This window comes from Spirulina sp. CCNP1310 (assembly GCF_034932185.1).
Lineage (GTDB): Bacteria > Cyanobacteriota > Cyanobacteriia > Cyanobacteriales > Spirulinaceae > Spirulina.
Genome location: NZ_JAYGHW010000089.1, coordinates 57,672 through 115,342, shown reverse-complemented (window position 1 = coordinate 115,342; position 57,671 = coordinate 57,672). Strand labels below are relative to the sequence as shown.

At 51.6% G+C, this 57,671-nt stretch carries 53 protein-coding genes, 2 pseudogenes and 2 CRISPR repeat arrays (1 of these 57 only partly in view); of the genes and pseudogenes, 26 read left to right on the top strand and 29 right to left on the bottom strand.

All coding sequences use genetic code 11. From position 1 onward, the window contains the following. The first annotated feature begins 21 nt into the window (after positions 1-21). Positions 22-1,020 carry a hypothetical protein gene (locus tag VB712_RS14505; protein ID WP_323255921.1) on the top strand — a complete coding sequence of 333 codons (999 nt, stop codon included), beginning with the start codon at positions 22-24 and terminating at the stop codon, positions 1,018-1,020. A gap of 140 nt (positions 1,021-1,160) precedes the next feature. Continuing rightward, positions 1,161-1,802 carry a tRNA (guanosine(46)-N7)-methyltransferase TrmB gene (trmB, locus tag VB712_RS14500; RefSeq protein WP_323255919.1) on the top strand — a complete coding sequence of 214 codons (642 nt, stop codon included), beginning with the start codon at positions 1,161-1,163 and terminating at the stop codon, positions 1,800-1,802. Here trmB and rlmD read toward each other — a convergent pair. Next, entirely contained in the window at positions 1,779-3,158 is a 1,380-nt protein-coding gene (gene rlmD / locus VB712_RS14495; RefSeq protein WP_323255917.1) for a 23S rRNA (uracil(1939)-C(5))-methyltransferase RlmD, read from the bottom strand. The two genes, trmB and rlmD, sit on opposite strands and share 24 nt — an antisense overlap. Before the next feature lie 123 nt (positions 3,159-3,281). On the opposite strand from rlmD, the gene VB712_RS14490 reads away from it, so the two are divergent. After that, entirely contained in the window at positions 3,282-3,767 is a 486-nt protein-coding gene (locus VB712_RS14490) for an allophycocyanin subunit alpha-B (RefSeq protein WP_323255915.1), read from the top strand. A 457-nt stretch (positions 3,768-4,224) separates the two neighbouring features. Further along, positions 4,225-4,668, top strand: a complete 444-nt coding sequence (locus VB712_RS14485) for an ATP-binding protein (protein WP_416236354.1) — start codon at positions 4,225-4,227, stop codon at positions 4,666-4,668. 127 nt (positions 4,669-4,795) lie between these two features. Here the strand turns inward: VB712_RS14485 and VB712_RS14480 are convergent, their stop codons facing one another. Continuing rightward, positions 4,796-5,053 (bottom strand): DUF2442 domain-containing protein, encoded by a 258-nt coding sequence (locus tag VB712_RS14480; RefSeq protein WP_323255911.1) that lies wholly within the window; start codon positions 5,051-5,053, stop codon positions 4,796-4,798. A 10-nt stretch (positions 5,054-5,063) separates the two neighbouring features. Then, on the bottom strand, positions 5,064-5,363 hold the full coding sequence (locus VB712_RS14475) for a DUF6439 family protein (protein ID WP_323255909.1): 300 nt from the start codon (positions 5,361-5,363) through the stop codon (positions 5,064-5,066). Between the two features lie 65 nt (positions 5,364-5,428). Between VB712_RS14475 and VB712_RS14470 the strand changes: the two genes are divergently transcribed. After that, the gene (locus VB712_RS14470) at positions 5,429-5,755 is read left to right on the top strand and encodes a hypothetical protein (protein ID WP_323255907.1); all 327 of its coding nucleotides are present in this window, start codon (positions 5,429-5,431) and stop codon (positions 5,753-5,755) included. Here VB712_RS14470 and VB712_RS14465 read toward each other — a convergent pair. Then, positions 5,752-6,279: a phosphoribosyltransferase gene (locus VB712_RS14465; RefSeq protein ID WP_323255905.1), complete on the bottom strand. Its 528-nt coding sequence runs from the start codon at positions 6,277-6,279 to the stop codon at positions 5,752-5,754. The two genes, VB712_RS14470 and VB712_RS14465, sit on opposite strands and share 4 nt — an antisense overlap. A 105-nt stretch (positions 6,280-6,384) precedes the next feature. Between VB712_RS14465 and VB712_RS14460 the strand changes: the two genes are divergently transcribed. Both VB712_RS14460 and VB712_RS14455 read left to right on the top strand, forming a co-directional pair. Beyond that, positions 6,385-8,040 (top strand): MFS transporter, encoded by a 1,656-nt coding sequence (locus VB712_RS14460; protein ID WP_323255903.1) that lies wholly within the window; start codon positions 6,385-6,387, stop codon positions 8,038-8,040. A 142-nt stretch (positions 8,041-8,182) separates the two neighbouring features. Then, a complete protein-coding gene (locus VB712_RS14455; protein WP_323255901.1) occupies positions 8,183-8,623 on the top strand; it encodes an Hsp20/alpha crystallin family protein in 441 nt (146 codons plus the stop codon). Positions 8,624-8,872: 249 nt separating this feature from the next. Next, a CRISPR array of direct repeats spans positions 8,873-12,198; the repeat unit is 37 nt; unit sequence GTTACAACGCTAAAATCCCCGCCAAGGGGACTGAAAC. Between the two features lie 131 nt (positions 12,199-12,329). Here VB712_RS14455 and VB712_RS14450 read toward each other — a convergent pair. From VB712_RS14450 to crn3 (VB712_RS14400), 12 genes and pseudogenes are all read right to left on the bottom strand, one after another. Next, positions 12,330-12,635, bottom strand: coding sequence for a hypothetical protein (locus VB712_RS14450; RefSeq protein WP_323255899.1), 306 nt, complete (start codon positions 12,633-12,635; stop codon positions 12,330-12,332). Between the two features lie 26 nt (positions 12,636-12,661). After that, positions 12,662-13,432 (bottom strand): CRISPR system precrRNA processing endoribonuclease RAMP protein Cas6, encoded by a 771-nt coding sequence (gene cas6, locus VB712_RS14445; RefSeq protein WP_323255897.1) that lies wholly within the window; start codon positions 13,430-13,432, stop codon positions 12,662-12,664. Positions 13,433-13,436: 4 nt separating this feature from the next. Then, the gene (csm5, locus tag VB712_RS14440) at positions 13,437-14,693 is read right to left on the bottom strand and encodes a type III-A CRISPR-associated RAMP protein Csm5 (protein ID WP_323255894.1); all 1,257 of its coding nucleotides are present in this window, start codon (positions 14,691-14,693) and stop codon (positions 13,437-13,439) included. 2 nt (positions 14,694-14,695) lie between these two features. Continuing rightward, positions 14,696-15,814, bottom strand: coding sequence for a type III-A CRISPR-associated RAMP protein Csm4 (gene csm4 / locus VB712_RS14435; protein ID WP_323255892.1), 1,119 nt, complete (start codon positions 15,812-15,814; stop codon positions 14,696-14,698). Then, positions 15,814-16,764 carry a type III-A CRISPR-associated RAMP protein Csm3 gene (csm3, locus tag VB712_RS14430; protein WP_323255890.1) on the bottom strand — a complete coding sequence of 317 codons (951 nt, stop codon included), beginning with the start codon at positions 16,762-16,764 and terminating at the stop codon, positions 15,814-15,816. Before csm3 ends, csm4 begins: the two co-directional genes overlap by 1 nt. 2 nt (positions 16,765-16,766) lie before the next feature. Continuing rightward, on the bottom strand, positions 16,767-17,177 hold the full coding sequence (gene csm2 / locus VB712_RS20545) for a type III-A CRISPR-associated protein Csm2 (RefSeq protein ID WP_416236359.1): 411 nt from the start codon (positions 17,175-17,177) through the stop codon (positions 16,767-16,769). An 81-nt stretch (positions 17,178-17,258) separates the two neighbouring features. Continuing rightward, positions 17,259-17,777, bottom strand: a pseudogene (locus VB712_RS20540) (Uma2 family endonuclease); the annotation flags it as partial. A 3-nt stretch (positions 17,778-17,780) separates the two neighbouring features. Then, positions 17,781-20,027: a type III-A CRISPR-associated protein Cas10/Csm1 gene (gene cas10 / locus VB712_RS14420; RefSeq protein WP_323255886.1), complete on the bottom strand. Its 2,247-nt coding sequence runs from the start codon at positions 20,025-20,027 to the stop codon at positions 17,781-17,783. A gap of 62 nt (positions 20,028-20,089) precedes the next feature. Continuing rightward, positions 20,090-20,650 (bottom strand): Uma2 family endonuclease, encoded by a 561-nt coding sequence (locus VB712_RS14415; RefSeq protein WP_323255884.1) that lies wholly within the window; start codon positions 20,648-20,650, stop codon positions 20,090-20,092. Positions 20,651-20,846: 196 nt separating this feature from the next. Further along, positions 20,847-21,794 (bottom strand): putative CRISPR-associated protein, encoded by a 948-nt coding sequence (locus VB712_RS14410; RefSeq protein ID WP_323255882.1) that lies wholly within the window; start codon positions 21,792-21,794, stop codon positions 20,847-20,849. A 60-nt stretch (positions 21,795-21,854) separates the two neighbouring features. Continuing rightward, positions 21,855-22,772, bottom strand: coding sequence for a CRISPR-associated ring nuclease Crn3/Csx3 (crn3, locus tag VB712_RS14405; protein WP_323255880.1), 918 nt, complete (start codon positions 22,770-22,772; stop codon positions 21,855-21,857). A gap of 33 nt (positions 22,773-22,805) precedes the next feature. Continuing rightward, positions 22,806-23,144: a CRISPR-associated ring nuclease Crn3/Csx3 gene (crn3, locus tag VB712_RS14400; RefSeq protein ID WP_323255878.1), complete on the bottom strand. Its 339-nt coding sequence runs from the start codon at positions 23,142-23,144 to the stop codon at positions 22,806-22,808. 97 nt (positions 23,145-23,241) lie between these two features. Between crn3 (VB712_RS14400) and VB712_RS14395 the strand changes: the two genes are divergently transcribed. Next, positions 23,242-24,552 (top strand): TIGR03985 family CRISPR-associated protein, encoded by a 1,311-nt coding sequence (locus VB712_RS14395; protein ID WP_323255876.1) that lies wholly within the window; start codon positions 23,242-23,244, stop codon positions 24,550-24,552. Positions 24,553-24,716: 164 nt separating this feature from the next. Further along, entirely contained in the window at positions 24,717-25,730 is a 1,014-nt protein-coding gene (cas6, locus tag VB712_RS14390; RefSeq protein ID WP_323255874.1) for a CRISPR system precrRNA processing endoribonuclease RAMP protein Cas6, read from the top strand. Between the two features lie 371 nt (positions 25,731-26,101). After that, positions 26,102-27,095: direct repeats of the CRISPR family, unit length 37 nt; unit sequence CTCGCCAAATCCAAATCCCCGCTAAGGGGACTGAAAC. A gap of 65 nt (positions 27,096-27,160) precedes the next feature. Here cas6 (VB712_RS14390) and VB712_RS20535 read toward each other — a convergent pair. Beyond that, entirely contained in the window at positions 27,161-29,374 is a 2,214-nt protein-coding gene (locus VB712_RS20535; protein ID WP_416236353.1) for an ATP-binding protein, read from the bottom strand. Positions 29,375-29,769: 395 nt separating this feature from the next. On the opposite strand from VB712_RS20535, the gene VB712_RS14385 reads away from it, so the two are divergent. After that, positions 29,770-30,279: a hypothetical protein gene (locus VB712_RS14385; protein ID WP_323255873.1), complete on the top strand. Its 510-nt coding sequence runs from the start codon at positions 29,770-29,772 to the stop codon at positions 30,277-30,279. 80 nt (positions 30,280-30,359) lie between these two features. Here VB712_RS14385 and VB712_RS14380 read toward each other — a convergent pair whose 3' ends face one another. The 7 genes from VB712_RS14380 to hemW form a co-directional block, all read right to left on the bottom strand. Then, complete coding sequence (locus VB712_RS14380) at positions 30,360-31,025, bottom strand: TVP38/TMEM64 family protein (RefSeq protein ID WP_323255871.1); 666 nt, start codon at positions 31,023-31,025, stop codon at positions 30,360-30,362. A 56-nt stretch (positions 31,026-31,081) separates the two neighbouring features. Beyond that, a complete protein-coding gene (locus VB712_RS14375; protein WP_323255869.1) occupies positions 31,082-31,390 on the bottom strand; it encodes a type II toxin-antitoxin system RelE/ParE family toxin in 309 nt (102 codons plus the stop codon). 2 nt (positions 31,391-31,392) lie between these two features. Beyond that, a complete protein-coding gene (locus tag VB712_RS14370) occupies positions 31,393-31,656 on the bottom strand; it encodes a hypothetical protein (RefSeq protein WP_323255868.1) in 264 nt (87 codons plus the stop codon). 147 nt (positions 31,657-31,803) lie between these two features. Continuing rightward, positions 31,804-33,066, bottom strand: coding sequence for a Zn-dependent hydrolase (locus VB712_RS14365; RefSeq protein ID WP_323255867.1), 1,263 nt, complete (start codon positions 33,064-33,066; stop codon positions 31,804-31,806). An 82-nt stretch (positions 33,067-33,148) separates the two neighbouring features. Beyond that, a complete protein-coding gene (locus VB712_RS14360; RefSeq protein ID WP_323255865.1) occupies positions 33,149-33,748 on the bottom strand; it encodes a Uma2 family endonuclease in 600 nt (199 codons plus the stop codon). Between the two features lie 177 nt (positions 33,749-33,925). Further along, positions 33,926-34,609 (bottom strand): hypothetical protein, encoded by a 684-nt coding sequence (locus VB712_RS14355; RefSeq protein ID WP_323255864.1) that lies wholly within the window; start codon positions 34,607-34,609, stop codon positions 33,926-33,928. Between the two features lie 10 nt (positions 34,610-34,619). Continuing rightward, positions 34,620-35,834 (bottom strand): radical SAM family heme chaperone HemW, encoded by a 1,215-nt coding sequence (hemW, locus tag VB712_RS14350; protein ID WP_323255863.1) that lies wholly within the window; start codon positions 35,832-35,834, stop codon positions 34,620-34,622. A gap of 198 nt (positions 35,835-36,032) precedes the next feature. Here hemW and VB712_RS14345 point away from each other — a divergent pair, with 198 nt between their 5' ends. After that, positions 36,033-37,112 carry a PIN/TRAM domain-containing protein gene (locus tag VB712_RS14345; RefSeq protein WP_323255861.1) on the top strand — a complete coding sequence of 360 codons (1,080 nt, stop codon included), beginning with the start codon at positions 36,033-36,035 and terminating at the stop codon, positions 37,110-37,112. A 154-nt stretch (positions 37,113-37,266) separates the two neighbouring features. On the opposite strand, the gene VB712_RS14340 is transcribed toward VB712_RS14345, so the two are convergent. After that, the gene (locus VB712_RS14340; protein ID WP_323255860.1) at positions 37,267-37,926 is read right to left on the bottom strand and encodes a MotA/TolQ/ExbB proton channel family protein; all 660 of its coding nucleotides are present in this window, start codon (positions 37,924-37,926) and stop codon (positions 37,267-37,269) included. 243 nt (positions 37,927-38,169) lie between these two features. Here VB712_RS14340 and gghA point away from each other — a divergent pair, with 243 nt between their 5' ends. The 4 genes from gghA (at position 38,170) to VB712_RS14320 (ending at position 42,335) form a co-directional block, all read left to right on the top strand. After that, entirely contained in the window at positions 38,170-40,638 is a 2,469-nt protein-coding gene (gene gghA / locus VB712_RS14335) for a glucosylglycerol hydrolase (protein WP_416236358.1), read from the top strand. A 50-nt stretch (positions 40,639-40,688) separates the two neighbouring features. After that, the gene (locus tag VB712_RS14330) at positions 40,689-41,714 is read left to right on the top strand and encodes a serine/threonine-protein kinase (protein WP_323255857.1); all 1,026 of its coding nucleotides are present in this window, start codon (positions 40,689-40,691) and stop codon (positions 41,712-41,714) included. Between the two features lie 133 nt (positions 41,715-41,847). Further along, the gene (locus VB712_RS14325; protein WP_323255855.1) at positions 41,848-42,060 is read left to right on the top strand and encodes a hypothetical protein; all 213 of its coding nucleotides are present in this window, start codon (positions 41,848-41,850) and stop codon (positions 42,058-42,060) included. Then, entirely contained in the window at positions 42,057-42,335 is a 279-nt protein-coding gene (locus VB712_RS14320) for a type II toxin-antitoxin system RelE/ParE family toxin (RefSeq protein WP_323255853.1), read from the top strand. The genes VB712_RS14325 and VB712_RS14320 overlap by 4 nt, the downstream gene beginning before the upstream one ends. Here VB712_RS14320 and VB712_RS14315 read toward each other — a convergent pair whose 3' ends face one another. From VB712_RS14315 to VB712_RS14310, 3 genes and pseudogenes are all read right to left on the bottom strand, one after another. Further along, the gene (locus tag VB712_RS14315) at positions 42,336-42,503 is read right to left on the bottom strand and encodes a hypothetical protein (RefSeq protein WP_323255852.1); all 168 of its coding nucleotides are present in this window, start codon (positions 42,501-42,503) and stop codon (positions 42,336-42,338) included. A gap of 302 nt (positions 42,504-42,805) precedes the next feature. Next, a pseudogene (locus VB712_RS20530) lies at positions 42,806-42,913 on the bottom strand (four helix bundle protein); the annotation flags it as partial. 86 nt (positions 42,914-42,999) lie between these two features. Next, positions 43,000-44,748: a bifunctional serine/threonine-protein kinase/formylglycine-generating enzyme family protein gene (locus VB712_RS14310; RefSeq protein ID WP_323255850.1), complete on the bottom strand. Its 1,749-nt coding sequence runs from the start codon at positions 44,746-44,748 to the stop codon at positions 43,000-43,002. 107 nt (positions 44,749-44,855) lie between these two features. Here VB712_RS14310 and VB712_RS14305 point away from each other — a divergent pair, with 107 nt between their 5' ends. The 8 genes from VB712_RS14305 (at position 44,856) to VB712_RS14270 (ending at position 54,232) form a co-directional block, all read left to right on the top strand. Further along, entirely contained in the window at positions 44,856-45,482 is a 627-nt protein-coding gene (locus VB712_RS14305) for a Uma2 family endonuclease (protein WP_323255848.1), read from the top strand. 151 nt (positions 45,483-45,633) lie between these two features. Further along, positions 45,634-46,239 carry a nitroreductase family protein gene (locus tag VB712_RS14300; protein WP_323255846.1) on the top strand — a complete coding sequence of 202 codons (606 nt, stop codon included), beginning with the start codon at positions 45,634-45,636 and terminating at the stop codon, positions 46,237-46,239. A 25-nt stretch (positions 46,240-46,264) separates the two neighbouring features. Then, positions 46,265-48,616: a carbamoyltransferase HypF gene (hypF, locus tag VB712_RS14295; RefSeq protein ID WP_323255844.1), complete on the top strand. Its 2,352-nt coding sequence runs from the start codon at positions 46,265-46,267 to the stop codon at positions 48,614-48,616. A gap of 239 nt (positions 48,617-48,855) precedes the next feature. Next, positions 48,856-49,104, top strand: coding sequence for a HypC/HybG/HupF family hydrogenase formation chaperone (locus VB712_RS14290; protein ID WP_323255843.1), 249 nt, complete (start codon positions 48,856-48,858; stop codon positions 49,102-49,104). A gap of 33 nt (positions 49,105-49,137) precedes the next feature. Next, positions 49,138-49,929, top strand: a complete 792-nt coding sequence (locus tag VB712_RS14285; protein WP_323255841.1) for a tetratricopeptide repeat protein — start codon at positions 49,138-49,140, stop codon at positions 49,927-49,929. An 87-nt stretch (positions 49,930-50,016) separates the two neighbouring features. Then, the gene (locus VB712_RS14280) at positions 50,017-50,373 is read left to right on the top strand and encodes an NAD(P)H-quinone oxidoreductase subunit M (protein WP_323255839.1); all 357 of its coding nucleotides are present in this window, start codon (positions 50,017-50,019) and stop codon (positions 50,371-50,373) included. A gap of 98 nt (positions 50,374-50,471) precedes the next feature. Further along, the gene (locus VB712_RS14275) at positions 50,472-52,589 is read left to right on the top strand and encodes a PP2C family protein-serine/threonine phosphatase (protein WP_323255836.1); all 2,118 of its coding nucleotides are present in this window, start codon (positions 50,472-50,474) and stop codon (positions 52,587-52,589) included. 14 nt (positions 52,590-52,603) lie between these two features. Further along, positions 52,604-54,232: a CHAT domain-containing protein gene (locus VB712_RS14270; RefSeq protein ID WP_323255835.1), complete on the top strand. Its 1,629-nt coding sequence runs from the start codon at positions 52,604-52,606 to the stop codon at positions 54,230-54,232. Positions 54,233-54,341: 109 nt separating this feature from the next. On the opposite strand, the gene VB712_RS14265 is transcribed toward VB712_RS14270, so the two are convergent. Continuing rightward, positions 54,342-54,917 (bottom strand): hypothetical protein, encoded by a 576-nt coding sequence (locus tag VB712_RS14265; protein WP_323255834.1) that lies wholly within the window; start codon positions 54,915-54,917, stop codon positions 54,342-54,344. 90 nt (positions 54,918-55,007) lie between these two features. Between VB712_RS14265 and VB712_RS14260 the strand changes: the two genes are divergently transcribed. The 3 genes from VB712_RS14260 to VB712_RS14250 all read left to right on the top strand — a co-directional run. After that, entirely contained in the window at positions 55,008-55,754 is a 747-nt protein-coding gene (locus VB712_RS14260) for a creatininase family protein (protein WP_323255833.1), read from the top strand. 99 nt (positions 55,755-55,853) lie between these two features. Continuing rightward, positions 55,854-56,807 carry an alpha-E domain-containing protein gene (locus VB712_RS14255; RefSeq protein ID WP_323255832.1) on the top strand — a complete coding sequence of 318 codons (954 nt, stop codon included), beginning with the start codon at positions 55,854-55,856 and terminating at the stop codon, positions 56,805-56,807. Positions 56,808-56,917: 110 nt separating this feature from the next. Continuing rightward, a protein-coding gene (locus VB712_RS14250; RefSeq protein ID WP_323255831.1) for a stomatin-like protein crosses the window boundary here: on the top strand, positions 56,918-57,671 show its 5' portion. It continues 116 nt past the right edge of the window; the window shows 754 of its 870 coding nt (coding positions 1-754); it begins with the start codon at positions 56,918-56,920; its stop codon lies off the right edge, out of view.

Below are 57,671 nucleotides of genomic sequence, written 5' to 3'. Positions count from 1 at the left end.
TGGCCTAAACTGAAGGTATCGGTGCAACTGGAATTTACGGCCATGCAGCCCCATCAGTCCCCTTCCCATCATCCCCATCACCCTCACCTTGAGGTTCACGTCGCGCCGCCCCCCTTCTATAAGCGGCCGAGTATCATCATTCCGGCAGTGGTGACAGTGTTGCTGAGTGGCTCGCTGTGGAGTTATAGCCAAAACCCCAACTGGTTGTCGGAAAGCCGGGAGGATAACCCTTGGATTGAGCATATTTTGAAGCTCAACCCGAATTTAAGCCGGGCTGACTTAGAGCAGGATGCGGAGTCGGGGGATTTGTCCTTTTGGTTTGGGCGATCGGGCAGTGACTATACGGGCAGTGGGGAAAAGCCTGTAAACCTGAATGAGAGTGATGAACCGAGCCTCTTAGATCAGTTCATGGAGTCCCAAAATGCCGAGGAGGTGCGGGAGGATGCCAATAATCCCTTTTTTAGTCCGCCCCCGGCTGAAGCTGATCCTGCGGATGGAACGGCAACCAACAGCCCAACAGCAACCCCTACCCCCTCGGCATTAGAAACGGCCCTCAAGGCCAATAATCCCACGCCTCCCCCCACCAGTCCCCTCCAGGATGCCCTCAATCGCCTCAATCCACCGAGTACCTCTACAGAGGCGGCGGCTTCTAATGGCAATGGGCAACCCTCTCGCTATGAAAACCCGAATAATCAAGGTTTAAATAATCCTGTCAGTAATCCCAGTCATTCAGGGACGATGGGGAATCTCAACCCTGATGGTACGTTGGCCCCCACGCCGCCTCCGAGTCGCACCAGTCGCAATGCCACTTCCACGCCGACGGTTGTCCCAATGCCCGCCCCTACGGGCCGTCGCGATACGCCCACGGTTCCCACGGTTCAACCCCAGGCACAAACGCCAGTCTCCAGCAATCAACGCCGGGAGCAGCCCCTCAATGCCGCCAATCAGCCGCAAAGTTATCAACGGGTGGGCGGGGGTGAAATGAACACGTTTGCGGATCCGTTGGGCAATCAGCGATGAAATTTGTGGGGATTGATTTGGGCTGGTCTTCGGGGGCCAGTGGGGGCCTATCGATTCAATGGTACGATTGATCGGGTTAGGGGCGCAAAAATTAAACCTTTCGCCCCTACTTCCCACTTCCCACTTCCCACTTCTCACCCATGCCCAGAGTCCGCGTCCGTCAGCACGTTAATCCCCTTAGTCAGAAATATCAGCAACCCGTCACTTTGCCCGATTGGAGCGAGGTTTATGGCGATCTCAACCGGCCCCTCCATTTGGATATTGGCTGTGCGCGGGGACGGTTTACGCTGGCGATGGCGGAAACCCAAGGGGATTGGAATTTCCTGGGTTTGGAGATTCGGGAGCCGCTGGTGGCGGAGGCGAATCGGATTCGCGATCAGCGGGGTTTGGATAATTTGCATTATTTATTCTGCAATGTGAATCGGGATGGAGGGGCGATCGCCCAATCTCTCCCCCCCCAAAGCATTCAATGGGTCTCGATCCAATTCCCCGACCCTTGGTTTAAGCAACGCCACGCCAAACGCCGGGTGGTGCAGCCGGAATTGGTGGGATTGTTAGCGGAAATTTTGCCCTTAGGGGCGCGGGTGTTTGTGCAGTCCGATGTGGGGGCGATCGCCCAGGAAATGGCGGATCAATTCCACACTCACGCCGCCTTTACCCGCACCCATTCAGAACCCTGGCTGGCGGAAAATCCCCTCCCCGTTCCCACCGAGCGGGAACTGGCCACATTCCGCAAAGGCCAGCCGGTGTACCGCGCTCTATTCCGCCGTGACCCGCTCTAGGAAGGCCACCGCCTCCCCGTGGGGGGTTTGGGGGAAAAAGTCCGCCGGTTGAATGTGCTCAATTTTGTATTGCCCGGTACTGCAAAGGTGCTGAAGATCCCGTGCTAGGGTGCTGGGTTTGCAACTGACATAGACAATGCGGGCGGGTTGGAGTCGGAGCAGACTATCGAGGACGGTGCGATCGCACCCTTTGCGCGGCGGATCAAGAATCACCACATCAGCAATTCCTTCTCTGTCGTACACCCAACTTTCCACGGTTTGGGCATAAAATTGCACATTCTGAATATTGTTCAGCTTGGCATTGGCTTTAGCTTGGGTGATGGCCGTAGCTTGGGATTCCACGCCAATGGCCCGCTGTACCTGCCGCGCTAGGGGCAGCGTAAACGTACCAATGCCACAATAGGCATCCAACAGCACCTCATTTCCCTGTAACTGCAACTGTCGCTCAATCACCCCTAACAATTGTTCCGCCACCTCCGTATTCACCTGAAAAAATGTTTCCGGCCGCAAATGGAGCGTCAACCCCGCGAACTGTTCCGCCAAATAGGAACGACCAGCGATCGTATAGGTATCGGGGCCAAAAATGATGTTATTGCGCTGGGGATTGTGGTTAATGCAGACCCCCACCAGGTCAGGATAGCGGGTCATCCAAGCTTGGGCCTGCTCCTCAATATTCGTTAAGGTTTCCTCCGTACTCACCAGCGTTAAGAGCATTTCTCCGGTACGCCGGCCAATGCGCAGAGCCAAATGGCGTAATCGTCCCTGGTGGCGTTCTTCGTTGTAAATGCTCCAGCCTTGGCTGGCAATATCCTGCTTCACCTCTGCCAAGAGGGGATCAAGGCGTTGATCCTGCACTGGGCATTGATTCAAATTCACCACCTGATGGGTTCCCTTGCGGTAATAGCCCGCCTGTACCCCTTGGTTGTGGCTGGAGCGGCTGAGGGGATAGGTGGCCTTGTTGCGGTAATGCAGGGGATCACCACTGAGAAGGGGGGCGATCGCCAAATCTTGAAAACCGCCAATCCGTTGCAGCGCTTGGGTGAGCAAGTTCACCTTGGCCTCCCCTTGGGCGGCATCGTCAATGTGTTGCCACTGACAGCCCCCACATTTATCCGCCACAATACAGCGGGGGCGAATCCGCTGGGGAGAAGGGGTGAGGAGTTCAACAAGCTTGGCGTGGGCGTATTGGGGCTTAACATGGGTGAGCCGCACTTGAAGGCGATCGCCCGGTACAGTATCAGGGATAAAGATAACGCGATCGCCCCAACGGGCCACCCCATCACCGCGATCGCTCAGATCAACAACATCCACATCGAGCAAATGGCCCTGTTGCCACAGGTTGGCGGGGTCAGACATAGGGGTTTTATTACAAAATATTACAGGCAGGCGACGGAATCCCGCAGTCCAAGGGGGTTCACTTCCTGAGAATTGCCAACTGTCGCTAAACTAACAGGTGGTATTTGAATCTATCACAATAAGATGAGCGTAGTTAGCCAAGTTATTCTCAAAGCCGATGATCAACTCCGCTACCCCAGTAGCGGCGAACTCCGGAGCATTGGCAGCTTTTTAGAAACGGGTATGCAGCGCATTCGCATCGCCGAAAGCCTTGCTGAAAATGAAAAAAAGATTGTCGAAAAAGCCAGCAAAGAACTGTGGCGGAAACGACCCGACTTCATCGCCCCCGGCGGCAACGCCTTTGGCCAGAAACAACGGGCCCTCTGCTTGAGAGATTACGGCTGGTATCTGCGGCTGATCACCTACGGGGTGTTAGCCGGGGATAAAGGCCCCATCGAAACCATCGGTTTAATCGGGGTGAAGGAAATGTACAACGCCCTCGAAGTGCCTGTCGCGGGCATGGTGGAAGCCGTGCGTTGCCTGAAAGATGCCGCCCTCGGTGTCCTGACCAGTGAAGATGCGGAAGCCACAGCTCCCTATTTTGACTACATCATCCAAGCGATGAGCTAGGGGGTGATGTGCGGGTTTTGCGGCTGTTGAGAGGGCGAATTTGCGTTTGCAGCGACAGAAATCCCCGTACTACCGATATTCAGTAAAGCCAGCCTTTAAGGGCAGCGTGTGTAAATACGCTGCCTTTATTGGGCCAATTATAAAAAGTGCATACAATTAACTATTTGTCAATGGGTAAGATCTAGCCATTTTCCGAAAATTTTTGTTATAGTAGAGGCTGAACGGTGAAGTCAAACTGACGATTTAAAACCATGATTGCCATCGTCGTTGCGCTGTGGAGGTACAACTGGCAAACGCTTCACCCATTAGTCTTTTATCTCTAGCCAATTCCACTCATGATTGCTCAAAACTGCGTTGGATTTTTGCTCGCCTACCCTTGAATCGCCCCTGTTCGAGGCAATCTGTGGGGTAAAACGCCCAAATTCATTTGTATTTTTAAAGCTGGAGGTCATTTCGTGTGATTGCGATTTCTTTGCCAACCCGGAAACAAGACTGGCAGACGATGAGCTTCGCTTCAACGCTCTACCTTTGTCCCATTCTTGACCTGCTCCTTGCTAAAGTTCCTCCAGAATATGAGCCGGAACTGCGCCTAGGCCTTCAAGAGGCGTTAGTCAATGCGGCCAAGCATGGTAATGGGCTAGATCCCAGTAAGCAGGTTTCTGTCCAGTTTTCCATTGCCGATGATCTCTATTCTTGGGTGATCACCGATCAAGGGGAGGGCTTTTGTGCAACCCCCCGTTGTCCGGCGAATCCTGAGGATCTATTACCCGATGAATGTTCTGAGGGCGGGCGGGGGCTATGCCTGTTGTATCAAATTTTTGATCAAGTCCATTGGAACCGAGAAGGAACCCAACTGAGGCTTTCAAAACGAGTTAAGCGTGAACGCTCCCTTTGGCGTTAACGCTTTTTTTTAGCCGATTTTTTCGGGTGATTGGAAATCTGTTTATACGATTGATCTGTATAGGGGCGAAAAATTTTTGTGCCTCCGGCAGGCTTACGCCAACGCCCCTACATCATTCGGCATCCTTTCAGGATTGGGGAGCGGGTGCGCCGCGTAACATCCCTTCGGTGCTGAGGTCTTCATCAAGGGCTTCCCAATGGAGGCCATAACCACCGCCACAGATTTGCCAAGCCTCTCGCTGCTCCGGTGTAGCGTTAAAGAGTCTTGGATACCAAATGAGCGGAACGTTAATCGTGCGTCCATCCATGAGATCAACGCTAATCAGATCGGCGGTGAAAGATACATCTTTAACCCGCTCATCAGCCCGAATCGCCAAAATACCCATGCGAAATCCCTCAATCCTTTAGGGAGATTTGGGTGGGGGAGCCGTGGGTGGGGCAGGGGGGGGCTTTGAGGGAGCGATCGAGCCAGCCGACGGCTTGCTGAAGATGGGTGAGGGCTTCTTGGGGTTGGTCGTTGAGGAGGAAGACGAGGGCGGCGGTGATCTGCTGTTGGGCTTGGGCGCGACGATCGCCCTTTAAACGATGCCAATCATTGGGGGCGATCGCCAACTGAGCGGCGAGGGCTTGGGCCAATGCCAAGGGGGTTTGGGTGGAGGAATGCAGGGTATTGTTGAGAGAAGACGCGGGGATCATAAAATGGTTGAGAATTCTGGAGGAACTTCTCCAGTATAGAAAGAGACGCAGATCAGGGGGAAACCATGGAGGGTGAAGAGGAATTTGCACAGGCGATCGCCGCCGCCGATGCTGCCCTAAAAGAACTCAAAGACCGTTTTGCCCAAGTCCTTCAGGATCAAGCGACGTTGACGGAACTGCAAAGCCAGCGGCAACAGGTGAAAACCAAGCAACCCCCAGCTTGGAAAACTGAACTGGCCCAGATTGAAAGGCAGATTGAGGCGATCGCCCTCAACCTCGAAAGCCGTCTGATCCAATGGCGCAGCTTCAAAGAACCCTTCTGGCAGATCATCCGCTACGGGGGCTTAGGGTTTATCCTCGGTTGGCTCCTCCACCGTTGGCTCCATTCCTAGGGGGCTGGGGTGGCGGCCCCATGGCGGGCGGCGATCGCTTCAATGGTGGTTTCTTCGTAATATTCAAAGGGTTGATGAATCCAGGGATTATCGGCAAGATAATCAACGTAATAATCCGGTTTACACACCGAACAAGCCTTATACCAGAGGACAGCGGTGCGAATTTCCGTCTCCGCTGTGCCATATTGAGTCATCAGCCAGCGTTGGGATTCCCGCAGGCTCACGCCCGAATCTGCTAAATCATCGAGGAGGAGGATGCGATCGCCCAATGTCTCACTCGTCATTGCCAAATGGTCAGAAAAGCGAATTTTTCCCCGGACGCGATTGCCTTCCCCACTGTAGGAAGCCGCCATCAGGATGGCCAGGGGGCGATTATACAAGCGGCACAGGATATCCCCCAGCCGCAACCCCCCCTTGGCAATGCAAACAATCTGGTTAAACTCCCAACCTGAATGATAGATCTGGGCAGCCAACTGTTCAATTTTGAGATGGTACTCCGACCAAGACACATAAAGATCCGCCATAGTCCTGCCGTATATTGTGGGGGAAAAGAATTTCAATTGAGTATGGCAAATTTCAGCCCAAAAGGCTGAATTTGTGATGATGCGATCGCCTTTCCCCCCCATACCATGACCTCATCCCCTGATCTCAACACCGATCCCCCCATCGTTAACGAACGTCTCACGTTTACCACCAAGCTGGCCTACGGTGCGGGGGATCTCGGCACTGCCATGAGTGCCAATGTCTTGATCTTTTTCCTGCTCTTCTTCTTCACCAACGTCGCCGGCCTCCCCGCCGGTTTAGCCAGTTCCGTCCTCGCCATCGGCAAAATTTGGGATGCGATTAACGACCCCCTCACCGGAATTTGGAGCGATCGCACCCGTACCCGTTGGGGGCGGCGGATTCCCTGGATGGTGGGGGGCGCGATTCCCTTTGGGATTTGTTTTTATTTGCAATGGCAAATCCCCCAATTCAGCCCCGACCCCACCACGAATCAATGGGGCCTGTTTGCCTACTATGTCACGATCGCCATTTTCTTTCACCTGATTTACACCGCCGTCAACCTCCCCTATACCGCCCTCACGCCGGAACTGACGGAGGACTACAACGAGCGCACCTCCCTCAATAGTTTTCGTATGGCCTTTTCCATCGGGGGCAGTATCCTGTCGTTGGTAATCGCGCAGATCATGTTTAGCCTCTACCCCGATGATCCCCTCCAACGGTTCCAATCCTTGGGATTGCTCTGCTCTTTAATTGCGGTGGTGGCGATTCTCTGGTGTGCGCTGCGGATGCGGGAGCGGGGGGCAGATCCGATCCTGCCGAAAACCTGGGGACGGAATTTAGGCTATGGCTTAGTCACGGTGGGAACCCTTGGACTGACGGGGGGGATTGTGGCGACTCTGCGGGGGCTATTCAATTGGAATGCTTTAGCGGGGTTGTTGTTGGGTATCCTGTTGATCGCCTTTGGGCTGACGATGATTTTTAACCGTCCCGAAGCCCATCTGATTGGCGAGGCGGCGAGTCAGGCGCGATCGCGCTCCGCTGCCCAGCCCAGTCTGCCCATTTTGAGTCAGTTAAAAGTGGTTTTTAATACCCGCCCCTTTCTCTACATTATTGGCATTTATCTCTGCTCCTGGTTAGCGGTGCAGTTAACCGCCTCAATTTTGATTTATTTTGTGGTGAGTTGGATGGGGATGCCGGAGGAATCGTTCCCGATGGTGGCGATCGCCGTCCAAGGAACGGCCCTCGGAATGTTGTTTGTATGGCGGCCGGTGAGTAATCACCTGGGCAAAAAAAAGGTCTATTACCTAGGGACGGCAATTTGGATCGTGGCCCAAGGGGGCCTATCGCTACTGCAACCGGGTCAAACGGGCTTAATGTACAGCCTAGCGATCTTAGCCGGGATGGGGGTATCAGTGGCCTATCTCATTCCCTGGTCGATGGTTCCCGATGTGATTGAATACGACGAACTCCACAGCGGCCAACGGCGGGAGGGGTTGTTTTATGGGTTTATGGTGTTGTTGCAAAAGTTGGGGTTAGCGTTTGCGGTGTTTTTGGTGGGTCAAGGGTTACAAATCGCCGGATTTATCGAGCGGCTCCCCAGTCAACCGATCCCCATCCAGCCGGATACGGCTTTGTTGGCCATTCGTCTGGTCGTCGGCCCGTTGCCCATCCTCATCCTTTGCCTGGGCATTGTCCTGACCCGTTTCTACCCCATCACGAAGGATTACCACCAGCAGATCCGCCAACAGTTAGCCACCCAACGGGCCAAAGCCACCCTGTAGGGGCGAAAAATTTTTCGCCCTCGCTGAATTACGGTTTTTTGCCCTTCCAGATTCGGTGTTTGCGACTGCAAAAGTGAGAAGAAATTAGCGATGATGTCATTGTCAAGCAAAGATTGCAATGCATTTTTTGGAGGTTTGAATTATGGCTCTCATTCGTTGGCAACCCTTCTCTGAAATTGATACTTTGCGTCGCCAAATGGATCACCTTTTTGAAGAAGTGGCGAATAATGGCCTCGCTGAGGCGGCGCTGTGGAAACCGGCGGTTGAACTTAAAGATGCAGAAGATCAATTGATTTTGCGGGCGCAATTGCCGGGGATTGCGGCTCAAGATGTGGATATCAGTGTGACGCGGGATCTGGTGTCGATTACGGGTGAGTATCGCAGTGAAAACCAAGGTGAGGAAAAGGGAATTTACCATTCTGAATTCCGCTATGGCCAATTTAAACGGGTGATTTCACTCCCGGTGGCGATCCAAAATGATAAGGTGACGGCGAATTTCAAGGATGGCATTTTGACTTTACATTTGCCGAAGGTTGATGAGGCGGTGAACCGCGTTGTTAAGGTGCAGTTAGCTGAAGGCTAATTTTTTAGGGGGGCGAGTATTTTCGCCCCTCTTTTGTGTTTGTTGGTGGGGGGTTTGGCGCGAACCTGGAGTGGTGGTGAGTTTCTGGGGGGGTTCGCGCAGGTTGCTGGAAGGGTTGATTTTTTTGGGGTTTTGGTTGTTTTTTGGGGAGGTTTGGGGGTATGATGGGGGGACTGAAGGGGCAAGTTTTTCGAGGTTCGCGCAAGTTGGTCTTGAAAGCTTTGCCGGGCAAGGGTTCTGGAGGGCGCTGTTACAACGCTAAAATCCCCGCCAAGGGGACTGAAACGCGCCATGGCCAGACTCGTAACCACACCACAGTTACAACGCTAAAATCCCCGCCAAGGGGACTGAAACTAAAAATTGGGCTGAATGGCCGGTGGAGCGGGATAGTTACAACGCTAAAATCCCCGCCAAGGGGACTGAAACATCAGGAGTGAGGGTTTGGTAATCGGTAACATCTGTTACAACGCTAAAATCCCCGCCAAGGGGACTGAAACAAATGTCACCACCCCAGAGGGGGCAACGGCATTAGGTTACAACGCTAAAATCCCCGCCAAGGGGACTGAAACCCCTCGTTGCATCGCTTCCCTGAGTAGCCAAAATGTTACAACGCTAAAATCCCCGCCAAGGGGACTGAAACCCGTGGTATCTGCCACCTCATAATTAACGGGGTTACAACGCTAAAATCCCCGCCAAGGGGACTGAAACTTTAAACTCTCAGCCCTAGACGTTTTGGGGCTGAGTTACAACGCTAAAATCCCCGCCAAGGGGACTGAAACAGCCATCTTGGAGATTGTTGGCTTTTTAGTCAACGTTACAACGCTAAAATCCCCGCCAAGGGGACTGAAACGTCAAAATTCGTCAGGCAGTGGAAAAAACATACCGTTACAACGCTAAAATCCCCGCCAAGGGGACTGAAACCTGTCGCCGTAGTTGAGCTATCTTGCCTTATCTTAGTTACAACGCTAAAATCCCCGCCAAGGGGACTGAAACCCTTCAGGAGGTGGTGAGCTTGCAACGGGCCAACGTTACAACGCTAAAATCCCCGCCAAGGGGACTGAAACTCCAACTCCTCTTTGAATTTATGTGTTTTATCTGTGGTTACAACGCTAAAATCCCCGCCAAGGGGACTGAAACTTTGTACTTAGCTGACGGATGATTTGTGTACAAAAGTTACAACGCTAAAATCCCCGCCAAGGGGACTGAAACCCCTGTGAATGAGAATCCTAAACCGTTAATCCGTTGTTACAACGCTAAAATCCCCGCCAAGGGGACTGAAACCCTATAGAATGTCAGCCATTGTCCCCGTTTTTTCGTTACAACGCTAAAATCCCCGCCAAGGGGACTGAAACCCATAGCCATTTTGCAGTGCTTGTAGCGTCTAAATAGTTACAACGCTAAAATCCCCGCCAAGGGGACTGAAACCATTTTGTTAGGGTTGAAAGCCATTATTTACCGTTACAACGCTAAAATCCCCGCCAAGGGGACTGAAACAATCATATTGTGGACTAACTCACCCCGATATGAATAGTTACAACGCTAAAATCCCCGCCAAGGGGACTGAAACATCATAAATTTAGCCATACCTTCACGGGTTTCTTGGTTACAACGCTAAAATCCCCGCCAAGGGGACTGAAACCCTCTGCGGTAATTTTCTTGCTCACAAATCGGGGGCGGTTACAACGCTAAAATCCCCGCCAAGGGGACTGAAACTCAAGAGTTGGCGGCCTCCAAGGTTGAGGATGTTGAGTTACAACGCTAAAATCCCCGCCAAGGGGACTGAAACTGCAGGATATTCCCAATACTAAAATCCAGAATAGTAGTTACAACGCTAAAATCCCCGCCAAGGGGACTGAAACCCCGGTATCCTCACAGGTAAGGCGGTCATCAGGGCGTTACAACGCTAAAATCCCCGCCAAGGGGACTGAAACCCAAACCCTGACGGGGAGAGCGATACAGCACCGTTACAACGCTAAAATCCCCGCCAAGGGGACTGAAACAGGGATCATCTCGGTGAAGAATGTCGCCCGGTGGGTTACAACGCTAAAATCCCCGCCAAGGGGACTGAAACACCGTAATAAATCCAACCTGCTTCTACCATCATAGGTTACAACGCTAAAATCCCCGCCAAGGGGACTGAAACCTGAATTGTGTGCTTATCGTCGGGCGGCATTTTTGCGTTACAACGCTAAAATCCCCGCCAAGGGGACTGAAACGATCGCTTCGTGGCATTCAAAAAGACTGTTCAAGGTTACAACGCTAAAATCCCCGCCAAGGGGACTGAAACATAACACCCTCAGTATCAACTTCAGCGTTAATCGTGTTACAACGCTAAAATCCCCGCCAAGGGGACTGAAACGATTAGTGAAGGCAATTTTGCAGTGGTAACTTTTGGTTACAACGCTAAAATCCCCGCCAAGGGGACTGAAACCTGGCAATGGTGGGAGGATGCAGAGCGTCGTGTTACGTTACAACGCTAAAATCCCCGCCAAGGGGACTGAAACCTGCCCCAAATGTTCCAATTGTTCCGATCCCCTCGTTACAACGCTAAAATCCCCGCCAAGGGGACTGAAACTCCCCATGTTTGCCCTCGGAGAAGATGCTGGTCTGGTTACAACGCTAAAATCCCCGCCAAGGGGACTGAAACGTCCCCGGTTTAAATTCAACCTCGGTAAATTCCCAGTTACAACGCTAAAATCCCCGCCAAGGGGACTGAAACCCCGTGCCATCGGTGGCAAGGTAAAGGTAGGCAGTTACAACGCTAAAATCCCCGCCAAGGGGACTGAAACAGTACCGCAATGTCGTCAACAAGCCCCGCCACCAGAGTTACAACGCTAAAATCCCCGCCAAGGGGACTGAAACTCCATACTGGGGCCGCCGAAAATTCGCTGAAAAAGTTACAACGCTAAAATCCCCGCCAAGGGGACTGAAACCAGGCAGTCTCTCAGTGGGAGTGCGGAACGGAAACGTTACAACGCTAAAATCCCCGCCAAGGGGACTGAAACCATTAGACCTCCCTTGCTTGGGTATTGACGGTGCGACGTTACAACGCTAAAATCCCCGCCAAGGGGACTGAAACCGGTACTCGATAAAATCCTGTGTTTCATAGGTTTGTTACCGCTAAAATCCCCGCCAAGGGGACTGAAACGGTTCGGTTGCGCCACAAGAATCCATCAAATCCCGTTACAACGCTAAAATCCCCGCCAAGGGGACTGAAACGCCACACCCTCGGCGTAGCAGTTTTTGCACCCTGTTACAACGCTAAAATCCCCGCCAAGGGGACTGAAACGTGACAGCATTAACGGTTTCGATTGCTTCTTCAACGTCACAACGCTAAAATCCCCGCCAAGGGGACTGAAACATGTTAGAGGCCGGAACATCGGGACGATGGAGAAAGTCACAACGCTAAAATCCCCGCCAAGGGGACTGAAACGTATAGGGTTTAGGATCACCGGGACGATAAGAGGTTACAACGCTAAAATCCCCGCCAAGGGGACTGAAACCCCATCGGTGTAATCATCAGGACTGTGAATCCTGAGTCACAATTCTAAAATCCCCGCCAAGGGGACTGAAACCCGGAGGGCGCAAGCATTGCGCCCCTACAGGTTATTTTGCGATGAAGAAACCGGGTTTTTGGCATAGCCTCGACCACAAACAAACCGATCAACTCAACCCGGTTTCTATTTTCCCCCTCTGATATTGACCACTAATCATCATCAAAAACCAAAGAAACCAACACAATATTTTTCGGTAAATATTCAGACAAAAAGACCTGCGTAATTCTTGCAGCCGCCTGCGGATCTTTAACATCACTCAGATCCAAAGAGTTGAAATCCTCAACAAGCTGACCATCCCGATAATACCAAAAATCCACACCATAAATGCGATTATTCTCTTGCTGAAGCTCCTGCATTAAAGACAAAGCCACCGAAGGCTCAAGCAAAATTTCACCCGCCTTCATAATCCCCAAAGCTTGATACTTCTCAACAATTCTTTGAACAGCCGTGAACATAACCTAAAACTCCCCTTCATTATTGATCACCCATCAGCATTCAACACAACAACCTTACCCATTCCCAAACGAGTTTTCATCCCCGTTCCCGCAAACTGGCTATAGTTCACCAACAAATGCGCCACATTCGCCAACAGCGGATCAGTACGGGTAAGCACTTGAATCGTCACATCCCCCACAAACCCATTCAGATAACCCCGGTGCAGAGAATGCGTCCGCGTGCGGATCTGATGACGCTTGAGAGCGATCGCCTCCCCAAAATATTGCACCAACTCATCCCCCCCCAAAAAAACCGGCGCAAAATGATTCCACCGCTCCAGCCAACTCCGCAGCATCAACGTCGGCACAGGCAACGGCAAATGTAAACGCTGCTGCGAAAACGCCGTAGGCGTGAGAAATTGCAACGAAAACTCCCGCAACGCTTCCGGCTCTTGGGCCACCTGCTCCGTATAAAGTTGCTCATAACTCGTCACAACCTGCACCGGATCAGCAACCGCAAAAGTAGCCCCTAAAAATGCCAACTTTTCCCCCAAATCGAGATTTAAAATCCGCTGACTACTCTCCGCACACAAGCCCCCCAACATCATTTGATACCTTTCGCCAGCATCAAAGCGGACAAAATCCCCCCCATACTGTGCTTGCCCCAACAATCCCGCAAAACTTGTACTCGGAACCGCCTCATCCCCCAACCTTAACCCCATTTTTTCATGAACCATCTTCACCAACTCCAACCCATAGGCACGGGGTAAAGAAATCGGCTCAACCGGAGTCAGTTGCCAACTAGCACGAATCAGCATCATTTTAAAGCTTCTTAAGTTTCACCCAACCCAAAGGATAACGCAATTCACCCCTGGCATCCTTCACCGTTCGCCGCGACTTCGGAGCCTCAAAACCCGGTGCTGGAATTCCACAAGTATCCCGAATTTGTGAGCATAATTCTGGCTCAAATAAACTCCCGACTGTTGTCCCCATCATCCCGGTTCCCCACCCTAAACGCAGGTCATAATCACAATCAGGCTTTGAATAATACTTATCCCAAAGCAAATCAATATTCAAGTCGTTCACATTACCAATTTTTGCCCAATATTCAGCTTCCAACTCCCATTGCCGCCGAGCAAACCCTTGACAAATACTTAAAAGCTGATCCAAATTTTCAAAAGGCAGCTTCATTCCATTTTTATGCTGAAACTGTGCCAATAAATGACGATCCAATGTAATAGTTAATTCACTACGCACATTATTTAACAACTCAGCATAAATCGGAGCCTTAAACTTTGCCTTCCAATCCGGAAAACGACTCGAAATAACAACCTCACCCACCACAGCAATATTAAAAGTCTGCTTTTTACCATTTCTCGCGGTTAAAGTTTTTGAGATTAACGGTTCAGAGTCAGTAACATGAATTGCCCGCATAAAATCTGTATTCGGGCCAATTTTATCACTACCGCGATTATCCTTCAGTGTAAAATTAGTAAATAACTCATCCATAAAAGCTTTATCATCATAAAACTTTGCTTTCCGCCTTAAATCTCCCATTGAAGCTTGAAGCTGTTTTTCAATTTCACTCACCCGCTTATTGGGTGACACATGATACTGATCAGCATTTTTGAGAAGATGGTAAGCAATAGCCGTCCGAATCGCCCCCTTAATCGATGAACCGGGAATATACAACTGTCCCATCCCATTACGAATCATCGGCCGTAGATCCGTAATATTGCCCTCCACCCAATTGCGACTAGCAAGATGGGCCGGAAAAATGCGCTCACCAGTAACAGCCTTAGCCTGCGGCCAATTATCCCCAAAACTCGTTTCTAAAATATCCGTAATCGGTTCACGCCGTTCAATATTGCCAATATAGTCATTTAAACGCCCCCGCCGGAGTAACTCCCGCGCCAATAAATCACTATTGGGTAAATACACTTTTTCCGGTGTATCCACATACTCAAAGGGGCTGAGTTGAGATACCTCAGAACCAATATGTAACATCGGACTTGTGAGGCGAATTGTTGCCGTTTCGTAGTTAAAATCGGGTTTAGTGAGTGCTGGGGATGTAGCCATAGTTATTGCAGATCAATAGAGATAGGTAAACTGAGAGCGAGGCCGCTGCGATAGACCGGGTGGGCGTTAAATCTGGGCGGGGTGACATCCGCTAAACGACCTTGAGGAGGAAAGGCAAAAACCGAGCCTTCACTAAACATCCGTACTTTTTTGCGCCGCTCCTGAATGCCAGTGGGAGAACTGGAAACCCAGCCCCCCCGGTCTTGGAATTCATAACGGGCATTCTTGTCTTCCTTAATTTGGCTTAATTCATCCTTTTGATCATTCCAAAATAAACTGAGCAAACTATAGGCGTTGGGCTTGGCAAATTGGAGGAGCGATCGCCACGCTTCCGGCAACGTTTTCACCCAATCCAACGTAAACCGACCCGCCCCGCTAGAGCGTTCCCCACCAATTCCTTCATCCGCCAAAACAGACAGAACTGTTTTTAATTGATCCATCAGTTCTGGATTAGCTTGGGGGAAGTGGAGGAGAAAATAGAGACCCGCTTGTTTTTCAGGTTGACGCTTTCCAGATTGCGTTTTTTGAGATTCAGCTTCTTTGAATTCGCATTGAAACTGAACAACCTTGGTATGGTAGAAGTTGCTGGCTTGGGTGATGCGATCTAGGGAAACCTTGGGTAACTTTGCGGTGCGATGGGTTTTGCCATAGTCAAACATTCCCAATTTTTGTAGCCTATTTTCTTGGGAAGATTGAGCTTGGGCATGGGCAATGATTTCATCTCCATCCGCTTTAGTGAAGCCTTCTCCTTGATACCAAGATTGCCAAACTTCTAAGGGAAGATAGGCTAGTTTTTTATAGGCTTTGGTGAGGGTTAGGTTATCATCGGTTTGGTAATTTTTCGGGAAGCTGAGGGGTTTGGGGAGATAGTAACGATAGGTTTCTTGATTCCGAACGTAGATGAAGGTGGAACTATGGCGAAAGGGGGGTTTAGGGCCATTAATTGCATCCAGCAAGCTCCCTAGATGCTCTGGATAGATGCGGGCATAGGTGCTGATCAGCGCACTAAAAAGGCTATCGGAGGGGAGGCGATCGCTCGTCTCCTCCAAACCAATCCCCACCCGGCCAAAATGCGCCACATTTTGGCCAAAATCCAACCGGACTAAATACCAGTTATCCATCATCCCTCACCCAATAACCCAGTAATTTCACTAAACCGATCCAATAGTTGAGAAATATTTTGAATCGGTTCACCCGAAGGTTCTAATTTTTCTTGATCGGCAGCATCGACTTTCTTTTGATAAAAATCAATACTACGATATTCTGCTTTGAAGTTTTCAAACAAGATTTTGCCATAGCCCCGTGAGCCATGCCCCCCTAGCGCATCATCTTCCAGAACTGCTAAAGCAATGGCAAGATTTTTCAAATCTTCTTTTGCTTGCTCCACATCTTCAACAGTATAAACCATCTCAAACTCAAATTTTGCCCCAGCGGGAACCCGTTCAAGCTGACGAGGATTTGCGGCTGATGTGATCCGATCTATACCATTCTCGAATTTCCATTCTGTCATGTATAAACCCGTATCAATTTCTTTAAGCTGGTCAACAGACTCTTGCTTAAGATGACAATCACGCACAATTAACCGTGCAGGATGATTACGCCCTTTAGTACGAATATAAGTTTTGCCCTCAATCGTTACCTCACCCTTATTTTCTAACTCTGCTTCTCGAACGACTTCCGGCTTAAGACAACATTTTGATCCGGTTGAACCAAAAACACGACTCACAGGACAATGGCTTGCTCCTTGAAATGGCACAAACTGATCACGACCTAAATCACTATAACCATCTTCCAAATCATCACTTTCATAGCGATAGGTTTTAGATCCCCCTGGACGATTTAATTGTTTTTCGTGCAACCGTTCTAAAATTGCTCGAAGTTTACCTTTGATCGATGAACCCGGCAAATAGGGATGTTGAGTAATTGGATCACGAATAACGGGCTTATCCAAGCCACCAATATCTAAATTTTCACCGCCGCCACCAATATGAAGGCCAGTTTTAACAACTAAATCACTGGTGATCACCAATTTACCGAGTAATTGTTTTTGAGGTTTTTCAACAACAGGCATGATTAACGGCCTCCTTGGGCTTTATGGTAAGCAATGGTAGATTCAATAAATTGAACCAGACGCGCAAAATCTTCAAGATCTTGCGTTTTGTCAATGGCGATAGACATCACCTCGCTCAAAGGTTTAACTGCCAGTTGCCGAGCAGCAGCATAGGCGAGTTTGGGCTTGAGTAGAACAATTTCAGTTTCAATGGCATCAAAGGTAACTTTTTGGCCATCATCTTGAATGGTTTGAGCCTTGATCCGATTGATAGCATCGAGAAATTTACGAATCTGATTCGTCTCTAACCTTTGGTTTTTTAGATACGGCCCAAAGTCTTCAGCGTGTTTCACCAATTGCCGAATTTCATAGTCTTTCAGTGAGCCTAGATTGCCAATGTACGTCTTGATAGTTTTACTAATATCCTCAGGCATTTCAGGGGGAGGTGTGCGTCGATCTGTTGACCTTGTTTGTGGCATAGCTTTATCCTTGTAGAACTTGTTGGACAGTGATAAATGGGGGAACAGACGAGAAACGATCTGATCCGATCCGGTAAATTCGCTTAACTCATAGAAACCCTCCTCTAGAAATAAAACAGTAACCTTTGCGTCTTGGGGATCAACAATCCAATATTCCGCAATCCCTACCACACTATATTCAGAACGCTTGTAGCGATAATCGCGCACCCGTGATTCTGGGCTGACCACCTCCACCACCAACAGCGGCGCAGATTCCAACACTGCTGGCCCCAATGGATCAACCTGATCCCGCGTCACCACCATCAAATCTGGAACCCGACTGCGATTCATCGCCGTTCGTATCCCCACCATTGATAACGTTAACCAGGGCTGCATCAATCGGGCAATTTCTCCCTCAAATTGATTGATCAACAACCGGATCATTAAAGCATGGTTTAAACTGAGGGGATTCACAACAATTAACCCTCCATCTTCCCACTCATAAAGGCTATCACCTCCATCATTATAATTGAGATACTCACTAAATGTTAACACTTCAAGCTGCGTAATAGTCATCACTTAATCCTCCTTGCGAGATTGACGGTTTAAACATTCGAGCCAAGTGGCGATCGCCTTAAAATAGGGAGCATTATAAGGGTTTTTTAGCGATTGGCTTAAGCGTTCATCTAATTCATGGGGTAAACGGGAAATGGTATAGGCAATTTTAGGCAAATGCAGATAGTAACGAACATCTTCAATGCGATCATGTTGTATATTCTTGCGCTCTATATCTTGAATTTTTAAATCCTGGAGCCTTGCCGTATCCAACAGGTTACGAACAAAAGCACGGGATAATTTATTTTCTGCATTCAATTCATTTAATTTCTGCACCAAGGGTAAAATACCAAACAGGGGCGGCTTTACTCCATTAAGATATTTTTCGAGTGTTTCATTTTCACTCAGGCTTAACTTTGCAATGATTTTGGCATCTCCCAGCCATTCATCCCATTTAAAGGCTTGACCAAATAAACCAAAACTATCCCGCCCATTGCCTTTAGCTTGTTCCTCCATGTCTCCTGATTCACTGGCAGCTTGATAAAGGGGAAACTTGGCGGTGGCTAAACTGACACCGCCAGAAAGGGTAATATCAGGATTTTTGCCGGTATAGGCTCGGAAGCTCTGGTACACATCAAAACCAAAAGCTACCACTTCATCCCATGCCCCAACAATAAATAGGTCATCCCCCCCCGCATAAATAAACAAGAGATTAAGGCGTTTATCTTCCTCGGTCAATTTTTCAAAGCCTACCGTATTGGCTGCTCGGTTTTCCGCCAAACTATTCAGATACACTTTAAAAAAGTACGTCATCATCCGCGACAAACTCGCCAAACGCGGTAAATTGCAATATTCCCCTAAACCTTGGGCAAAAATTTTGCCCAAATTATCCACATCCATCCGCAAATAGCCCACGCGGGGAATGCCTTCAGCTTTTTCCGCAAATTCTTGGGCCTGCATTGTGGTTTTAGGTTTTTCCTCACTTTCTTGGCCGTATTGTCCCAAAAACAAAGATACAGGGTTTTTATACTTTTTAAATTGATACCGTTTGATATCCCAACTATTGACCAGTAAAACCGAATCGATTTCCTGTGTAATTAGTTTTTCACTTAAAGAAGGATAGTAGTAAACTGTTTGATCTTCAAACTTAAAAACTAAAGGAAAAATATTGACATCTTTTTTTTCTTGTGTTGAACGCACAATGGTTTCAACATCAAATAAGTAGTCTCCCACCTTATACATAGTGCGACAAGTTGGGCAGGCGAGGGTTTCACTATCTATGGAAAGGGGCTTTAAGTCTTGAGTATCATCGCGGTGGCATACTTGGCAAGGGGGGTTAAAGCTATCTTCGATGGCGAGTAAATTTTCTAGAGTGTCATTGAATTTCTGTTGTTTTTGAATGGCAAGTTTTTGAGGAATTTCTTTCCAGACTTTGCCGAGTTCATCGGTGGTCAAGTCTGAAACTTTAATGCCGTGATCGGCTAAAGCTAGGAAAACTTTGCCTTGAAATTCTTGAAATAGCCAATTGTTGAATTTTTGTTGAACCTGTTCAATGGTTTTGGTTAATTGCGGTTGATCGGGGGCCAGTAGATATAGGTTGCCGCCACCGGCGTAGATGATGCTGGTACGGGGGAGGTCGAGGGCGGTGAGCAGTTGTTGAACCACTTCTTCGGTGACAAGTTCGAGGTAGAAGCTCCGGGCGCGGAGGGATTTTAAGGCTCCGTCGGAGGAAATGGTGTAGATGAATTTTTGGATGCCGGAAAGATCGCCACCAATGAGCGTAACGTTTTCGTTTTGGGGATTGTCAGCAAGGGCAGCGGCGAGGGCGGCGGTGGAGCGGGCAAGGTCGGTGAAGGCGGTATCGTTATCGGTGATGCTAATGAAGGAGCCGTATTTTTCCACAATTAAGGTGAGCAGGGGTAGGTTGTCCCAGTCTTCGGGGTTGAGGGTGATTTCTTGGCGAATATCTTTGAGCCAGGTTTCAAGGTTGTCGGGTTTTTGGCCTACGGGGTAGGGAATGGGGGGGCAATGGTTTGCGGTGGTTTCAAGGGTTTGAATGGGCCAGTAATGGTTACGGCCATTATTTTTGCCAAGATCAATGCGATCAAAGATGAGTTTGAGGGGTTGAAAGTGGGGAGATTTTGGCCAGGAAAGATGGTTTTGTGCTGCTTTGACGGCGGGATCAGTAGCGTCATGGGTTTGACCGAGCAAGCAATGGACGGCGGCTTGTATGGCGGCGAGGGCGGCGGTATGGGCTAGGGATTTGTTCATAATCAATGATGGTAACTGACTGTAATTATGGGTGGGAAAAAATGGGAATTCTTAAATAAGATTTAAAGATTGAGGTAATCAAAGATTGTTGTCGGGGAAAAGTGAAGTTGTGGAAGGTTTGCTAAGGTGGGAAGGATTCGATCGCCTTGATAAATTTCAGGTTGTTTGCCGGGTTGAAAGGTAGCTACGGCTTGCTCTTGGGGATCAATGAGCCACCCCAGTTCACTGCCATGATCTAAACAAAACAGGATGTTATTCATAACGCGGATCGGGGGCTGTTCTGGTGAAAGAATTTCAATTGTCCAGGTGGGGGGGAGTAGGAAAAGGTCGGCGATTTGCCCGTTGGGGTTGAGGGGGATATTTGGCCAGTTGAAGACGCTAATATCGGGAATGAGCGATCGCCCCCCAAAGGTACACCGCAGTTCAGTAAAGGCCATGGCGATTTTTTCGGGTTCACTTTCGGCATTAATGGCGGTAGTGAGCCGGGTTTGAATGCGGCTATGTTGTCCTTTGGGCATGGGTTTTGGGTAGATTTGACCTTCGATATATTCTTGGGGGGGTTTGGTTTCAGGTTGTTGTAGGAAGGCTTCTAAACTGAGGGCAGGTGTTTGTGTTAAAACCATTGTTTCGCTCCTTTAAATCAGGATGATCACCGTTCTTTTGGCAGATCTGCCGCTGGTGTGGATGGAGGCAGAAGCCCTCCGGGAATGCGTTACTTGGCAGAAGGGGGATTGAGGGGGATCTTTGTACCGCATGGCTCTAGAAATTGCTATAGTTTAGGCGAATGAAGGGCAAATAACGGGGGCGATCTCGCTTGCCTTAGAAAATACGACCTAGACGTTCCCGTAATTCAGTCGCTGCCGCTTTCAAATGTTCTGGGGTGTGACCCGTTGTTTCAATAGAAACAGCGATATGAGATTGATCACTTTCATGTAAATGTAGCCAAAGCACTTTACGCCCATCATCCAGATCCCGTGGTGAACCTTTAACCCCATTTTTAGGAGCAGAAAAGGCTTGAGGGTCAAAACGAACTAAATCAACCCAAGGTAAATCTTGCAGAATTTTCTCAACTTTTTTCCAACTTTTAGGGCGATGATGGCCTTGTTTTTCCCCTTGCAATTGAATCACTTGATTACGAGGTCGTCCAGAGTCTGTTAAATTGCCCCCATAGTTACGCTGAACCCGTTGTTCCGGTTGTCCACTGGTGTTAATATAGGGCAAATAAACCAATGCCTTATAAGCTTCGTGAATATAGCAAACAGGCACACCCAAAGCATTTCCCACCAATCCTATCACCATTGTTTGTGCTTTAAATCCTCCCGTTGCGGCCAAGGTGACATTTCCATCCCCTTGTTGAATACGTTCCCGCAGAAGACTCGCCATTTGTTCTAACGCTGAACCTGACTCATCCAGTTCATAGTTAATATCAGGAATAGGTTCAATATCAACATAATTCTGTCCGAGGCAGGTTTTAAAGTAATTTTGTAGCACTTCTGCACATTCTTGACCGGAGGGAGTAGCAGAGTGGAGGAGGAGAATGCGATCATTTTTATCTGGATCAAGTCGCCACAGGGTATTAGTTTCTGCGCTAATCAGTTCAAACTCCGCCGTTTTCATCCAAGTTAAAGGTTCATCAATGCTGCTAAAAATACGCTGATCTTTACGTTTATCTTTGTTCCCTACCCAAGGGCGTTTTTGTTCATTGGGTAAATCGAGGTCAGGGTTAGTGCGTAGGGATGTGCCTACAGTCATAATGATAGTTTGCATGGTTTTTCTCCTGGTTTTACTGTTTAAACTAAGGTTTGTAGAAGATCCCCCCTGCCCCCCTTAAAAAGGGGGGTTTTTAGCAGATTGGGGCAAGATGGAGAGGACACGATCGCACAATTCATCGGGAATTGCACACCCTCGCACCCAGGGGCCAGCGATTAACTCTAGATAGGGTTCCTCCTGAAGCACTTCCAAACAATCCTGCTGGACACTGTGGATCACCGCTAAGGGTTGTAAACCTTGGCATAAATCATGCCAAGCCCCCACCGCTGCCGGATCACGACTGATCACAATCGAATGGGTGCATTGCGCCACCACCGGCCCCTTCGTCGGCTCCGGCCAGCCCCCCACATCCACCAACACTAAATCTCGCCAGCGGCGGATATTGGCGATCGCCTCCCCCTGATAAGCAAAATATTGCGCCACCAAACGCTCCCCCTCCCCCTGAAGATGAATTTTATACTTACTCAAATTCGCCAACTGCTTTGCCAACAGGGGATCAGGATTCTCATAGGTATGGCTCCCCTCCCCATCCCAGTTGGCCCGGTGCAGATATAACCGCAACTCCGGCCGCATCGTCATCAACCGTTGCCGTAACCCATGGGCTAACGTACTCTTGCCACTATTGGGCGGCCCCCCAATTAAAATCGCCCCACAGGGAGCCGTATTAAATGCGATCGGAATCACCTGCCCCACTGGCCAAGCCGCCACCCGACTGCTCACCACCACCGCCCCGCTTAACTTCGGGTCAAAACAAGCCACCCAAGGCCAAGCCCCCAACTGCCCCACCCAATAGCTATAGAGCCAGACCGGTGCTTTCCCTGAAATAATCACCCCCCGCTGGCGATCGAGGCGCGGCAACAAATAGGCGGGCAAAGCCTCCGGCTCAAAATGCCCTTCTGGGCCAAGACTCAGCGTTTGATAACTGCCCTCAATACCGAGGGACTCATGAACCACAAAACTGGGAAGAGGAACCATGGCAGGAGAAAGGAGAAAAAATGAGCGCCAAGCTTAGGCTAAAATTCCAGCCGGTAACTCTAACTTAAACACTTCGCCAACATTGAGGTTGGGGGTATGGGTAGAAATGACGATCGCCCCCAAACGCGGGTCATAGCAGCCCACCCAGGCCGCCGGATGGCATTCATGGACGAGATAACCGTAGAGCCAGATTGGCCCCTTCCCCTCCAAAACAATGCCCTGGCTATAGTCCAGGCCAGGGGGAAGCTTGAGATCTGCCAAATCCGTCGGAGTCATGATGCCGTTGGGCGTGGTGATCCGGAAATGGAGGTGTTGATAGGCTAAACCGCTGTGGGTATGGTGGGGGATACATTGAAGAGCGACGGCGGCCATAGGGAAGAGAGAAAAGGGCTATTAAGACTTTAACAGGGGACTGGAAGCCGGGACTTCCAATTTTGGTATTCTAAGGGACGCTCCGCCCTGCGCTCCCATGGAACCCTTCAATTGTCCGCCCACCGCCGATTTTCTGCAAACCTTAGCCCGTGTTCCCCTGGCCCAAAACCTCACCAAAGCGATCCGCCTCTGGGCTTGGTTGCAGATCCTCTACGGAGAAAATGCCCTGAATTTGCCCCGGGCCTTTACCCTAGCCCAATGGCGCGATCGCTTTTTCGCCCCCAGCCATCCCCATTCCGATGCCTTACCGGGGGAGCATGACCCCGCTTGTCCCTGTCAGCGGACGGTGGGCCAATGGTTAGCGGGGGAACTGGGGATCGAAGGGGCGGATTGGGTGGAGGAAGTGAGTGAGGCGGTCAGGTTGGAGCGGGAGCGGGTGGCGGCGGTGCTAGGGGTGAAATTATTTGCAGTGACGCGGCGTTCTTTGGCGGCGGATCTGAAGGATTTGGTGGCCTTGGGAGGATTGCAACAGGGGGCAGGGGATTATCAGCGGGTGGAGCGGTTGCCCTGGGGTGAGGGGGAGGGGGTGAGTTTGCCGTTGGTGAATGAAGATTTAAAGGCGATTGTGGATAATTTGTGGGAGCCGCTCAAGGGGCAGCGGCGTTTTTTTGTGGAGGTGGATTATATTGTGCCTCCTCAGGCGTTGGATCAGGTGGAGGATTGGCAGGCGGCGTTAAAGGCGATGTGGTTAGAAACCCCCATTCCTCCCCTGCGGCTGACCTATCGCAGTGCGCGATTACGGCGGGTAATACGGCGGGTGGTGTATCCGATTTGCATCTATTATGTGCGGCGTTCGGTGTATCTCTGCACCTATGGGGAATCAACGGAACCGGGGGGGCAATGGTGCAACTATCGCCTCGATCGCCTCGCAGCCATGGAGCGACTCCGTTGGGAGGATGGGGCGATTCCGGCGTTTTTGCGGACGGCCTATGAGCAGGGGGCTTTGCCCTCACCTGAGGCGATCGCCATTGCTCAGGATCAGGCCTGGGGTTTTGATTTTTATCAACCGGCGGCCCTGATGATTTTGCGGTTTGAACGCCAGTTTGCCGAAGGGTATATCCACCATAGCGATCGCCACGCAACGTTTAAACCCATTGGCTATGGGCAAATTGTCCGGCTGTTGACGCAGCGGGGGGAGCCAGCGGCGGCGGTGGCGAGGGTGGGGGCATTATTGGCGCGGCGATCGCCCCAAGATGCCTATTATCAGGCGATGTATCGGATGGGGGATGTGAATGTGTTGCAGCGGTTAAGGGCATGGCGGCCCCATGGGGAGGTGTTGTATCCCCCGGCATTGCGGCAACAAATGGGGCAGGAAGTGGCGGAGGAATACGGTTTTTATCAAGATTGAGGGTTTGGAAGGGGGGGCTTCCAGGGATCGGTATGCTAGAGAAGCGGTGCGGCTGTCTCATTCCCAGGGAGGTGCAGTGTTCCCTCTGGTGGCACCGTTCCCTGTCGGGGATGAAGCGATTGAGGTTTTTGTCGATCCCCGCAGGAGATCGCCCCTTTTTTCCCATGCTCTACGGTTTAAGCTTAACCCTCACCCCAGCCCCGGCGGCGGAACCCGCGATTCCTTTGGCGGATTGGTTGCCGATGCCCTTTGGTTTGATTCCTTGGGGGGAGGGGGTGTTTTTGGCGTTGCGGCAACCGGAGGATTATGGGGCGGCGGCGGGGGCGATCGCGGCCCAAATCCTGGCGGGGGGAACGGTGGCTTGGGGGGAGGGGGTTTATCGGGTGCGGGGGTTGGAGCGGGAGGCGAAGCCGTTACAGATGATCAGGGTTGAGTTACAGGGGGAGAGGCCTTTCCCGAAGGAGATCGGGCGGGCTTGTCAGGCGTTGGTGTTGGATTGGTTTAAGCGGGCGGATCCGGCCTTAGCCCAGCGGCTCCATGATCAATCGCCTTGTCCCTGGCGACTGTATCCCCGGCTGGAGGGCGATCGGCGGTTGTATTTGGAAATTGGCTTATTACAGGGGGAGTTATTGGCTCCGTTGTTGTGGGGGTTGGGGCAGCAGTGGGGGGAACGGTTGATGCTGACGAAGGTGGCTTGTCAGGTGGTGGGGGTGGAGCGGTTGCGGCGGTGTAGTTGGGAGGAGTTGATGGATTTAGCAGGGGGGGAATCGTTGGGTTTACGGTTCATTTCCCCGACGAGTTTTAAGCAGGAGGGGGGGATTCAGCCGTTTCCGTTGCCGGAGTTGGTGTTTGGGGGGTTGTTGCGGCGGTGGAATCATTGGTCGCCGTTGGAGTGGCATTTACCCCCGGTGGTTTGGGGGGGACGGGTGGCGGCCTATGAGTTAAAAACAGTGCCGTTGTTTTTGCATGGGTTGACGGAGATTGGTGCGGTGGGTTGGGTGCGCTATGAGTTCCCGGCGGGGGAGATGGGAGCGATCGCGCTGCGGTTGGCTCGGTTTGGGGAGTTTGCGGGGGTGGGACGCAAAACGGGTTGGGGGATGGGTCATGTTTGTGTTGATGTGTCTGGGGGGAAGGGGGGCGATCGTTCTCGGCCGAAGGTGTTGCGGTTGTATGGTTAGGGGGTTGAAGGATGGGGGGTGTGGTGTTAGGATGGGTGAAAGAATTTTTTCAGAACCTTGAAAATTAAATAGTTAGTTCTTTAAACCTAAATCCCCGCTAAGGGGACTGAAAGTTTGCTGCTGCCGTGATACCCATCGGCGTAATCATTACCTCGCCAAATCCAAATCCCCGCTAAGGGGACTGAAACCCTACAGTGTTAACGGTGCAATAACGCCAAGGCGCACTATACCTCGCCAAATCCAAATCCCCGCTAAGGGGACTGAAACATACCCGTTGTAACGTCAGCCAGAGTTAGAGCTGGTCCGCAATCATCCATCCCCGCTAAGGGGACTGAAACTTTAAGGGACGCTGGCAATGCTTATCAATCAATGCTCGCCAAATCCAAATCCCCGCTAAGGGGACTGAAACAGACCAAAGTAAGTAGTCATTTTCCTCTTGAGTTTTCTCGCCAAATCCAAATCCCCGCTAAGGGGACTGAAACGGGATCGCGAACCCCATTTCGATAGTGTCGGGTAACTCGCCAAATCCAAATCCCCGCTAAGGGGACTGAAACTTATTCCGTTTAAATTTATTCAAATTCCCTGCACTTGGTAACTCGCCAAATCCAAATCCCCGCTAAGGGGACTGAAACATACCTGCTAAGGCATTATTTTCTTCTAATGTAACCTCGCCAAATCCAAATTCCCGCTAAGGGGACTGAAACACTGCATCTTTTTCAAAAAGGCAGTTGATCTCGTAACTCGCCAAATCCAAATCCCCGCTAAGGGGACTGAAACATACCTTTCCCAAAGTCTACAACTTCACATACATTTTCCTCGCCAAATCCAAATCCCCGCTAAGGGGACTGAAACTGAGCGGTCATGGTGTTTACCTCTTGAGTGAATACTCGCCAAATCCAAATCCCCGCTAAGGGGACTGAAACTTGAGCCATCTGAAGCATTGAATTAGCTTCGATTTATTCTCGCCAAATCCAAATCCCCGCTAAGGGGACTGAAACTTGATGGGGGTTTTGTAGACCTTGATTTTGTCGTCTCGCCAAATCCAAATCCCCGCTAAGGGGACTGAAACCAAGCTTGCATCCGCTTGCGAATCCTGACAAGCGGATCACCTCGCCAAATCCAAATCCCCGCTAAGGGGACTGAAACGTATCGTCATCGGAGAATTGTAATTGATCACTAACTCGCCAAATCCAAATCCCCGCTAAGGGGACTGAAACTTTTTAAGTTCATTGGCAATAGGAGCGGTCGCATCTACCTCGCCAAATCCAAATCCCCGCTAAGGGGACTGAAACTCTACCCCTTCAATGTCGAAGTATAAATTTGGGAAGCTCGCCAAATCCAAATCCCCGCTAAGGGGACTGAAACTCGACGGGGTACTTGAGATGAACTCAGCAAGGACTGCTCGCCAAATCCAAATCCCCGCTATCCAATCAAGTATGCGCTTGGGGCTGACGGATCGGGATGTGGATCAGAAACCGGCTACCATTCCCCAACACCGAATCCACCAACAACTTGCCCCCGTGCTTCTCCGTCACAATTTGATAACTAATCGATAACCCCAAACCCGTCCCCTTGCCAATGGGCTTCGTCGTGAAAAACGGATCAAATAAACGCGATTGGGCCACCGCATTCATCCCCCGGCCATTATCAGAAATTGCCACCTCCACCCAATCCCCATCCAAAACCGCCGTGCGAATGGTAATCCGATTCGGGTTCTCCTGAATTTCCGCAAAGGAACGCCCCTCATTCACCTCATCAAAAGCATCAATGGCATTGGCCACAATATTCATAAACACCTGATTCAATTGCCCTGAATAACATTCCACCAACGGCAAATTCCCATAATCCTTCACCACCTCAATCTCTGGTCGCTCCGTTTTCCCCTTCAGCCGATGCTGAAGAATCATTAATGTACTATCAATCCCCGCATGGAGATCCACCTCCTTCACCTCCGCCTCATCCAAACGGGAAAACGTCCGCAAAGACTTGATAATCTCCCGAATCCGCTCACTCCCCACCTTCATCGACGCAAGCAACTTGACAAAATCCTCAAGAATATAATCCAAATCCAAATCCTCCAATTGCTCCTGAAGCGCCGGAGAGGGTTCGGGATATTCGCGCTGATAGGCTTGAAAGATCTCAATGAATGCCGATATGTATTGATCGGCATGGGTTAAATTGCCATGGATAAAATTAATCGGATTATTAATTTCATGGGCCACCCCCGCCACCAACTGCCCCAAACTTGACATCTTCTCCGCCTGAATCATTTGGGTTTGAGTGGCTTGGAGATCCGCTAAAGCGGTTTTTAAAGCCGCAGTGCGCTCATCTACTCGCTGCTCCAATTGCTCATTGGTTGCGGCTAAATTTTCAAAGGATTGACGCAATTGCGCCGCCATTTGATTAAAAGATTCCGAGAGATCCCGGAGTTCCTTAATTTTAGGAGAGGGAACTTGTTGCGCTAAATCCCCAGTGGCGATCGCCCGTGAAGCTTTCCCCAACGCTAAAACCGGCTCACTCATCCAACGGGAAGTATAGATGCCCAACAACGTCGAAACCAAAAGAGCAACAATACAGAGCAACACCGTATTGCGGGTATTGACATGAATTTGCGCCATAAAATCCGACTCTGGCATTGTCACGACCACAAGCCAATCTAAACCATACTGATCCCGCCAAGGGCTAATGCGGACAAACTGCCGATTTTGACCCTCCCCAAACGTTAGTCTTTGGGGCTGATCAACCCGGCTGAAATCTTCAAAATGTGCCAATAGATAGGTAGCCGTGGATTGAATCATGGGGTCGGCACTGTCAACAGCGGCGAGGCGTTGGGCTTTGCCCTCCTCAATGGCATAGGCGGGAGCCTCCGCAGAACTAGCCACCAATAACCCATTGCGCTCTATGATAAAAGCCTCCCCCGATTCACTGACATTCACCCCCTGCAAAAACTCACCAATTTGTGAAAGCCGTAAATTTGTCACTAATACACCGATGAGATCATTGGTTGCGGTGTAGAGGGGATAACTGGCGGAAATGGAAATCACATCGGGGAAATTATCCCATTGATAAATAGCGCTCCAGGTGGGTTTTTTCGCGGCGATCGCATCCAGATAGGCCGCTTCCTCCTGGGGTCGATAGTTATCATAGGAAGAAATCTGTTTCGTGCGATTCCCCTTGTCATCCGTAGCATAGGCATTGGAAAGCCAACCCGTGTTAGCGGAGAGTTCATCAATGGTGACATTGTTCGGGTCTTGGAAAATACCCGCCCCGGCGTATTCCCCAGTGGCCAACACATAGTAAATATAGCCCACATCAAACACCTGCATCTGCCGCCAAGTATATTGGCCTGCCCCCACAAAATCCCGCAAATCTAGTAATCCTAAATCCACCGCATCGGCGTTAACTTGGTTCACCGCATGGGGAGTTTCTAAGTATTGATCAAGATGTAGATTGATGCGATCGCTCACCTCCTCTTCCAACTGAAATGCCAGATCATTAATCGCCCTTTGGCCATTGCGCAGAGCCAGCCAGCCCGTGAGCGCAACCGCAATGGTGATCTGTACGAGAAACGGAATCAGTAAAACTGAGCGCAGGGGTAGAGAAAATCGACTGTTGTTGGAAAAATAATCACTGAGCTTGGACATAGCTGGTTAACACAACAAAGGTTAATTGATACCTCCAAAAGTTTAGCAGTTTTTAATCGGGTACATCCCAGGGAGGAGATCAGCCTTTCATCCGCAATCCGGTTGTAGCGTTGATCTGCCGTAGGGGCGTTGGCGTAAGCCTGCCGGAGGCACAAAAATTTTTCAACCCTACTCAGCAGCGAGGGACAGCCCCAGGCACGTCCCAGTTTCTCCCTTGGGGGGGACTGAATCTAAATCCCATAACGGTAATTACCGGAACTTTCACTGCTCACTCAGTTAATTTGTTCTGATTACTTACAGAGTTTTTGCCCCCCGCCCCCTGCTTAATGATTATTGACACAGAAACCCGACAAAATTGGCTAGGCTAAAACTATAGATGCAATCAAGGTTCCATCATGCGTTCCGGTATTATCCCCTCCATTTCTCGCTTGAATTGGCCCGCGCTAATTCTCTTCACCCTCGGTTTTTGGCTCAGTGGCAGCCTCCTCCTCGATGGTGTGATTATTCCCAGCTTGTATGTTTCCGGCATGATGATGCAAAGTGATTTTGCCAGTGCTGGTTATGTTCTGTTTGAAGCCTTTAACCATTTAGAACTGATCTGTGGGGCCTGCGTCCTCACCGCTTGCCTTGCCCTCTGGTCGAGCCATCGCCTCAACCGTCAACAGGAATGGTTATTTTTAGGCGCGGGTACGGTGTTGCTGGCGATCGCCCTCATCTACACCTATGCTTTAACTCCCCTGATGAGCGGTGTGGGCCTCAATTTAAATTGGCTTGCCCCCTGCGCCGGTTTCCCCTCGTCCATGATGGCGATGCAAGTCAGCTATTGGGGCCTGGAACTGGTGAAACTGATCGTCGGTTTTAGCCTCGTGCGTTGGTGCTATCGCGAAATGATGCAGCATTCTTAACCTGTCCCTTTCCATCCCATCGGCCTAGCCTCCAGAGGCTAGGCTTTTGCATTTGATGATGACCCAACGGCACAGCCCGATCAATCTTGGGGTGGCTTACAGACTTTAGGCGGCTGACGGCGGCGGCGATACCAGGTTGCACCCCCGACTAATAACCCCGTTAAACTGAGGGCGAATAAAATCGGCAAAATTTCCCCCTGACGCAAGGCCTGTAACCCTGACCCCATCATCACAAAGGGGAGGATGCCGGGAACCGTACCGAGGAGCGTGGCGATCGCATAATCTCTGGTGCGAATCGCCGTCAAACCCGCCGCAAAATTGACAACCCCGTAGGGAATCAAAGGCAACAGCCGGATCGCAAATAGATAAAATAGCCCGCCGTGGTGAATTTCGGCATCCATGGCCTCCCATTGCCCCCGCAACCGTGCCGCCATCCAATCCCGTCCCCAAGTGCGCGTAAACCCAAACCCCACCCCCGCCGCAATCACCGCCGCCAAACTCGTCCACAGCGTCCCCCACCACAGCCCAAAAATTGCCCCCCCTGCCAAGTTCAAAGGGGTGGAAGGGAGGATCAATAATGTGCCAAGGGTATAGAGAAGGATATAGATCAAGGGGGCCAAAAACCCGGCTTCAGTGAGCCAAATTTCCACCCTTTCCTGATCTAAACCTCCTAAAAGATAGACCCCGCCCGCAGTGACGACGAGGCAAAAAATCAACAGTCCGATCAGGCTTTGTTTAGTCCGCATAAATTTATTTTAAAGATGGGGCAAAATTTATCTATATTTCACGAAAACCTCCATGTTTAGAGATCATGATCTTCAAATAATGCCCTTAAATCACGATAGCTACTGACAACTCGTAAGATTTCAATTCCCATTTCAGTAGGACGGTAAAAAATCAAAACATCATCAAGGGGAAAACTACGCAAGTTAGGTAATAATTCATGACGTGCGCGTCCCATTTTTGGAAAAGCCAATAGTTTTGAACACAATTGATTCAGTCGATTCAAAAAATCCTCAGAACGATTGATGCTAGATACCACTGCTAAATGATCTAAAATCAACTCTAGATCGTGAATAGCTGTACGAGTAAAAACATAAACTCGACTCATTATTATCCTTCTTGCTTATGCTTGTTTAGTCGATCCCGCAACTGCGTAAATACAACATCTCCCACAATCACATCACCTCGTTCTGAATCCGCAACACCTCGCATGATTTCTTTTTGTAGCTCTTCAAAACGCTCTTGATAAAGTAACTTTTGTCGCAGCAATAAACGCACACCTTCATTAACGGCTACATCAACCGAGGGAAAAAGACCGCGCTCAACTTGCTCCGTTAAAAACTGCGCTAACTCTGGCTGTAATGAAATTTCCATGATCCAGAACACTCTAGACTTGTTTAATGGTCTCCATCGTAGCAAACTTTTTCAGTCGCAAGGGCGAAAAATTTTTGTGCCTCCGGCAGGCTTACGCCAACGCCCCTACGCCCGTCAATTCTACAACCCGATCCCCGATCAGTCCTGCTAACTGGTGGCGCGGTCTGGGTTGAGGTAGTGGCGATCGCACCGGATCAGCGTATGCAACAACACATTCGCCCCCTGAACACATTCATCGGGGGAAGTATATTCTAATTCCGAATGGCTCAAACCCGACTCACTGGGAACAAAAATCATCCCCATATCCGTAACATTGGCCAATTCTTGGGCATCGTGGCTGGCGCGGCTGGGGAGATAGGTATAGGAAAGATTTAAGCCCTCGCTCACTTGGGCAATCATATCTTGTAAATGGGTTTCCGCTAGGGCTGGCTCATTACGCAGACGGCGTTCAAAACTGATTTTTGTATTCGTGGCGATCGCAATTTCTTGAATATGCAAATGTAATTGCGCCAATAATCGGTCAATGTGCAAATTAGAAAGGTCGCGAATATCAAGGCTCATTTCCACTTTGCCCGGCACGACGTTGGCCGCATTGGGATAAACCTGCATTTGACCCACCGTGGCCACCTGCTGCCCCGGCATCGTCGCAATCTCATTCACCGCCAGCACCACCTTGGCCGCCGCCACCAGTGCATCACAGCGCATATACATCGGCGTTGTTCCCGCATGGTTTTCCTGACCTAGGACGGTAATTTGATAGCGATGCTGGCCCACAACGCCCTCGACTACGCCGATCTGCTTCTCCATCGATTCTAAAATTGGCCCCTGCTCCACATGGAGTTCAATAAAAGCGGCAATTTCATCCGGTTGCCGTTGGGCTTGCTTGATGTAGTCCCAATTGCCACCGATGCGGGCTAAACAGGTTTGGATCGCTTCCCCATTGGGGCGGCGGTAATATTCAGGATCGGGAAAGACGCGGCCGGAAATCCCTTTGCTGCCAATCATGCTCCCTTCTTCATCGGTGAACACCATTACCTCAATGGGGTGATGGAGACGGTGGCCCTGATCATGGAGCGATCGCACCACCTCAATCCCGGCCAACACGCCAAAGGCCCCATCATAGCGGCCACCACTGGGGACGGTATCAATATGGGAGCCGGTGGCGAGGACGGGGAGGTCATCCTGTTGCCCCGGATAGCGGCCGATGATATTCCCGGCGGTATCAATGCGGACATCCATGCCACTATCGCGCATTTGGCCATGAATCCAATGGCGGGCCTGGCAATCTTCGGGACTATAGGCAATGCGGCGCACGCCCCCCTGGGGGAGACGGCCAATATTGCTGAGATCTTCAATGCTTTGCAGCAGGCGATCGCGGTTCACCAAGGGTAAACGAACAGTGGTGGTCATGGTGCGCTCAGGGTAGATGAAGGGAAGAGCTACCATGGTATCAAAATCAATGCGATCGCCTTGAAGCCAAATTTACCAATGCTCAAGATTCGCTGATCGTCGGTTCGGGGGGGAAGGGGATGTGATCGTAGAGGTCGGAAAGGGCGATCACAAAATCCACCGTTGCCAATTTTAATTCAGCCCCCTGGCCTTCATAATCCCTCAGCAACCATTCCCCCTGGCCATTGCGGATATGTTGCTCAACCCAAGGGCTGTACTCATGAATCAAGATGTATTCCTGAAGCGTCGGTATGGATCGAAAAAGCTTAAATCGGGGAAATCTATGATCATTTTGGAGTGATCGACAAAGAATCTCCATGATCACAATCGGGTTAGTGATCGTCGTCTGCGATGAATCGTAATATTCCGTAGGAGCAGCGACGATCATCACATCGGGGTAAGTGTAGCGGCGCACATCGGGAATCCAGAGCCGGACATCGCTCATATAGACTTCATAGTCTTGTTCGTCAATCGTCAGGGGAAACCGCCGACAAAAGTTAAGGGCGATTTTATTATGATTTGTCGTGCCGCCGGCCATCGGGATAATTGCTCCATCAATATATTCGTGGCGTTGATCCGCCACTTCCTCCAACGCGAGGTATTCCTCAGGGGTGTAGGTTTTCGGCTGGGTTTGGGCAATCATGGGATTGAGGGGGTAGTGAGGATCTGGTTAAATTGTGCCATTTTAGCCAAAATCCACGACTCGTGCCATGGCTCTGCCATGGCATGGGCATTAGGCGGCTCTGCCGCCATTGGGGGAGGCAGAGCTTCCGGGGAAGCATTACTTGGCAAAGCCAAGTAACGAGATAACGAGATACCCTTAACCAATCCCCAAAATATAGTTAAATTCCCCCCGGCCCACCCGGTTTTCTAACTGCTTAATCACCGCCCGACTGTCATCATAGGGGCCATTGATATACAGCGGTTTGCCCTCATAACCAAACTGTAGCTGTGGCTCTCCCCCCCAAGGCCCCAGATGATAAAGCGTCTTTTCAAACTCCTCATGGGGTTGAAATCCCAACCGCGCCGCATATTCCACCGCCCCAAAAACGATCGCCTGAGCCTGTTGCAATTCCACCGATTCCGCGCCATCGGGAAAAGCTTGATAAAACGCTTTAACAAAATCAGGATATTCCTCCCGCTCCATTTGTCTCGGCCCCATCGTATCCTTAACCCCCAAACAAAGATAATCCACTAAATAGGTGCAAACCGAAACCCGATCATAGCCTTTGAGCCGCGCAATCAACACTAAACCCAAACAACTATCAGGCATCGTTTTGGGGGCATCTCCGCATAAATAACGCCCACAATCTGCACTGACCAAACATTCATGAACCGGCGGCAATTCCCCCTTGCTGGCCAGCGTAAATACCGGCCCCTCCCCATGGGCCGCCACCACTGAACGCACCGCCGACACCCTTAGCCCCAAATGGGCGGCAATTTGGCGGGGGGTGAAATTTTGCTGGCGAAGCTTGAGGATGGCTTGTTCTTGTTCGGGGGACATGGGGGCCAGGTTAGGGGTCGAATTGGGCAAAGAGGCTGGCCAAAATTGTATTGGAAAAGAGCAACCCTTCTGGATCCGTGAGGGCAAGGCGATCCGCGCTAGCGTACCCATCCGCGTTAGCGTACCCATCCGCGCTAGCGTACCCATCGCCCCCTAGATTCACCCAACCCTGAGCCGCATAGGGGGCGAGGGTGGCACGAATTTGGGCCTGTTCAACGGGGGTGAAGCGTTCCCAGGCAATCCCTTCTGTCAGTCGTAACCCTAACATCAGGGTTTCCAAGAGGCGATCGCTCTCCCCAACCTCCTCCACCACTGGCATCGCTCCCGCTTCCACCCAAGCAAAATAATCAGCACGGGTGCGGGGTCGGGTAAACCGGCCCTCAGGGGTATAGCTAGCAGCCCCCAAGCCAAAGGCATAATAGGGGCGGTTTTCCCAATAGGTGCGATTGTGGCGGCATTGGTGGCCCGGTTGGGCATAGTTGGAGATTTCGTAATGATCATAACCGGCGGCCGTGAGCAACGCCTGCGCCGTGCGGTACATTTGCGCCGTCAGCATATCCTCTGGGAGGGGAGCCGTGCCGGGTTCGTAGCGTTTGCCGAAGGGGGTGACGGGTTCTAGCACCAGATCGTAACAGGAAAGATGGTGGGGCTGATGGGCGATCGCCCGTCTTAACGACTCCTCCCATTGCCCCAGGGTTTGATCGGGCAAGCCGGAGATCAGATCAAGGCTGAAATTTTCAATCTGGGCTTGGTGGAAATAGCCGAGGGCGGTTTCTACGTCGGCCAGATTGTGCGATCGCCCACAGGAGGCTAACAACTCATCCTGAAACGCCTGCACCCCCAAACTAAACCGATTCACCCCCACTGCCCGATAATCCCGCAATCTCCCCAGATCAAACGTCCCCGGATCAATTTCCATCGCAATTTCCACCCCCTGCGCTAAACCCAAGGTCTGATCCAATTGCTGCAAAATCTCCCCCAATTGCGCCGGAGCCACCAGCGAAGGCGTGCCACCCCCAAAAAACACCGTTTCTAGGGGATGGGGGGGATGGCGTTGGGCCGTGAGGTGAATTTCCTGCTGGAGGAAGCCTAAATAGGCGGGAATGCTCGGGGAATCGGGGCGATCGCCCACCACCACAATCGGGAAATCACAGTAAAAACACCGCCGCCGACAAAAGGGGAGGTGAATATAAGCCGAGGCGATCGCCCAATCCCTCTCCCACAAAGAGGAACTTTCGATCTGGCTCCCCTTCTCCCTATTTGGGAGAAGGGGCGGGGGGGATGAGGGCCGATTGTCCAAATTGGAATGCTCCCACTGCTCTTGTCTAGAAAACCGAATCAAGCCACTCCCACCGGCCCCGATATAATGGGTAAAATCTAGCCACGGGGCTAACGTTAAAATTACCCAAATTTGGGGATCATCATGATAGATGCCGTCATTATCAGCATATTTGTTTTGGCCCTAGCTGGGGTCGGTTACGAGGCGATCGACATTGTACCCCCTGACGTGTTGTTGCAAGTCACCAACATTGAAGCCGTTCGGCTGATCATTGCCAGTTTCGGGGCGATCATCGGTTTAGCGGTAGGGTTAACCGCCCAAACCACCTACCGCCGCCTTGAAACCAGAGTGCGCCAAATGCCCATCGAAGTCATCCTCACCCGCGCTGTGGGTTGGGTGATTGGGCTGCTCCTCGCCAACCTGATGCTGGCCCCCATCTTTCTGTTACCGATTCCCAAAGAGGTAAGCCTCGTTAAACCGATGTTAGCGGTGTTGGTCAGTGTCATGTTTTCCTTTCTGGGTGTAACGTTAGCCGATACCCACGGCCGCACCTTTTTACGCCTGATCAACCCCAACAGCATCGAAAGTCTCCTCGTCGCCGAGGGGACACTCCGGCCCGCCATCACCAAAATCCTCGACACCAGTTGCATCATCGATGGCCGCATCGAAGAACTGCTCAACACTGGATTTATTGAAGGGCAAATTCTCATCCCTCAATTTGTGTTGCAAGAATTGCAACTATTGGCAGACAGTTCCAATGATCAAAAACGGATGCGCGGCCGGCGGGGCTTAGACATTCTCAAACGAATGCAAACGGCCTTCCCGGAAAAAATTCTGATCAACCCCACCGATTATGATGATGTCAACACCGTTGATGCTAAATTAGTGCGATTTTCTCAAGAAATTAACGGCACATTATTAACTAATGATTACAACCTCAGCAAGGTAGCCAATTTGCAAAAAGTAGCCGTATTAAATGTCAATGATTTAGCCAAAGCGATCCGCCCCATTTACCTCCCTGGCGACACCATCGATCTCAAAATTCTCAAGCAAGGCAAAGAGCCAGAGCAGGGCGTTGGCTATTTAGCCGATGGCACAATGGTGGTGGTTGAGGAGGGCTATGAGTATCTAGGCGATGAGTTGCCCGTCGTCGTAACTTCAGCCCTGCAAACCTCCGCAGGTCGGATGATTTTTGCCAAACCCCAAGCCTCCGTTACCGCTTGATTTGGGGCGAAAAATTTTTCGCCCCTACAAATCTCGCGCCATCGCTGTGCCTCGCCCCTAAAAATCTCGTGCCATGGCTCTGCCATGGCATGGGCATTGGGCGGCTTTGCCGCCATGGGAGGAGGCAGAAGCCAAGTAACGAGGGAGAGGAAAATTAAGCGGGGCGATCGCCTTCTTGCTTTTCATGGGCTGGGGCAATGATGCGATAGTTACGGCGATAAAGCAGTTCAAGTTGACCGCCAGCGGTTTGAATCAGAATCATTTGGCGGCGGGCCAAGCCCCGAAACAGATTCGCAAATAAGAGGGTGATGATCGCAATGATCAGGCCAGCAGCCGTAGAAATGAGAGCTTCCGCAATCCCCCTTGTCACCCCCGCCGTTTGAAAAAGCGTTTGCGCCCCCAAGTTAAGATTAACAAACGTGCGCATTAACCCCAAGATTGTCCCCAATAACCCTAGGAGGGGAGAGGCGGTGATAATCGTCTCAAAAACCGTGTTAAACCGTTTGAGGATAGGGAGTTCCCCCTGGGCAGCGGTTTCGAGGGCGAGGGAAAATTCCGCTGGGGTGGGTTCCGGGAGAATCAGGGCAGCGAGGAAGATGCGGGCAATGGGAAGGTTGGGCTTGGTTTTAAGGTAGGCGATCGCCCCTTGCGGATCTTCTCGATAGGCAGCCAGGACAGTCATCATCAACCGCCGCTGCTGTTGATGAACCCGCCACCAAAAAAGCAGTCTTTCGCCAATCAGCACCACCGCAATCATGGAAAAGGCCAACAGGGGCAAAATAGTAATACCACCCAGGGTCAAAATGGTATTCAACGGGTTAATCTCCGACAGCTTAGATGCAACATCTTTAAAATTATACCGCTACGGAGAAAGTCGGTTAAGTGCCAGAGCTTGGGGATTAAAATGCGATCGCCCCCACCCCCCTGGCCCCTTACCCGAAAATCCCCCCACCTCCACTATCTAGAGATAGATGACGGCAGAATCCAGATTGCGCTAGGGTGCAACAACGCGCTTCGAGCCGTGACTAAGACCGTTGTTGAGATCCTTGAAATTATGGTGACTGTTGCCACAAAACCGGCCATTCATTGCGTTGAAGGCCCCACCCAAGAACTCCTAGACTGGGTGCAAGCCGTCGAACATTCCGACTTGACGATTTTTGAAAAGGGCTTAAAAATTGCCACCCGCCTTGGGGCCCATTACCGCGCAGATGGCTTAGTGGAAATTGGCTTTTGGACACCGCAACTCATGGCCCAAGTGATGCGGAAGCTGGAAATTTACTTTGAAGTGCTTACGCCCCTCGAACCCATCGATGTTTCTGTACCAGAGCAGGTGGTGGAATTTCGGCGCGATCGCCTCAATCTCATCCAACAGGGGGAATTTCATTGGGGTGTCATCGAGGGCATGACCCCCGGCACCGCTGAACAACTCGGCTCCTTCTACTGGCTCCGCTACATCGACCAAAACGAACAACTCCAAGCCATCCGTGATCCCCTCGCCCACTCCCTCCCCTACGGCGTATTCGCCCCAGCGGAACTCTACGATCTGGACACCCTCCAAAAAAATCGCACCGATCTCGACTACATCCGCCGCACCAGCGCCTCCGCCCTGCCGGATCAAGATACCCGCCTCGCCACCGATACCCACCGTATCCCCCGCGTCCGCGCCCCCCGCAATATCCTCCAATTGCACATTGGCACCGCTTCCAAAGAAGGCACATTTAAGGGACTCACCCAAATCTATCAAACCATTTCCGAAAAACTCGCCCAAGGCCAAGCCCTCACCCCCATTGAGGAAAGCTATATCGGCTACGATGCAGTGCAATTTTTGCCCACCGAGCCAACCATTGAATATCGCGATGAATATAGCCCCGAAAGTGAGTTTTTCTCCTTTGCGGGCGAATCGGGAGATATCATCAGCATTGAACTCACCAAACCCAATACCCAAGATTGGGGCTATGATGTCCCCATTTTGGGATCAAGCACAACCAATTCAGCCCTGTTGAGCAGTTTGCGCCCCGATGAAGTGATTGAACTGATTAGCACATTGCATAATTTTTTCACAGGGCCGATTCAGGTCATTTATGATCTGGTCTATGGCCATGCCGATAATCAATCAGAATTATTATTGCCCCACCAATTCCTCAAGGGGCCGAATATGTATGGCCAAGATCTCAACCATCAGTTGCCGATGGTGCGGGCGATTTTCTTGGAAATGCAGCGGCGCAAAATTAATACGGGGGCCGATGGTATTCGTGTCGATGGGGGCCAAGATTTCCGCTTCTTTAATCCCCTATCCGGTCGCGTTGAATATGATGATGCCTACCTGTTGGCGATGAGTGATTTAGTACAGGAAATTGAAGGCTGTCAGCGGTTGCTATTTACGATTTACGAAGATGGCCGCCCCTGGCCCCAAGAGGGTTGGGAGGATATTTCCACCTATCGCGAATTAATTGAACTCAAGCCCGATGCCTATCAATGGGGGCCGTTAATTTTTGCCCATAATACCCCTACGTTAAACGGGGTATGGGAAAAGAAATGGCGGCGAGTTTGTGAGGTGATGTATGAGGGCGATCGCTGGATCACCGGTTGCGCCAACCATGACACCGTGCGCCGGGGCAACCAAGTCAGCACTGATGCGGATATTAACTGGAATCTGGGCAAAACATTGCCGGAGGTGTTGCGCCATGCCTACGATAATCCCGCCGTTACCCTCTGGGTCTATGGGTTTAGTCCGGGCCTACCCATGGATTTTATTAATGCCACGCTCCACGCCCCTTGGATGTTTTTTCGCAACACCGATGAACGCTATGGTGTGAAGGTCGTCTCAGAAGAGGCAGGGTTTTTAGACTGGCAAATTACACCGGAACTATTTAAACGCAAAAAAGCATTTCCCCGCTTGAAATCCTTAGGCTTTAAAGATATTGGCGAACTGCGAGAATTTAGCAAAGCGCTGAATGCAATCATGGAAGAAAATGATTACAATATTTCCGCAGTGGTGGCGGCCATTCGTAACTGTATCGAAGGGAAAGAAGAAGCCTGCAACATCCCTAATATTAAAAGCTTACGGCGGCCGGGAATGCTACGATTTCTCAGCAAGATGGATCTCGATCGCCTCAAACAGTTTGCTCGCTGGTTTATGGAGGATTGCTATGAAATTTGTAATGTGGGCCATTATGCAACCCAGGTCAACCCCACCCAAACCGCCTATAACTTGAGCATCCGCCAATTCCGCCACCGCTACCCCTGGTTACGCCATAACCTATCGGGTACAGATCGCTTTAACAAAATCAGCGAACCAGAGGCAACAATTTTCTACGGTGTGCGCAGTAATCCGGAGCGACCAGAGGAAACGGTGGCGATGGTGGCTCACATGGGGGGCAAAGCTCACCGCATTCAGTTGGCGGACTTGCTGCAATTAGAGGGGGAAGATTGGCAGGTGGCGATCGCCTCCCCCGGTTTAACCCTCAAGGATCTCAATGATTTTGAGCTTCAGGATACCCAAGCGGTGCTTTTAACGAAAACCTAACGGTTCTTGAACCCAGTGGCGATTAGAATCAAGGGCGTTGCGGTTGAGGGATGGTTATGGGTTGGCAGGCGGGGGATTGGTTGCACGGGGGAGAATATCGGATAGTGCGATCGCTCAATGAGGGGCGCGTCGGGATTAGCTATCTGGCGGAACGCAAGGGGGGCGATCGCGTAGTCCTCAAGACGGTGCGGGATGCAGTTTGGGCGCAACTCACCCCCCCAGATCGGGAAAAGTTTAATAACAAGCTGATTGCTGAGGCGGTGAAGTTGATGCGTTGTCAGCATCCCCACATTGTCCGCTGTTTCGGTTCGTTTCTGGAGCAGGGTCGGGCGTTTATCGTTATGGCCTATGTGGCGGGGCAGGATTTGGCGAGTTTGCCGACGAAAACCCTAGGGGAGGAGGAGGCGTTGGTTTATATCCACCAGGTGGGGGAGGCGTTGAAGGTGGTGCATCGGGAGGGGTTGGTGCATCGGGATGTGAAGCCGGCCAATATTGTGTTGGCGGCGGGTAAACCAGACGCGGTGCTGATTGATTTTGGGGTGACGAAGGGGTTTAACGAAACGCTCACATCGATTTATTCCAGCAATACCGATGGCTATAGCCCTCTAGAGCTTTATGATTCCCGCGAGAAGGCGCAGCCCTATTGTGATGTCTATGCGCTGGCGGCGACGCTTTACACGCTGTTATCGGGGGATGTGCCTCCCCATGCGGAGGAGCGGGTCAGATTGGAGCGCAAGGGTCGGAAGTTGCCCCCCATTTCTGGGGTGAGTGATCAAACGAATCGGGCAATTCGGGAGGGGATGGCGTTGGATTATGGAGATCGTCCCCCAACCATTGAGGCGTTTTTTGCATTATTGCCGATTCCTCAACCACCACCGCCACCACCGCCGCCGCCACCACCGCCGCCGCCACCTCCACCCCCTGATCCCAATTTTCGGGTGGCCCGCGATACGCTTTATGTAACGGCTGTGGGGGTTGTGCTGACGGTTATTTTGGCACTTTTTGCCCAAGATATTCGCAGGGCCATTGATAATTGGTTCTTTTCCCCTGGTGTGGAGCAAAACTCTGAGCCATGACCATCAATTAGCTCTCGTGCCGTGGCTCTGCCATGGCATGGGTTAGGCGGCTCTGCCGCCTGGTGGAGGCAGAAACCCTCTAGGGTAGGCTCTCCACGGTTATAATCGAAGTAGAGCGTGATCCGAGGAGATTATGGAACAATCTAACATCCTAAATCCTGAAATACTCAAAACCCTGATTAAGGAAGGGATTCGAGAAGTCATGCGTGAAGAGTGGTACAAGTTTTTTGAGATGTTGCTGCCTTATGTGGATGATGTTGAACAGGCTGACATTGAAGCTACTTTTCAGCCCAACGATTATCTAGATCAGGACTTTGATGATATTACAGACTGGTTTAAATCATGAAGGTTAAACTGAGTAAGTCTGCTCAAAAATTCCTTAAGAAGCTCGATCCTGAAAGCCATCAGGCTGTGCTCATTAAGATTGGGATTCTTAAGACTTGTCTGGAAACCCAGAAGGTTTATCCTCCTGAAGAACTTGACATCAAAAAGCTCAAAGGTGAGTTAAAGCAATTTTCTAGAATCCGCGTCGGAAAAATTCGTATTATCTTTGAGATTCAGGCAGAATTAGAAACAATCAAAATTTACGATATTAACTTCCGAGGCAATATTTACGGGTAACTAATCATCTCTTTCGTCATACTGGAGGGTTTGGGGAGGGTTGGTTGTTTCCTGATGTTCTGTAGTCCCTCGTACTTGCTCCAAGATTTTATCCAGCAACCATAATTTATCTTCTAGTGATAAGTGATGAATGGATTGTTCAAGCTCTAATAATTGATGGGAAATCATAGTTAGCTCTCACGACTTGATTTTAGAATTGTAGCTCTCGTGCCGTAGCTCTGCCATGGCATTTGCCTTTGGCGAAACCCTAAGCTCTAGAAACCGGGTTTTTTGCACCTGTTGCTGTGCGCTCCCATCGCTTCCTGCAACCCGGTTTCTGAACCCCACTGAAGCGGAGAAACCGGGTTGCTGATATTAGCTCTCGTGCCGTGGCTCTGCCATGGCATGGGTGTTGGGCGGCTCTGCCGCCTGGTGGAGGCAGAGCCTCCAAGGGTGCGTTACTTGGCAGAGCCAAGTAACGAGGGAAAAGTGATCCGATCTCCTAAAGCAAATTTATGGTTTTTAGGTAATCGGTTCACAATCGGAATATACCACTGAATCAAATCATAGGTTTTCTGAATAATTGGTAGTTCTTTCATAAAAAAATCGAAAAGCTCCCTTCGGTCGCATGGGAAAGGGTAAAGGGGAAGAAGAGCAGAGTGCAAGAGTACTAAAGGGCAAAGGACTAGAAGAGTCCTGCGCCCACCAGACAGACACGAAACCCAAGGAGGTCGTAGATGAGGCCGCGCAGACCGTGGTTGCGGTTGGCTGAACGGCAGCCAACCGGGTTGGCGTACCAAGAACCGCCACGCAGTACATAGTTACTACCACTTTCTTTCAACAAAACCTTAAGATTTGCCGAAGGTTTTTGATAACGATTATCATTCACGTTCTCATCCCATACTCTACCATCTCCGGGCGCACCTTGATAGTTTTCATGGAAGGGATCAAAACACCACTCCCAAACATTGCCATGGCAATCATACAACCCAAAGCCATTGGGGGGAAAGCTGGCCACTGGGGTCGTTTCTTCTCGATATTGCCCCTTGGGTGCGTTGCCAAAGGTGTAGTTCCCGTCATAGTTCACCAACTCTGGCGTGATCGTTTCCCCAAAAGCAAAGGGGGTCTTTGTTCCAGCACGACAAGCATACTCCCATTCTGCCTCGCTGGGGAGGCGATACTCCTTGCCCGTTAGCTTGCTCAATCGAGCGCACCACTCCACCGCATCATACCAAGACACCTGTTCAACGGGACGATCGCCCCCCTTAAAATTGGATGGGTCAGGGTTCAAATCCCGAACAATTTTGCCCACCTGCGTCACCACAACGCGCCATTGCTCTTGGGTGACGGGGGTTTTGCCCATCCAAAAGGGGGAAACCTGGACAGAATGCTGCGGACTTTCCCACCTAAACCATCCCTTATCATACTTTTTACACAACCGCTCAATTTCCGCCTCCTCTGTCCCCATCAAAAACGTGCCACCGGGGATTTCCACCATCTCCAACCGCACCCCGTCCCCCAAATCCTGGGGATAAAACCGCGCCTGACCGGGGATTTTCTGAATAATTTCCCCCCGATCATTGACCCGTACCGTCTCAAAGCTAAAGGAGGGTAAACCCCCGCCACTATTGGGCAACAGTGCCAACCACGCGGCCACGGTTTGGGGGCGGTCATCGGGTTCCACCGCCATCCCCTGCTGAATCGCGTTTTGCAGTTCTACCGACCAATGCTGCGGAATTTCCAGCCGATCCCTTCTCACCCGCATCGTCGCAATCGGTGGCAAAACCCCCGTCAGCAAATAGTACAGCGTCGCTGCCAAAGCATAAACGTCCGTAAATTCCCCCCGATGCTCCTGCTCGTCATACTGCTCAATGGGCGCGTAACAGGGTGTGTAGAAAGTGGTGTGGGTTTGGGTCAAATTGGGGATAAACTCCCGCGCAATGCCAAAATCAATCAACACCGCCTCATTCGCCGGCAACCGCACCATAATATTCTGAGGCTTAATATCCCGATGGAGCAACCCCTTCTCGTGCATCACATTCAACGCTGCCCCCACCTGCCGGATATAGCGCAACGCCACTGCCTCCGGCAACGCCCCCCCACGGGCCACGCGATCGCCTAAATCCTGCCCCTGAATATATTCCATCACCATGCAGGGCAGCCCCTCATGGGTGAAATGATTCACCACCTCAACAATATACCGATGGCGACAGATGGCGATTTTCGCCGTTTCCCGGTCAAAATCCCGCAGAAACTTATCCCGAAAGGGGATATACTCCGCCTCCGTCATCACCTCATCCTTGAGGGTTTTCAGCACAAACTGCTGACCCTTCGGGTCTTTGACCAAGTAGGTGATGCCAAAACCCCCCTTCTTGATCGGCTTAACGATCGCATAACGATTCCCAAAAATCTGCGTACCCGGTTCCCAAACCATCGCCCTCAACCCAAGACTCCCCCCAGTTTACCCCATCCCTAGGGGGGAAGCGCATCCCAGCCCCCATCGAGGCGTGCTAAAATCCAATTCAATCCATGGGGTTGATCATGGTTCAAACAGAGATACAGACAATTGATTTTGATACGTTTGTGGTGATGTATCCAGAGCAGGGGCAACGCTACGAACTCCATGATGGTTTGCTCATCGAAATGCCAAAACCAACGGGATACCATTCGCAACTGACCGGGTTTTTGATTGAGGAATTGATTTGGGCGATCGCCCAGATGGGGAAACGGGGCCAGTGGTTGATTCCTAGAGAGTCGATTGTGCGGGCCGCCAATGGTCGCTCCGGTTATGAGCCGGATATTCTTGTCCTAGAGCGGTCGGGATTGGCCCAGGAAGAACGTTGGGCGCGGGAGTCAGTAATTGAGGGGGCGGCGGCGGTGCGGTTAGTGGTGGAAGTGGTGAGCCAGAATTGGCGGGATGATTATTTTAAAAAACGGGCGGATTATGAAGAGTTAGGCATTCAAGAATATTGGATTGTCGATTATGCAGCATTGGGGGGGCGAACCTTTTTAGGCGATCCCAAAATACCCACCCTCTTTGTTCATCAACTCATCGATGGGGAATATCAAATCACCCCCTTTCGTCATCAAGATCTGATCATTTCCCCCACATTTCCAGAATTGACCCTCACCGTCGATCGCCTATGGGCAGCAGCAGATCCATCATGAAGATTGGCCAGTGCGATGATTGGGCGGATCGCCTCCCCCGGTTTAACCCTCAAGGATCTCGATGATTTTGAGCTTGAGGATACCCAAGCGGTGCTATTCACCCAGGCCATTGCTTAGAATCTGAAAGGTCTACCCATTTTTGAAAAACCCTATGGATACTCTCGCAGCCATTGAAGCCCGCCGGGCCGTGAAAAATTTCGACCCCAACCATCGTTTAACCCCGGCAGAGTTGGATCAACTCCTTTCCTTGGCAATGTTGTCCCCCACCGCCTTCAACATTCAGCATTGGCGTTTTGTCGTTGTCGATGATCCCGCTTTACGCCAGGAAATTCGTCAGGTTTCTTGGGATCAAGCTCAAGTGACCGATGCGTCAGTGCTGATCATCCTCTGTGCTGACCTTAAGGCTTGGACGCGCAACCCTCAACGCTATTGGCGCAATGCCCCCGAAGGGGTGCAGGAGTTCATGACGGGGGCGATCGCCCAATACTACGAAGGGAAGGAGCAGGTACAGCGGGATGAGGGGATGCGCTCCTGTGGGATTGCGGCCCAAACCTTGATGTTGGCGGCTCAGGCCATGGGTTATGATTCTTGCCCCATGGATGGTTTTGATTTTGATGCGGTGGCGAAGTTGATTAATTTACCGGCGGATCATACGCCTGTGATGTTTGTCACGATTGGCAAGGCGACCCAACCGGCACGGGAACGGGGCGGCCCCATTGAGAAAAGCGAAGCCGTGATTTATAACCGTTTTAGTTAATCGCCATCGCAGCGGGGTGCTAAACATGAGCGAGTTATTAGGCCCTGCTGAACGGCTTCGTTTGGAAATTACTGGCATTGTCCAGGGGGTGGGGTTTCGCCCCTTTGTCTATCAATTGGCCCAAAAACTAAACCTGACCGGCTGGGTGAGCAATTCCCCCCAAGGCGTACAGGTGGAAATTGAAGGCGATCGCCCCTCTCTCGCTCAATTCCAAACCCTCCTCCAGGGGGAACTCCCCCCCAATGCAGCCATCGCCACCCTCAACATCACGCCGATCCCAACCCAAGGGGATCAGGAATTTGTGATTCGGGAAAGCGATCGCACCGGCCCAAAAACTACCCTTGTTCTCCCCGATCTCGCCACCTGTTCAGCCTGTATTGCGGAACTCTTCGACCCCCAAAACCGCCGCTACCGCTACCCCTTCACCAACTGCACCCACTGCGGCCCCCGCTATACGATCATCACCGCCCTCCCCTACGATCGCCCCCACACCACCATGGCCGGCTTTCCCCTTTGTGGCGATTGTCAGCGGGAATATAGCGATCCGGGCGATCGCCGTTTCCATGCCCAGCCCAATGCCTGCCCCATCTGTGGCCCGCAGGTGGTGTTTTGGGGGCCTCAAGGAGATGTTATAGCTCAAGGGGAGGCGGCTTTAAGGGAAACCGTGGCGCAACTTCAGGCCGGGGCGATTGTTGCGGTGAAAGGCTTGGGTGGGTTTCACCTCATGGCCGATGCTCGCAATGGTGAAACCGTGGCAACGCTACGCCAACGCAAACATCGCCCCACCAAACCCCTCGCGGTGATGTATGCCGATTTGGCCCAATTAGAAGCAGATTGCGACGTTTCCCCAAAAGAAGCAACGTTGTTGCGATCGCCCCAAGCCCCTATTGTGCTGCTCCGTTGCCTTCCTGATACCGCCCTTGCCGCCAATGTGGCCCCCGGTAATCCCTACATTGGGGCCATGCTTCCCACCACTCCCCTCCATCACCTGCTGCTCAGAGCGATGCATAGCCCCCTCATTGCCACCAGCGGCAACCAAGCCAACGAGCCGATCTGTACCGATGAACAGGAAGCCCTACAACGTTTGGGGGGCATTGCCGATTATTTCCTCGTCCATAATCGGCCCATAGTGCGGCCCGTGGATGATTCAATTGTGCGAATCATGGCGGGGGAGGTGATGATCCTACGGCGAGCGCGGGGCTATGCCCCCTTACCCGTGGCCCAATTACCAACCCCCATGCCCCCCACCTTGGCCGTAGGAGCGCAACTCAAAAATGCGATCGCCCTCAACCTCGGCAATCAAATCATCCTCAGTCAACACATCGGCGATCTCAGTACACCCCAAGCCCTAGACCACTTTGAAAACACCATCGCCACCCTCCAAACCCTCTACCAAATCCAACCGCAACAGGTTTGTTGCGATGCCCATCCCGACTACATCGCCAGCCAATACGCCCAAGCCCTAGGGCTACCCTGCCAACAGGTACAACATCATCGAGCACATCTATGGGCGGCAATTTTCGAGGAAAGAGCAGAGAGGAGTTTTGAGGAAAGAGCAGAGAGAAGTGAGGAAAGAGAGCAATTCCCACTTTCCACTTCCTACTCCCCACTTCCTACTCACTCCCCCCTCCTCGGCATCGTCTGGGATGGCACAGGCTATGGCGAAGGGGGAGAAATTTGGGGGGGGGAATTTTTCCGGGTGATGGAGAGCAAAATGGAGCGGGTGGCCCATAGTTTGGAGTTTCCCTTACCGGGGGGCGATCGCGCCGCCCGCGAACCCTGGCGCAGTGCCATGGGGTTACTGTGGGCAACCTTCGGCCCCGATTTTCCCCCTTTAGAAAAGCGCGATCGCCAACAACAGTCCCTCATCCGTACCATGCTCACCCAAGGGGTAAACTGCCCCCAAACCACCAGCATCGGCCGGCTTTTCGATGGCGTAGCGGCCCTGATCGGGTTGGGCGATCGCAACAGTTTTGAAGGGGAAACGGCCATGGCTTTAGAATTTGCCGCTGAACAAACCCACACCGCCGCCGCCTATCCCTATGCCATCATCCCCAGTTCCCCGCTAGTTTTCGATTGGCGGCCCATGATCATCGCCCTCTGCCAAGATCGCCAAGCGGGGATCCCGATTCCCCAAATGGCGGCAAAATTTCACAATTGCTTAATTGACGGCATCACCCAAATCGCGCAAACAATAGGATGTAGTAACATCATCCTCACTGGCGGCTGCTTCCAAAACCGTTATCTCACCGAAGGGGCGATCGCCCATCTCACCGCCGCCGGTTTCTCCGTCCACCTCCCCCAAAACATCCCCCCCAACGACGGCAGCATCGCCGCCGGCCAACTAATCGCCACCGCTTTTGCAAGCAAACCCTAGAGGGCGAAAGATTTTTCGCCCCTACCAGAAAGATTTTTTGCCCCTACCAGAGGGCGAAAGATTTTTCCCTCACCAAAGGGCAAAAGATTTTTCGCCCCTACTCCCTACTCCCTACTCCCTACTCCCTACTCCCTACTCCCTACTCCCTACTCCCTACTCCCTACTCCCTACTCACTACTCCCTACTCCCTACTCCCTACTCCCTACTCCCTACTCCCTACTCCCTACTCCCTACTCCCTATGTGCCTCGCCATCCCCGGTCAACTGATGAATATTACCCATGAGGATCCCCTCCTCCGTCGCGGCCAAGTTAATTTTGGCGGTGTCCTTAAAGAAGTGAGCCTCGCCTATGTGCCAGAGGTGGAGGTGGGGCAATATGTGATTGTCCATGTGGGGTTTGCCTTGAGTATTATTGATGAAGCAGAGGCAGAGGAAACCTTGAACTATTTGGCCCACCTCACGCCCGCTGCGACCATACCTGCAAATTAATTTACTGCCCGCGAATTGAGGAGAATTGAAGCCATGGGTGCGAGTTTCCCCGTTAATGAAGCCAATTTTGTGCCGGAAGTTTTGGGAGCTTCTGAGGCGATGCCGGTGATTGTCGATTTTTTTGCCACTTGGTGCGGCCCCTGTCAGGTGTTGAAGCCGATCCTAGAGCGGTTGGCTCAGGAATATGGCGTGATGCTGGCCACTGTCGATATTGACCAAAACCCGCAATTAGCTTCCCAATATGGCATTGAGGGGGTTCCCGATGTGCGCATTGCCCATGAAGGCCGGTTAGAGCCAGGGTTTGTGGGGGCTTGGCCAGAGGTGAAAATTCGTGAACTGTTGGGGCAGTATGGATTGAAATCGCCCCTGGAATTACAACTGGAAAAAGCCCAAGAGGCGATCGCCTCTGGTAACTTCCCCACCGCCAAGCAAATTTTCGACCAACTGTTTCAACAATTCCCCAACCATCCCGCCGTCACCCTCGAAGCCGTTCACCTCTTGATCTGCCTCGATCAAATTGAGGATGCCCAGCAACTCCTTGATACCATCGATCCCAAAAATGCCGAAGCCTTCAACTGCGCCCAAGGCTATAAAACCCTGATCGAAATCAGCCAAGCCGCTCCCTCCGATGGCCCCTTAACCAAAGCCCTCAGCCTCACACTCCAAGGGCAAGAGGAGACTGCCCTCCAGGAATTATTAACCCTAGTGGCAGCGACGAAAAACCCCCAGGCTCGCCAAGCCATGGTGAGTATTTTTGCCCTCTTGGGGCAACAACATCCCCTCACCCGCCAGTATCAGCAGGAGTTGATGTTAGCCCTCTATTAGGCTGATGGGTTTAAATTGACCGGCAACGGTGTCAAAATGGAAAAAACCAGCCGGCCCATGGCTGCCACCACCTGAATCCATCAAACTATGCTGTTAAAATCCACAACCCGCCATATTCGCATCTTTACCGCTGAGGTTAAAAATAACGAACTGATCCCCAGTGAGACTGTTTTAGCCCTAGATATTGATCCCGATAAGGAATTTAACTGGACAGAAGAAGCTCGCCAAAAGGTACAGCGTCAATTTGATGCCCTTGTGGAAGCCTACAATGGCGAAGACCTCACGGAATACAACCTACGGCGCATCGGCTCCGATCTAGAGCATTTCATCCGTGACCTGCTGCAACAGGGGCAAATCAGCTACAACCTCCAAGGGCGGGTGCTGAACTACAGCATGGGCCTGCCTCGCATCGATACCGAAGCGGGCAGAGGCCAGTACCACTAAGGGCTTTAAAAGGTGAGGTCAAGGGAGAAATTCCCCCTTCCCACTTCCCACTTCCCACTCCCCACTCCCCACTCCCCGTTGCTAGCTTGTGAAACATCATGGAAGCCGCCACTGATTATCTGTACTGCGCGAATGGGGACTGTCAACAGCGGAATCCCGGTCATCATCGCTTTTGTCAGGCCTGTAATACCCCATTGGTGCGGCGGTATCTGTGGGTGATTGGCGATCGCCTCACCCCCTTAACCGTAGGAACAAAGGTGGGGGATCTGCCCCAGGGTGAACGCTATGCAGTGATTACGCCCCGATTGCTCTTGGATCTCCATCCCTATTTTCCGCCAAAAATGCCGGGGGATGATGGCTATGGGGATGGGGATAAAATTCCCGATCGCCTCCTGCCCTATTTAAAACTGATCCCGCAACAACTCCATATCCCCCAACTTTACGGCCAACTTTCCTCGGATCTTTGGCTGCTGGAACTGGGGAGTTTGCCGGATCCCGTTGTGCCTGTGGGTGATCATTTGTTGCCAACCCTCAACCAGGGGTGGAGTCAAGCCAATGCCCTCCGCCAAGCCAATTGGCTATGGCAGATGGCCCGCCTCTGGGAACCCTTGCTGGCCCAAGGGGTAGCCAGTAGTTTGTTGCAGGGGGATCTGGTGCTGGTGAATGGCCCGGTGGTGCGGTTGCGGGAATTGCACCCGGATCAGCAGCCCCCCACGTTAGCCCAGTTGGGCCAAGTTTGGGCGGGGCTGGAGGCGGCGGCTCCCTGGCGGGAGTTTTTCACAAGCCTCTGTCAGCAACTTCAGGGGGGGGAAATGAGGGATGGAGCGGCGTTGATTGCCTGTTTAGATGGGGCGATCGCCACCCTCGCCAGTTCTTACCAATATTCCTATGGGGCGATCGCCCGCACTGATGCCGGCCCGACCCGTGATCATAACGAGGATGCTTGTCACCCCGATCACCTGAAAGTCTTCACCGGGGATGAGCCGGAACCGGCGGCGGTGATTGTTTGTGATGGGATTGGTGGCCATGCGGGGGGGGAAATTGCTTCCCAGATTGCCATTGAAACGATTGAGCAGCGCCTCAAGGAAGTGGTCACAGTTCCCCCCTCCAACCCCACAGAAAGCCCGATTCAAACGGCCTTGGTTCAGGCGATTGCTGAAGCCAATGACAAAATCTCCCAACGCAATGATGCCGAAAACCGCCAAGAGCGGGAACGGATGGGGACAACGGTCGTTACCGCTGTTGCTCAACGGGCCTCCCTTGACCTCGGCTATGTGGGGGATTCCCGGATTTACTGGATTACCCGCAGCGGTTGCTATCAACTCAGCCTTGATGATGATGTGGCGGCGCGGGAGGTGCGTTTAGGCTATGCTTTTTATCGCGATGCGGTGTCTTTTCCCGGCGGCGGGGCGTTGATTCAGGCCCTGGGGATGGGGCCCGCCCATCGCCTCTATCCCAACTTAGATCGGCTGATCCTCGATGAAGAAAGCCTGATTCTGCTCTGCTCCGATGGCTTGAGCGACTACGATCGCATCGAGCAATATTGGCAAACCGAACTGTTAACCGTATTACAAGGACAGCAGGATCTCCCTACTGCGGTGGAGCGGTTAGTGGCGATCGCCAACCAAAAAAACGGCCATGATAACGTCACCGTCGGCCTGCTCCATTGCCAAGTGCAACCCCATCCTAGCCCGACGTTACCGCCCTTACCAGTGGGAAGGAGAGAGGAACGAGGAAAGAGGAACGAGGCCTCTCCCCCCTCACTCCTCTCTTCTCCCTTCTCACTCCTCTCCCTCACCACCGCCATCGTCGCCCTCCTCCTCATTTCCCTTGGAGTACTGTCCTATTCCCTCTTTCCCGAATGGAAACAATGGGTCGATCGCCTCACCGGCAATACCCCTGTCACCGCTGTAGGCGATCCCATCCCCTTAAGCCGATTAGCCTTGGGGAATGTTGCCCAAACCGTCCGGATCACGTCCCTGCCCCTCGAACCCGCCGCCGCTGCTGAAACCGTTGACCTCTCCCCCCAAACCCCCTTTGTCCTGACGAAGAAACACACGTTAGCCAATGATGAAGTCTGGTGGCAATTGCAACTCTGTAGCCCGACGGTGAATCAACCCGCCATTGTTTGGGTCAAAGAGCATCTCGCCCCTACCCTTGAGGTTTTGCCCCTGGAGACCTCCCCCCATTGCCCTTCCCCAACCCTGTTAGAGTGAATCCCCAACGAACTATGCGGCACAGTGATTCCTTAGACTTAAGCTTGGCTCTTGTTCGTCTTGATTCTGCGGGCCCTGAACATTTTGCGATTTGGGTGATTAAAGCGCCTTTCCCGGGGGGATATGTTCACCATGATGATAAATGGTCGGTGGAGTTGACCCAATGTTGGGTGGCTTGGCAGGAAATGTTTACGTTGGGGCGATGGTCTCCGACCGGGCTTCGCCCAACGCCCCATCTGCCCGTGCTCCATGCTCGGTTTAATATTAAGGAACCTTTTAAACCCACTGTTGATAGTGGCGGCGTAACCCAAAGCTATGGGGGGCGGTTGATGCAGGAGTTGGGGGTGCAGTTGTGGCGCTGGTTATTACAGGGGCCGGTGCGGAGTACGTTCGCTCAAAGTTGTGGCATGGCTCAGGGGCAAAAAACGCTGCTGCGGTTGCGCCTCGATGTTCGTGATCCGAATTTAATTCCCCTGCCTTGGGAGGTGATGCAACCGGCTCCGGGCAAACCGGCGATCGCCCTCAATCAAGAAATCCTGTTCAGCCGCACCACCAACGATGTCGATCCCCTCAGCCCGGTGCAAACAGAGGAAGAACTGCGGATTTTATTGGTCTTGGGGCAACCCAGTCACCCCACGGGCCAGGGGGATGAGTTACAACTCCAGCAGGAGGCGGAACTGTTGCAGCAGGTGATTAACCCCACCTTGAAGGAGCCAAGCTCAGAGGATTGTGCGCCCGTAAAAATTGAGGTGTTGGTGCAACCCACGCCAGTACAGTTAATCCGCAGCTTGGAAACGGGCCGCTATAACATCTTTTTCTATGCCGGCCATGGGATGCCGGCCCCCGATGGCGGTTCGCTGTTTCTCCATCCCCAGGCCAGTTTGAATGGGACGGAATTGGCCCAGGTGTTGGTGCGCACCCGTGTCACCTTGGCGTTGTTTAATGCCTGTTGGGGGGCTTATCCAGAACAGCAGGGCCAAACCGCTGTACCCCGGAGCAGCTTGGCGGAGGTGCTGATTCATCATGGCGTGCCGGCGGTGGTGGGGATGCGGGATGCGATCGCCGATCAAGAGGCCCTCACCTTTATTCAGCATTTCACCACGGCATTAACCCAACATTGCACATTGGATCAGGCGATGGCGATCGCCCGTCAACAACTCCTCACCCTCTATAAATTCAACCAACCCGCTTGGACGCTGCCCATTTTGTATATGCACCCAGATTTCAACGGGCAACTGCTGCGACTCCAGCGGGAAATCACCGAATTACCGACGGTTTTACCAGAGGGGGGCGGCCGGCCAGCGATGCCCTTGGGGGTGATGCGGATGGTGAAAGCCCGCGATCAAACTTGGTCAATGCGCGGCGGCTCAATGCGGGTAGGCCGCCATCCAGAAAATGATCTGGTGATTCAAGAGCAATGGGTGAGCCAACAACACGGCGAAATTTTCTACCGAGATACCGCCACAGCAACCCACGACAGCCATTATTTTCTCCGGGATGCCTCTCGCTTTGGCACCTATGTGATGAACCGCCGCAACAATTGGCAATTGATTCACCACGAAGAAATCCGCCTTGCATCGGGGATGCGGCTCAAGTTTGGCAGCACTCAGGGGGAAGAGTGGGAATTTTTAATGACGGATTAAGGGGGATGATGTAGGGGCGAAAAATTTTTCGCCCCAAATTTTTCGCCCCCAGACCCATTGGGCATTCGAGCGGGGCAATTCAACTTGCTTTTTTCTGTGCTTGTGGCGATTACCCCCTGGGCGGTTCAGGAGCCGGAGTCGGAACCGGGCCGCCACAATACACTTGGACATTCCCCACTGTTTCATTGAAAGCTAACTCGGCTTTTTCCAAATCCACGGAAAATTGATCAATTTCTGTGGCCAGTTGATCCAACTTGATCCGGCCTTCAGCATTGAGTTCTAATTCACTCACTTCTGCTAACACCCCACTGGCCCATTGCGGCAGATCCCGATGGCGGCTGCCTTGATTGACCACTTCCGTTTGCAGCGTTCTTAACTCAGAATCTCGGAGCTTGAGTTCGGCAATCACTTCAAGATCTGTAGCAAGGCTAGTGGCGATCGCCGCAAAGGCCTCGGACATTTGCGCCGCCACCAATTTAAAATCATCAAACGTGGCCGCTTCCTCAAAAGCTTCAGCGGTTTGCATTTCCTGATCGAGGCGATTCTGAGTTGCCTGCAAATTACGCACCGCCCCCATGAGGCGATCGCATTGCACAGCCTTACTTTCACCGCAGGCAGTCAGACTCCCCGCAATCAAAAGGGTACAGAACAGAAGCGCAAGGGGATGATGACGGCGATCGCCCATAGGTATCAAGTGGGAAGTGGGAAGTGGGAAGTGGGGAGCTATTTCTAGACCTAAGCTATCTTAGGATTAGAATCCTATGCCCTGCCCCCAATGTTATTACAGTTAAGCACCTGGCCTGAGGTTGAGCAGTATCTCACCACTTCCCAGGGGATCATTATCCCCATTGGCTCCACCGAACAACATGGCCCCACAGGCTTGATCGGAACCGATGCTATCTGTGCCGAGGCGATCGCTAAAGGAGTGGGAGAAGCCACCCAAAGCCTCATTGCCCCGACGATCAATGTGGGCATGGCCCTACACCACACCGCCTTTCCTGGCTCCATGAGTTTACGCCCCAGCACCTTAATTTTAGTGATCCGCGACCTGATCACCCCCCTCGCCCAAGCAGGATTCCGCCGCTTCTTCTTCCTCAACGGCCACGGCGGCAACATCGCCACCCTCAAAGCCGCCTTTGCTGAAACCTACGACCACCTCAGCCAGAGCAGCATTGAAGGGGGGGAAACGGTGCGTTGTACCATTGCTAACTGGTTTATGAGCCATCAGGTCTACCAACTGGCCCGCGAACTCTACGGCCTCCAAGAAGGCTCCCACGCCACCCCCAGTGAAGTGGCCCTCACCCAATACCTCTACCCCGAGGCGATCAAAACCGCCCCCCTCAATCCCACCGTCGCCTCCGGCCATACGATCTACAGCGCCGCCGACTTCCGCGCCCACTACCCCGATGGCCGCATGGGTTCTAACCCCGCCCTTGCCACCCCCGAACATGGTGCAAAGTTTTACAACGCAGCAGTACAGGATTTAAGCGAGAGTTATCGCAAATTCATCGCTGCGCCTTAAAATGCAAGCAGATGGGATGAGGATTGAAGTCCTCATAAACCCTGTTCGGAGTAACGACTCCAGTCGTTATCCTTTACCCTGTTATTTCAGCTTAAACCTATGTTGAGTCGTGTTGCAGATTCGATCTATTGGCTCAATCGCTATATTGAGCGGGCCGAAAACCTCGCCCGGTTTGTCGATGTCAACCTTAACCTGATGCTCGATCTGCCGATCAACTTGGCGCAACAATGGCAACCCCTGGTAACGACGACCGGCGATTCCAACTTTTTTCAGGAGCATTACGGCGAAGCCAATGCCGAGAACGTGATTCAATTTCTCACTTTCGATCCCCATTATCCCAACTCAATCCTTTCGGTGTTACGGGTGGCGCGGGAAAATGCCCGCTCGATTCGGGAAATTATTTCCTCGGAAATGTGGGAAGAGGTGAATAATTTTTACCTGATGGTCAAAGATGCCGATTCCGTGAAACATCTAGATATGTTACCGGACTTTTTCGCCCAGGTGAAGCTGGCCAGTCATCGTTTTGCCGGGGTGATGGATGCAACCATGACCCATAATGAAGGCTGGCATTTTGGCCAAATCGGCCGACTCCTAGAACGGGCCGATAAAACAGCCCGGATTCTCGATGTAAAATACTTCATCCTCCTCCCTTCCGCCCAATGGGTGGGGACTCCCCTCGATCAACTACAATGGATGGCCCTGTTAAAATCCGCCAGTGCCTATGAAATGTATCGCAAACAGGAGCACCGCATTCACCCCGCAGCGGTGGCGGCCTTTTTAATCCTCAACCGCCATTTTCCCCGCTCCATCTATTTTTCCCTCTCCCAAGCGGAAAAATCCCTCTACGATGTCACCCAAACCCCCATCGGAACCTGGAGCAACCCACCGGAGCGGGCGATCGGCCGCCTCTGTGCGCAGTTGGGCTATTTGGTCATTGAAGATGTGATTGAGAATGGTATGCATGAATTTTTAGACCAAATGCAAGGGTCAATCAACCAAGTCAGCAATGAAATTGCGGCAACATTTTTCAGTGCTGATCCCATTCCTGTCTAGGGCAAAAATGTAGGGGCGAAAAATTGAGGGCGAAAAATTTTTCGCCCCTACATTCAAATTCTTAACCCCCCATTCCCCATTCCCCATTCCCTTCTGGAGACTCCACGCCCATGAATTCTTTACTTTACTTACTCGTGCCAGCGATTTTAGGGGGAGTGTTTACCCTGATGAATTCGATCAAGATTATTAATGAAGGGAATGAGGCTTTAGTAGAGCGGTTTGGGCAATATAGCCGTAAGCTGACGGCAGGGCCAAATATTGTTTTACCGTTGCTTGAATCCATTGTGGTGGAAGAGACGACCCGGGAGAAGGTGCTAGATATTGAGCCACAATATGCGATTACGAAGGATAATGTATCCCTCAAGGTAGATGCGGTAGTCTATTGGCGCATTTTGGAACTAGAGCGGACGTTTTATGTGGTGGAGGATATTAAGAAGGCAATTAAAAATTTGGTGTTAACCAATATCCGGTCTGCCATGGGTCGCCTCAAGTTGGAGGAAACCTATTCTTCACGCGGTCGCATCAACCAATCTCTTTTAGAACAATTAGATGAAGCAACTGGAGATTGGGGGGTGAAGGTGACGCGGATTGAGGTGCGGGAAATTTCCCCCGCTGCGACGGTGATGGAATCCCTCGAACTGGAGCGGGCCGCAGAAAGTAAAAAACGGGCGGAAATTGCCGAAACGGAAGGGATTGTTCAATCGATTCAAATGCTCTCCGATGTCTTGGATCAAAAACCCGATGCCAAGCAAGTTTTAGAATTTCTCGTCGCCCAACGCTATGTAGAAGCCAATGAAAAGCTGGGCAATAGCCCCAATTCTAAAGTGTTATTTATGGATCCTAATGCCCTCAATGAGGCAATGC

Bases quoted from the DNA above. Each gene is read 5' to 3' on its own strand.
- csm4 (WP_323255892.1), bottom strand. From the start codon at position 15,814: ATGGATAACTGGTATTTAGTCCGGTTGGATTTTGGCCAAAATGTGGCG.
- VB712_RS14310 (WP_323255850.1), bottom strand. From the start codon at position 44,748: ATGGTTTGGGAACCGGGTACGCAGATTTTTGGGAATCGTTATGCGATC.
- VB712_RS14355 (WP_323255864.1), bottom strand. From the start codon at position 34,609: ATGTCCCCCGAACAAGAACAAGCCATCCTCAAGCTTCGCCAGCAAAAT.
- VB712_RS14290 (WP_323255843.1), top strand. From the start codon at position 48,856: ATGTGCCTCGCCATCCCCGGTCAACTGATGAATATTACCCATGAGGAT.
- cas6 (WP_323255874.1), top strand. From the start codon at position 24,717: ATGCTCTACGGTTTAAGCTTAACCCTCACCCCAGCCCCGGCGGCGGAA.
- VB712_RS14460 (WP_323255903.1), top strand. From the start codon at position 6,385: ATGACCTCATCCCCTGATCTCAACACCGATCCCCCCATCGTTAACGAA.
- hypF (WP_323255844.1), top strand. From the start codon at position 46,265: ATGAGCGAGTTATTAGGCCCTGCTGAACGGCTTCGTTTGGAAATTACT.
- VB712_RS14330 (WP_323255857.1), top strand. From the start codon at position 40,689: ATGGTTATGGGTTGGCAGGCGGGGGATTGGTTGCACGGGGGAGAATAT.
- VB712_RS14280 (WP_323255839.1), top strand. From the start codon at position 50,017: ATGCTGTTAAAATCCACAACCCGCCATATTCGCATCTTTACCGCTGAG.
- VB712_RS14395 (WP_323255876.1), top strand. From the start codon at position 23,242: ATGGAACCCTTCAATTGTCCGCCCACCGCCGATTTTCTGCAAACCTTA.
- trmB (WP_323255919.1), top strand. From the start codon at position 1,161: ATGCCCAGAGTCCGCGTCCGTCAGCACGTTAATCCCCTTAGTCAGAAA.
- csm5 (WP_323255894.1), bottom strand. From the start codon at position 14,693: ATGGCTACATCCCCAGCACTCACTAAACCCGATTTTAACTACGAAACG.
- VB712_RS14450 (WP_323255899.1), bottom strand. From the start codon at position 12,635: ATGTTCACGGCTGTTCAAAGAATTGTTGAGAAGTATCAAGCTTTGGGG.
- csm3 (WP_323255890.1), bottom strand. From the start codon at position 16,764: ATGCCTGTTGTTGAAAAACCTCAAAAACAATTACTCGGTAAATTGGTG.
- crn3 (WP_323255878.1), bottom strand. From the start codon at position 23,144: ATGGCCGCCGTCGCTCTTCAATGTATCCCCCACCATACCCACAGCGGT.
- VB712_RS14325 (WP_323255855.1), top strand. From the start codon at position 41,848: ATGGAACAATCTAACATCCTAAATCCTGAAATACTCAAAACCCTGATT.
- VB712_RS14300 (WP_323255846.1), top strand. From the start codon at position 45,634: ATGGATACTCTCGCAGCCATTGAAGCCCGCCGGGCCGTGAAAAATTTC.
- VB712_RS14370 (WP_323255868.1), bottom strand. From the start codon at position 31,656: ATGGAAATTTCATTACAGCCAGAGTTAGCGCAGTTTTTAACGGAGCAA.
- VB712_RS14475 (WP_323255909.1), bottom strand. From the start codon at position 5,363: ATGATCCCCGCGTCTTCTCTCAACAATACCCTGCATTCCTCCACCCAA.
- VB712_RS14315 (WP_323255852.1), bottom strand. From the start codon at position 42,503: ATGATTTCCCATCAATTATTAGAGCTTGAACAATCCATTCATCACTTA.
- VB712_RS14490 (WP_323255915.1), top strand. From the start codon at position 3,282: ATGAGCGTAGTTAGCCAAGTTATTCTCAAAGCCGATGATCAACTCCGC.
- VB712_RS14410 (WP_323255882.1), bottom strand. From the start codon at position 21,794: ATGCAAACTATCATTATGACTGTAGGCACATCCCTACGCACTAACCCT.
- VB712_RS14415 (WP_323255884.1), bottom strand. From the start codon at position 20,650: ATGGTTTTAACACAAACACCTGCCCTCAGTTTAGAAGCCTTCCTACAA.
- VB712_RS14480 (WP_323255911.1), bottom strand. From the start codon at position 5,053: ATGGGTATTTTGGCGATTCGGGCTGATGAGCGGGTTAAAGATGTATCT.
- VB712_RS14260 (WP_323255833.1), top strand. From the start codon at position 55,008: ATGTTATTACAGTTAAGCACCTGGCCTGAGGTTGAGCAGTATCTCACC.
- VB712_RS14360 (WP_323255865.1), bottom strand. From the start codon at position 33,748: ATGATTGCCCAAACCCAGCCGAAAACCTACACCCCTGAGGAATACCTC.
- VB712_RS14305 (WP_323255848.1), top strand. From the start codon at position 44,856: ATGGTTCAAACAGAGATACAGACAATTGATTTTGATACGTTTGTGGTG.
- VB712_RS14465 (WP_323255905.1), bottom strand. From the start codon at position 6,279: ATGGCGGATCTTTATGTGTCTTGGTCGGAGTACCATCTCAAAATTGAA.
- VB712_RS14270 (WP_323255835.1), top strand. From the start codon at position 52,604: ATGCGGCACAGTGATTCCTTAGACTTAAGCTTGGCTCTTGTTCGTCTT.
- VB712_RS14455 (WP_323255901.1), top strand. From the start codon at position 8,183: ATGGCTCTCATTCGTTGGCAACCCTTCTCTGAAATTGATACTTTGCGT.
- cas6 (WP_323255897.1), bottom strand. From the start codon at position 13,432: ATGCTGATTCGTGCTAGTTGGCAACTGACTCCGGTTGAGCCGATTTCT.
- cas10 (WP_323255886.1), bottom strand. From the start codon at position 20,027: ATGAACAAATCCCTAGCCCATACCGCCGCCCTCGCCGCCATACAAGCC.
- VB712_RS14470 (WP_323255907.1), top strand. From the start codon at position 5,429: ATGGAGGGTGAAGAGGAATTTGCACAGGCGATCGCCGCCGCCGATGCT.
- VB712_RS20535 (WP_416236353.1), bottom strand. From the start codon at position 29,374: ATGTCCAAGCTCAGTGATTATTTTTCCAACAACAGTCGATTTTCTCTA.
- VB712_RS14285 (WP_323255841.1), top strand. From the start codon at position 49,138: ATGGGTGCGAGTTTCCCCGTTAATGAAGCCAATTTTGTGCCGGAAGTT.
- csm2 (WP_416236359.1), bottom strand. From the start codon at position 17,177: ATGCCTGAGGATATTAGTAAAACTATCAAGACGTACATTGGCAATCTA.
- VB712_RS14320 (WP_323255853.1), top strand. From the start codon at position 42,057: ATGAAGGTTAAACTGAGTAAGTCTGCTCAAAAATTCCTTAAGAAGCTC.
- rlmD (WP_323255917.1), bottom strand. From the start codon at position 3,158: ATGTCTGACCCCGCCAACCTGTGGCAACAGGGCCATTTGCTCGATGTG.
- VB712_RS14255 (WP_323255832.1), top strand. From the start codon at position 55,854: ATGTTGAGTCGTGTTGCAGATTCGATCTATTGGCTCAATCGCTATATT.
- VB712_RS14385 (WP_323255873.1), top strand. From the start codon at position 29,770: ATGCGTTCCGGTATTATCCCCTCCATTTCTCGCTTGAATTGGCCCGCG.
- VB712_RS14365 (WP_323255867.1), bottom strand. From the start codon at position 33,066: ATGACCACCACTGTTCGTTTACCCTTGGTGAACCGCGATCGCCTGCTG.
- crn3 (WP_323255880.1), bottom strand. From the start codon at position 22,772: ATGGTTCCTCTTCCCAGTTTTGTGGTTCATGAGTCCCTCGGTATTGAG.
- VB712_RS14275 (WP_323255836.1), top strand. From the start codon at position 50,472: ATGGAAGCCGCCACTGATTATCTGTACTGCGCGAATGGGGACTGTCAA.
- VB712_RS14375 (WP_323255869.1), bottom strand. From the start codon at position 31,390: ATGAGTCGAGTTTATGTTTTTACTCGTACAGCTATTCACGATCTAGAG.
- VB712_RS14265 (WP_323255834.1), bottom strand. From the start codon at position 54,917: ATGGGCGATCGCCGTCATCATCCCCTTGCGCTTCTGTTCTGTACCCTT.
- VB712_RS14345 (WP_323255861.1), top strand. From the start codon at position 36,033: ATGATAGATGCCGTCATTATCAGCATATTTGTTTTGGCCCTAGCTGGG.
- VB712_RS14380 (WP_323255871.1), bottom strand. From the start codon at position 31,025: ATGCGGACTAAACAAAGCCTGATCGGACTGTTGATTTTTTGCCTCGTC.